At 27.9% G+C, this 57,671-nt stretch carries 53 protein-coding genes, 1 tRNA gene and 2 rRNA genes (1 of these 56 cut by a window edge); 30 read left to right on the top strand and 26 right to left on the bottom strand.

The annotated features are described in order from the left end of the window. The 5 genes from FG904_RS03025 to FG904_RS03325 form a co-directional block, all read left to right on the top strand. Positions 1-201, top strand: partial view of a hypothetical protein gene (locus FG904_RS03025; RefSeq protein WP_139592436.1) — the 3' portion only. 90 nt of this gene lie to the left of the window's left edge; only the last 201 of its 291 coding nucleotides appear in the window; the start codon falls outside the window, past its left edge; it ends in the stop codon at positions 199-201. Further along, the gene (locus FG904_RS03020) at positions 192-1,835 is read left to right on the top strand and encodes a cell envelope integrity TolA family protein (RefSeq protein ID WP_139592435.1); all 1,644 of its coding nucleotides are present in this window, start codon (positions 192-194) and stop codon (positions 1,833-1,835) included. Before FG904_RS03025 ends, FG904_RS03020 begins: the two co-directional genes overlap by 10 nt. 374 nt (positions 1,836-2,209) lie before the next feature. Continuing rightward, positions 2,210-4,324, top strand: a complete 2,115-nt coding sequence (locus FG904_RS03015; RefSeq protein WP_139592434.1) for a hypothetical protein — start codon at positions 2,210-2,212, stop codon at positions 4,322-4,324. A 264-nt stretch (positions 4,325-4,588) separates the two neighbouring features. Then, positions 4,589-6,763, top strand: coding sequence for a hypothetical protein (locus FG904_RS03010; protein WP_139592433.1), 2,175 nt, complete (start codon positions 4,589-4,591; stop codon positions 6,761-6,763). Positions 6,764-7,043: 280 nt separating this feature from the next. Beyond that, positions 7,044-9,299, top strand: coding sequence for a hypothetical protein (locus FG904_RS03325; RefSeq protein WP_158290333.1), 2,256 nt, complete (start codon positions 7,044-7,046; stop codon positions 9,297-9,299). 52 nt (positions 9,300-9,351) lie between these two features. Here the strand turns inward: FG904_RS03325 and FG904_RS03295 are convergent, their stop codons facing one another. Both FG904_RS03295 and ligA read right to left on the bottom strand, forming a co-directional pair. After that, the gene (locus FG904_RS03295) at positions 9,352-9,513 is read right to left on the bottom strand and encodes a hypothetical protein (RefSeq protein WP_170176058.1); all 162 of its coding nucleotides are present in this window, start codon (positions 9,511-9,513) and stop codon (positions 9,352-9,354) included. A gap of 314 nt (positions 9,514-9,827) precedes the next feature. Beyond that, on the bottom strand, positions 9,828-11,873 hold the full coding sequence (gene ligA, locus FG904_RS03000) for an NAD-dependent DNA ligase LigA (RefSeq protein WP_139592432.1): 2,046 nt from the start codon (positions 11,871-11,873) through the stop codon (positions 9,828-9,830). Positions 11,874-12,019: 146 nt separating this feature from the next. On the opposite strand from ligA, the gene FG904_RS02995 reads away from it, so the two are divergent. The 4 genes from FG904_RS02995 (at position 12,020) to FG904_RS02980 (ending at position 13,924) form a co-directional block, all read left to right on the top strand. Further along, a complete protein-coding gene (locus FG904_RS02995) occupies positions 12,020-13,150 on the top strand; it encodes a trigger factor-related chaperone (protein ID WP_139592431.1) in 1,131 nt (376 codons plus the stop codon). A 45-nt stretch (positions 13,151-13,195) separates the two neighbouring features. Next, positions 13,196-13,301: ribosomal RNA gene (gene rrf / locus FG904_RS02990) — 5S ribosomal RNA — on the top strand. A gap of 85 nt (positions 13,302-13,386) precedes the next feature. Continuing rightward, positions 13,387-13,492: ribosomal RNA gene (gene rrf / locus FG904_RS02985) — 5S ribosomal RNA — on the top strand. Positions 13,493-13,621: 129 nt separating this feature from the next. Further along, entirely contained in the window at positions 13,622-13,924 is a 303-nt protein-coding gene (locus FG904_RS02980) for a thioredoxin family protein (RefSeq protein ID WP_139592430.1), read from the top strand. Positions 13,925-14,213: 289 nt separating this feature from the next. On the opposite strand, the gene FG904_RS02975 is transcribed toward FG904_RS02980, so the two are convergent. From FG904_RS02975 to FG904_RS02965, 3 genes are all read right to left on the bottom strand, one after another. Further along, positions 14,214-14,288: transfer RNA gene (locus FG904_RS02975), tRNA-Thr, on the bottom strand. A gap of 75 nt (positions 14,289-14,363) precedes the next feature. Next, complete coding sequence (ffh, locus tag FG904_RS02970) at positions 14,364-15,674, bottom strand: signal recognition particle protein (protein WP_139592429.1); 1,311 nt, start codon at positions 15,672-15,674, stop codon at positions 14,364-14,366. 388 nt (positions 15,675-16,062) lie between these two features. Continuing rightward, a complete protein-coding gene (locus FG904_RS02965; RefSeq protein WP_139592428.1) occupies positions 16,063-16,893 on the bottom strand; it encodes a hypothetical protein in 831 nt (276 codons plus the stop codon). A gap of 605 nt (positions 16,894-17,498) precedes the next feature. Here FG904_RS02965 and FG904_RS02960 point away from each other — a divergent pair. The 4 genes from FG904_RS02960 (at position 17,499) to FG904_RS02950 (ending at position 21,813) form a co-directional block, all read left to right on the top strand. After that, positions 17,499-19,316: a hypothetical protein gene (locus FG904_RS02960; RefSeq protein ID WP_218936991.1), complete on the top strand. Its 1,818-nt coding sequence runs from the start codon at positions 17,499-17,501 to the stop codon at positions 19,314-19,316. A gap of 22 nt (positions 19,317-19,338) precedes the next feature. Then, positions 19,339-19,836, top strand: a complete 498-nt coding sequence (locus FG904_RS03340; protein WP_218936990.1) for a hypothetical protein — start codon at positions 19,339-19,341, stop codon at positions 19,834-19,836. A 93-nt stretch (positions 19,837-19,929) separates the two neighbouring features. Beyond that, positions 19,930-20,859, top strand: coding sequence for an RluA family pseudouridine synthase (locus tag FG904_RS02955; RefSeq protein WP_139592427.1), 930 nt, complete (start codon positions 19,930-19,932; stop codon positions 20,857-20,859). Continuing rightward, positions 20,860-21,813 (top strand): hypothetical protein, encoded by a 954-nt coding sequence (locus tag FG904_RS02950; RefSeq protein ID WP_139592426.1) that lies wholly within the window; start codon positions 20,860-20,862, stop codon positions 21,811-21,813. Between the two features lie 107 nt (positions 21,814-21,920). Here the strand turns inward: FG904_RS02950 and FG904_RS02945 are convergent, their stop codons facing one another. Continuing rightward, on the bottom strand, positions 21,921-22,136 hold the full coding sequence (locus FG904_RS02945; protein WP_139592425.1) for an MAG6790 family protein: 216 nt from the start codon (positions 22,134-22,136) through the stop codon (positions 21,921-21,923). A gap of 181 nt (positions 22,137-22,317) precedes the next feature. Between FG904_RS02945 and FG904_RS02940 the strand changes: the two genes are divergently transcribed. Next, on the top strand, positions 22,318-24,573 hold the full coding sequence (locus tag FG904_RS02940; protein WP_139592424.1) for an MYPU_1760 family metalloprotease: 2,256 nt from the start codon (positions 22,318-22,320) through the stop codon (positions 24,571-24,573). A 17-nt stretch (positions 24,574-24,590) separates the two neighbouring features. Then, complete coding sequence (locus FG904_RS02935; RefSeq protein ID WP_139592423.1) at positions 24,591-25,250, top strand: DUF402 domain-containing protein; 660 nt, start codon at positions 24,591-24,593, stop codon at positions 25,248-25,250. An 89-nt stretch (positions 25,251-25,339) separates the two neighbouring features. Here FG904_RS02935 and FG904_RS02930 read toward each other — a convergent pair whose 3' ends face one another. From FG904_RS02930 to ftsY, 3 genes are all read right to left on the bottom strand, one after another. Then, a complete protein-coding gene (locus FG904_RS02930; protein ID WP_139592422.1) occupies positions 25,340-25,855 on the bottom strand; it encodes a hypothetical protein in 516 nt (171 codons plus the stop codon). A 165-nt stretch (positions 25,856-26,020) separates the two neighbouring features. Then, positions 26,021-26,245, bottom strand: a complete 225-nt coding sequence (locus FG904_RS02925) for a sigma factor-like helix-turn-helix DNA-binding protein (RefSeq protein ID WP_139592421.1) — start codon at positions 26,243-26,245, stop codon at positions 26,021-26,023. After that, a complete protein-coding gene (ftsY, locus tag FG904_RS02920) occupies positions 26,238-27,293 on the bottom strand; it encodes a signal recognition particle-docking protein FtsY (RefSeq protein WP_139592420.1) in 1,056 nt (351 codons plus the stop codon). Before ftsY ends, FG904_RS02925 begins: the two co-directional genes overlap by 8 nt. Before the next feature lie 49 nt (positions 27,294-27,342). Here ftsY and FG904_RS02915 point away from each other — a divergent pair, with 49 nt between their 5' ends. The 4 genes from FG904_RS02915 to der all read left to right on the top strand — a co-directional run bounded on the left by FG904_RS02915 (position 27,343) and on the right by der (position 30,721). After that, positions 27,343-28,158: a hypothetical protein gene (locus tag FG904_RS02915; RefSeq protein ID WP_139592419.1), complete on the top strand. Its 816-nt coding sequence runs from the start codon at positions 27,343-27,345 to the stop codon at positions 28,156-28,158. 132 nt (positions 28,159-28,290) lie between these two features. Beyond that, entirely contained in the window at positions 28,291-28,683 is a 393-nt protein-coding gene (locus FG904_RS02910) for a hypothetical protein (protein WP_139592418.1), read from the top strand. A 51-nt stretch (positions 28,684-28,734) separates the two neighbouring features. Beyond that, entirely contained in the window at positions 28,735-29,415 is a 681-nt protein-coding gene (gene cmk / locus FG904_RS02905; protein ID WP_139592417.1) for a (d)CMP kinase, read from the top strand. Next, a complete protein-coding gene (gene der, locus FG904_RS02900) occupies positions 29,408-30,721 on the top strand; it encodes a ribosome biogenesis GTPase Der (RefSeq protein WP_139592416.1) in 1,314 nt (437 codons plus the stop codon). Before cmk ends, der begins: the two co-directional genes overlap by 8 nt. Positions 30,722-30,828: 107 nt before the next feature. Here the strand turns inward: der and rpmB are convergent, their stop codons facing one another. From rpmB to tuf, 7 genes are all read right to left on the bottom strand, one after another. Continuing rightward, entirely contained in the window at positions 30,829-31,020 is a 192-nt protein-coding gene (gene rpmB, locus FG904_RS02895) for a 50S ribosomal protein L28 (RefSeq protein WP_139592415.1), read from the bottom strand. Between the two features lie 139 nt (positions 31,021-31,159). Further along, entirely contained in the window at positions 31,160-33,103 is a 1,944-nt protein-coding gene (parE, locus tag FG904_RS02890; protein ID WP_139592414.1) for a DNA topoisomerase IV subunit B, read from the bottom strand. A 67-nt stretch (positions 33,104-33,170) separates the two neighbouring features. Then, the gene (gene ylqF, locus FG904_RS02885; protein ID WP_139592413.1) at positions 33,171-34,031 is read right to left on the bottom strand and encodes a ribosome biogenesis GTPase YlqF; all 861 of its coding nucleotides are present in this window, start codon (positions 34,029-34,031) and stop codon (positions 33,171-33,173) included. After that, a complete protein-coding gene (locus tag FG904_RS02880) occupies positions 34,021-34,287 on the bottom strand; it encodes a DivIVA domain-containing protein (protein ID WP_139592412.1) in 267 nt (88 codons plus the stop codon). Before FG904_RS02880 ends, ylqF begins: the two co-directional genes overlap by 11 nt. Before the next feature lie 2 nt (positions 34,288-34,289). Then, positions 34,290-35,021: a TrmH family RNA methyltransferase gene (locus FG904_RS02875; protein ID WP_139592411.1), complete on the bottom strand. Its 732-nt coding sequence runs from the start codon at positions 35,019-35,021 to the stop codon at positions 34,290-34,292. Further along, positions 35,005-35,541, bottom strand: coding sequence for a tRNA (cytidine(34)-2'-O)-methyltransferase (locus FG904_RS02870; RefSeq protein WP_139592410.1), 537 nt, complete (start codon positions 35,539-35,541; stop codon positions 35,005-35,007). The genes FG904_RS02875 and FG904_RS02870 overlap by 17 nt, the downstream gene beginning before the upstream one ends. 70 nt (positions 35,542-35,611) lie before the next feature. Further along, on the bottom strand, positions 35,612-36,799 hold the full coding sequence (gene tuf, locus FG904_RS02865) for an elongation factor Tu (RefSeq protein ID WP_139592409.1): 1,188 nt from the start codon (positions 36,797-36,799) through the stop codon (positions 35,612-35,614). 507 nt (positions 36,800-37,306) lie between these two features. Between tuf and FG904_RS02860 the strand changes: the two genes are divergently transcribed. From FG904_RS02860 to FG904_RS02825, 8 genes are all read left to right on the top strand, one after another. Then, the gene (locus FG904_RS02860; protein WP_139592408.1) at positions 37,307-39,682 is read left to right on the top strand and encodes a phosphoketolase family protein; all 2,376 of its coding nucleotides are present in this window, start codon (positions 37,307-37,309) and stop codon (positions 39,680-39,682) included. A 212-nt stretch (positions 39,683-39,894) separates the two neighbouring features. Beyond that, entirely contained in the window at positions 39,895-40,245 is a 351-nt protein-coding gene (locus FG904_RS02855) for a hypothetical protein (protein ID WP_139592407.1), read from the top strand. A 404-nt stretch (positions 40,246-40,649) separates the two neighbouring features. Beyond that, positions 40,650-40,868: a hypothetical protein gene (locus FG904_RS02850; protein WP_139592406.1), complete on the top strand. Its 219-nt coding sequence runs from the start codon at positions 40,650-40,652 to the stop codon at positions 40,866-40,868. After that, positions 40,799-41,386, top strand: a complete 588-nt coding sequence (locus FG904_RS03500; protein ID WP_179950153.1) for a DDE-type integrase/transposase/recombinase — start codon at positions 40,799-40,801, stop codon at positions 41,384-41,386. The genes FG904_RS02850 and FG904_RS03500 overlap by 70 nt, the downstream gene beginning before the upstream one ends. Positions 41,387-41,542: 156 nt before the next feature. After that, entirely contained in the window at positions 41,543-42,961 is a 1,419-nt protein-coding gene (locus tag FG904_RS02840) for a hypothetical protein (protein WP_139592405.1), read from the top strand. 9 nt (positions 42,962-42,970) lie between these two features. Continuing rightward, a complete protein-coding gene (locus FG904_RS02835) occupies positions 42,971-45,247 on the top strand; it encodes a S8 family serine peptidase (protein ID WP_139592404.1) in 2,277 nt (758 codons plus the stop codon). Next, the gene (locus FG904_RS02830; protein WP_139592403.1) at positions 45,222-46,844 is read left to right on the top strand and encodes a hypothetical protein; all 1,623 of its coding nucleotides are present in this window, start codon (positions 45,222-45,224) and stop codon (positions 46,842-46,844) included. Before FG904_RS02835 ends, FG904_RS02830 begins: the two co-directional genes overlap by 26 nt. A 106-nt stretch (positions 46,845-46,950) precedes the next feature. Then, positions 46,951-48,018 (top strand): phosphatidate cytidylyltransferase, encoded by a 1,068-nt coding sequence (locus FG904_RS02825; protein ID WP_139592402.1) that lies wholly within the window; start codon positions 46,951-46,953, stop codon positions 48,016-48,018. A 99-nt stretch (positions 48,019-48,117) separates the two neighbouring features. Here FG904_RS02825 and FG904_RS02820 read toward each other — a convergent pair whose 3' ends face one another. Further along, complete coding sequence (locus FG904_RS02820) at positions 48,118-48,333, bottom strand: hypothetical protein (protein WP_139592401.1); 216 nt, start codon at positions 48,331-48,333, stop codon at positions 48,118-48,120. Between the two features lie 406 nt (positions 48,334-48,739). Between FG904_RS02820 and FG904_RS02815 the strand changes: the two genes are divergently transcribed. Both FG904_RS02815 and FG904_RS02810 read left to right on the top strand, forming a co-directional pair. Beyond that, positions 48,740-50,401, top strand: coding sequence for a DUF2130 domain-containing protein (locus FG904_RS02815; RefSeq protein ID WP_139592400.1), 1,662 nt, complete (start codon positions 48,740-48,742; stop codon positions 50,399-50,401). 65 nt (positions 50,402-50,466) lie between these two features. Continuing rightward, complete coding sequence (locus FG904_RS02810) at positions 50,467-50,943, top strand: NanQ anomerase/TabA/YiaL family protein (protein WP_139592399.1); 477 nt, start codon at positions 50,467-50,469, stop codon at positions 50,941-50,943. 21 nt (positions 50,944-50,964) lie between these two features. Here FG904_RS02810 and FG904_RS02805 read toward each other — a convergent pair whose 3' ends face one another. From FG904_RS02805 to FG904_RS03395, 8 genes are read right to left on the bottom strand one after another with little or no spacing between them, the layout of a single operon-like run. Next, positions 50,965-52,248 (bottom strand): hypothetical protein, encoded by a 1,284-nt coding sequence (locus FG904_RS02805; protein WP_139592398.1) that lies wholly within the window; start codon positions 52,246-52,248, stop codon positions 50,965-50,967. Next, positions 52,238-52,969, bottom strand: coding sequence for a 16S rRNA (cytidine(1402)-2'-O)-methyltransferase (gene rsmI / locus FG904_RS02800; RefSeq protein WP_139592397.1), 732 nt, complete (start codon positions 52,967-52,969; stop codon positions 52,238-52,240). Before rsmI ends, FG904_RS02805 begins: the two co-directional genes overlap by 11 nt. Continuing rightward, positions 52,962-53,861: an AAA family ATPase gene (locus FG904_RS02795; protein ID WP_139592396.1), complete on the bottom strand. Its 900-nt coding sequence runs from the start codon at positions 53,859-53,861 to the stop codon at positions 52,962-52,964. The genes rsmI and FG904_RS02795 overlap by 8 nt, the downstream gene beginning before the upstream one ends. Continuing rightward, a complete protein-coding gene (locus FG904_RS03490; protein WP_338044331.1) occupies positions 53,848-54,123 on the bottom strand; it encodes a dTMP kinase in 276 nt (91 codons plus the stop codon). The genes FG904_RS02795 and FG904_RS03490 overlap by 14 nt, the downstream gene beginning before the upstream one ends. A gap of 14 nt (positions 54,124-54,137) precedes the next feature. Next, on the bottom strand, positions 54,138-54,503 hold the full coding sequence (tmk, locus tag FG904_RS03485; protein WP_338044330.1) for a dTMP kinase: 366 nt from the start codon (positions 54,501-54,503) through the stop codon (positions 54,138-54,140). A gap of 17 nt (positions 54,504-54,520) precedes the next feature. Next, positions 54,521-55,105, bottom strand: a complete 585-nt coding sequence (locus FG904_RS02785; RefSeq protein WP_139592395.1) for a toprim domain-containing protein — start codon at positions 55,103-55,105, stop codon at positions 54,521-54,523. Continuing rightward, entirely contained in the window at positions 55,105-55,389 is a 285-nt protein-coding gene (locus FG904_RS02780) for a YbaB/EbfC family nucleoid-associated protein (protein WP_139592394.1), read from the bottom strand. The genes FG904_RS02785 and FG904_RS02780 overlap by 1 nt, the downstream gene beginning before the upstream one ends. A 9-nt stretch (positions 55,390-55,398) precedes the next feature. Then, positions 55,399-56,238: a hypothetical protein gene (locus FG904_RS03395; RefSeq protein ID WP_246051803.1), complete on the bottom strand. Its 840-nt coding sequence runs from the start codon at positions 56,236-56,238 to the stop codon at positions 55,399-55,401. A gap of 82 nt (positions 56,239-56,320) precedes the next feature. Here FG904_RS03395 and FG904_RS03390 point away from each other — a divergent pair, with 82 nt between their 5' ends. Further along, a complete protein-coding gene (locus FG904_RS03390) occupies positions 56,321-56,578 on the top strand; it encodes a hypothetical protein (RefSeq protein WP_246051802.1) in 258 nt (85 codons plus the stop codon). Here the strand turns inward: FG904_RS03390 and dnaX are convergent. Further along, positions 56,565-57,557 (bottom strand): DNA polymerase III subunit gamma/tau, encoded by a 993-nt coding sequence (gene dnaX, locus FG904_RS03385; protein ID WP_246051801.1) that lies wholly within the window; start codon positions 57,555-57,557, stop codon positions 56,565-56,567. The genes FG904_RS03390 and dnaX overlap by 14 nt on opposite strands. Positions 57,558-57,671 lie beyond the last annotated feature (114 nt).

Below are 57,671 nucleotides of genomic sequence, written 5' to 3'. Positions count from 1 at the left end.
TCAGGAAGTGGTAAAACAAGTACAACAACTCCTGGAAATGATACAAACAACGAAACTACACCATCTACAGGAACAACAATTCCTCCTAAAACTGCTGAAGAAAATAGTGGCACAGCCCCAAAAACTGGTGGAGAAGCAACTAATCCTGTTGAAAAGAAAAAGCACCAGCTACTGCAGTTAATAATAATGAAGTGGAAGTAGCTAAACAAGCCCTTAAAACTCTTTTAGATTCAAAAACTACTGAAGTTGCTAAATATAGCGAAGCAAAATATGCAGATATTAAAACTACATTAGAAGCTGCTTACGTTGCTGCGGAAGGCAAAAAAGACTCAACTTCAAAAGAAGAACTTGCAAATGCTAAAACTATATTAGAAGCTGCTGTTCAAAAAGCAACCTCAGACAAAACAGCAAAAGATATTGATGAAGCTAAAAAAGCTCTAAAAGCTGTTTTAGATAAGAAAATAGAAGAATTAGCAAAATACACAATTGCTGATGCTAAATATTCATTAGATGCTGTGAAAGAAAAATTAGAACAAGCATTTACTGCTGGTCAAACTGCACACAACAAGCAACAAACAACAGTTGATGAATTAAATAGTGCAAAAACAACATTAGAAAACGCTATTACAACAGCTGGTACAGAAAAAACCGAAGTAGAAACACTGTACAACAATACTAGAAATGCATTATTAAGTAGATTTGCTAAGATGTATGAGTACAAAGAATTACATGGTATTAATGTTGAATTATTTGACAAATACAATGAGGCATCAGTTGAATTTTATAACCAAGGAAATAAATTAGATAAAGAAAAACTTCAATCAATTAAAAGCAAAATTGATGATGCTGTTAATAAAGCAGAACAAGCTAAAGGGACTGCGAATAAATTAACAACCTCAACACAAAACATTCATTTAATTAAATTTAATGAAGTTAATGAAGCATCTTCAAACTCAACATTAGAAGATGCGATTGACCCAAGTAATACTTTATCAATTCCTTTCTATGCAGGACCTAACGGTAATGAGGCTATTAAAAAAGCTTCTGAATTGAAATTTAACTTCTCAGTTCCTACAACAATTAAATCTGTTAGATTACAACAATATACTCGTGGAGACAGTGGTAAAGACGAAGGAATTGCAAGTATAACTGTCTATGGTTATACTGAAGGTAATCAATGACAAGAAATTGGAAAGATTACAGGTGAAGGCGAATCTGCCCAACAACTTCAAAAAATCGAAAATGTTAAAGTTGATGTACCTGCTGATAAATTATCAACAAAATACAAAATCATTACACTAAAATCTGATAAAGATACTGGTAAATGATGAGGTATTCGCGATGTTGAAATTATTGACGGTTCAGATAAAAGGATATACATTGAAACACCTATTGTTGTTTCATCATTCTCTTACCCAAGATATTATTTAGATGCAAAAAGATTAAAATACAAAAACGAAGCACCTGAAAATAACACATACAAGAGAGAAAATTTATTTGACAATAACCTAGCTACATTCAACATTTACAGACACGGTGTTGGCGATACTCAAAAATCACTTAAAAATGACACTCTATATTTAGAATTCTTAAAACCTATGAATATCCATTCACTAACCCTTCATCAAGATGCTGTTTTAAAACTAAATAATATTAAAGTTACATTAATTACTGAAGATAATAAAACAGTTGAAAAAACTTTTGATAACACAGATAACAAAGTGTTATTCCAAGTTGCCGGTGATGATTTGAACAAAAAATATAAACAAGTAAAAATTGAAAACCTAAGCGACTCAACTAGTTTTTGACAATTAAATGAAATTGAAATTCTTTAATTATTTTAGAAACTGAATTTCAGTCTAATTTAACGACAACATATGAAAAGAATGAGTTTTTTCCATATTTTCTGGGAAGTTCATTCTTTTTTTTTTTTTTTTCAGATGGATTTATCAAATCTAATTTAGCACTATTATAAAAGGATTAATATTAAGGTGTAAAAATGGATATGAAAACTGACTATTTTCATATTAAAACTTTAAATTGAAACAAAATGTATATATAAAAATAAAAGCAAAAGTTAATAAGCGACTTACATTAACTTTAAAGAGATATGAGGAAAGATAAACACAAAAATGAAAAAAATTAAATTTTGACTGCCACTTTTTAGTGGTTCTTTAAGTGTGCTTGCAGTTTCAGCAGTAGCTGCATCTTGTGGTGCAAAAAAGAAGAAACAAAGACGAAATCTATAGAAAAAGATAAAACTTCTACAGTTTCAAAACCAACACCATCACCTAAACCTGCTCCTGTTACAACTCCGAAAACTACACCTAAAACTGAAAAACCTGTTGTTAAAACATCGGAAGGTGGCACACCAACAAATCCTAAACCTAACACAACTCCAACACCACCAGTTGATAATAATACGCCTGTTGCAATGCCTGCACCAGCACCCGTTACTAAACCATCACCTGTACCACCGACTGATAATAATATGCCTGCACCAGCAGTTGATGTTACACCTAAACCTAAAAAAGAAACAGAGAACCCTAAAACATCAGAAGAAACAAAACCTAAATCAACAGAGTCTGCAAACCAAACTCCACCAACAACTTCAAGTGAAACAACTCCGCCTACTAATGTAAAACCTAATCCAGTTAATTCCATTCCTGCAGAAGACACAGAATTAACTACAGCTAGAAATGAACTTAAAAAACTGCTTGAAGCTAAAAATTCTGAGTTAAATAACTATTCAGATACAAAATATCAAGAAATTAAAACTACTCTTGAAACAGCATATTCCACAGCTGATGCTAAAAAAGAATCAACATCAAAAGATGATTTAAAATCAGCTAAAACTACTCTTGAACAATCAATAGAAAAGGCTAAAGCAGATAAAACTAAAAAAGATATTGAATTAGCTAAAAATGCATTAAAAGCACTTTTAGACAAAAAAGATGAAAAACTAGCAGAATTTAATGATCCTGCAGATTCTAAATACACATTAAATGCTGTTAAGAAAACTTTAGAAGACGCTTACGCAACAGCTAAAGCTGTATATGATAAACAAAATGCTACTGCAGCTGAATTAACAAATGCTAATCACCCTCTAGAAAATGCAATCTTAGAGGCTAATACAGCTAAATTAGAGTTGACAAATCTATACAATGAAACTAGAAACTCATTACTAAGCAGATTTAATAAAATGTTTGAATACAAAAGATTTCAAGGAATTAATGATGTCTTATTTGATAAATACAATGAAGCAGCTGTAGCATTTTATAACGAAGGCAATAAATTAGACAAAACTAAATTAACTGAAGTTAAAACAAAAATAACAGAAGCCCTAGCACAAGCAGAAGAAACAAAGAAAACCGCTCTAGAATTAACAACTAGTGCAGAAAAAACTAGAATTATTAACTTCTCTCAAATGAATGCTTCACGTCAAAATAATAGTGCTGATAATACAATTGACGGAAATATAAACTTGTCTATTCCTTTCTTCGGGGGAACTGATGGAAGAGGTGCTGTTGGTAAAGATGCTGAAATAAAATATCATTTTTCAAAACCAACTAATATTAAATCTGTAAGACTTCACCAATATATAACTTCAGGTCATACAGAAGTTTTATGAAAAATTAGTGTATATGGCCAAGAACCAAATGGTAATTGAGTGAGTTTAGGAACTATAACAGCAGAAAACCAAGATGACGCCACATTAAAAGCATCAGAAAATAAAAAAGTTGAACTAAGCACTGAAAATCAGGCTAAAAAGTTCAAAACTATTACTATTAAATCTTATGATACAACTAAAAAATGATGAGGTATCAGAGATGTTGAAATCAAAGACACAAACGACAAGAGAGTATTTATAGAAACCCCTGTTGTTGTTTCAACAATTGATTATCCGACAGATTATTTATACGAAGAAGTATTAAAATATAAAGATGAAGCTCCTGCTGGCAAAGAATATAAAGTTGAAAACTTATTTGATAACAGTGATGAAACATTTAACACTTATAGACATCATAATAAAGATAAAAACATTGTTTACAATAATGATAAATTGTATATGGACTTCATGAAACCTATTAATATCCATTCAATAAAAGTAAAACAAGATGCCTTACTAAAATTAAAAGATATGAAAATTATTTTAACAACTAATGATGATAAAAAAGTAGAACACACTTTTAACAGTGTTGAAAAAGACGTAAATTATAATTTATCATCAGATGATGCTAAGAAAACTTATAAGAGAATCGAAATAGTTAGTGCCAGTGATTCAACCGGTTTCTGACAACTAAATGAAGTTGAGATTCTTTAAACAATACTAACAACAACACAAAATACCAAGCTTATACTTGGTATTTTTTAATTTCCTAGTAAATAAATCATTTTGCTTGTAATATGCTATTTTTTCTGAAATCTTTTCTTTTTTTTTTTTTTTGCAGAAAACTTTTAATATCTAAAAATAAAAATTTTGAATATCTTAATATTAAATGGTAGATAAGGATATGAGAAACAACTATTTTCATATTAAGTATAAGAATATATTAGATGTATATAAAAAAAGAAAGAAAAGACGAAAATGAAAAGAATGAAATTTTGATTACCACTACTAAGTGGTTCTTTAAGTGTTCTTGCAGTTTCAGCAGTGGCTGCATCTTGTGGTGCAAAATCTAAAAGTGATGCTAAAAAAGATACTTCAAAAACAACAGTATCACCTGCTCCTGTTAAAACACCAAGTAAACCAGCACCAGTTGTTAGCCCAACTCCCAATCCTAAACCGGTTGCTACTCCTGAAAAAGGAAACACAACAGAAAACAATAATAACTCAACACCAGTACTAACACCTGAAACCCAAACAAAACCTGCTGTTAGTTCAAGCACAGATGCCTCAACTGCTGATAACACTAATAAAACACCAACAGTTTCAGAAAACAATCAAAATCAACCAATGCCAGCAACACCTTCTAACGAACAAGGTTCAAGCAGCGATTCTAAGCGAAGTTCAGAAACTAATGATGAAACACTTAATCAACCAGTTGTCACAACAAACGAACAACCAAGAGAAGAAGTTGCAACTGAAGACCCTGCCATTACAAATGCTAGAAATGCATTAAAAGAAGTTTTAGCTAAAAAAGATGCTGAATTAAATAAATATCTAGACAATAGATATCAGACAATTAAAGCTGAATTAACAAATGCTTTTACTGATGCAGAAACTAAACAAGAATCTAAAAATAAAACCGAACTAGAAAGTGTTAAGTCTGCGTTAGATCAAGCTATTGCTAAAGCACAAAATGATAAAACAGAAAAAGATGTAGAAGTAGCAAGAAATGAATTAAAAGCTGTAATAGCTAAAAAAGAAGAGAAATTAGCACTTTATGTAGATGCAGACGATTCCAAATATACTCAAAAAGCTATTAAAGATATTTTAGAAATAGCATTTTCTAATGCTTCTGCTGTGGCACAAGCAGACACAAGTACAGCTGATGAATTAAACCAAGAAAAACACAAATTAGAAAATGCTATTTTAACAGCTGATACTTCTAAGAATGAACTTAGAGATTTATATAACCAAACAAAAAGTTCGTTATTAGATAGATTTAAGAAAATGTTCGAATATCAATCATATCAAGGAATTAATACAACTTTATTTGATAAATATAATGACGCGGCTGTTAAGTTTTACAATAGTGGTGAAAAATTAACAAAAGAAAACTTACAAACAATTAAAGATGAAATCACACAGGCTCTACAAGCAGCTGAGGCTTCTAAAGAAAATGCTAACAAACTATCTACAAGTGTCAAAGGTATTAGATTAATTAACTACAACGAAATTAATGAAACTCGTTCAAATAATAACCCGGATTATACAATCGACGGAAATGCAGACTTATCAATTCCTTTTTATGCAGATAATGATGGTAGAGCAGCCGTTAAGAGAAATGGTGAATTGCTTTTCCATTTCTCTAAACCTACAAAAATTAAATCAATCAGAGTACATCAATACCGTGGAAGTGAAAATAAAGATGATATTCAATCACTATTCAAGTTAGAACTTCATGGAGAATGATGAACTGGTGGGTGAGAAAGTTTAGGTAAAATTCAAGCTAATGACCAAACTCCAGAAAGCTTAAAATCAGTTGAAAATGTTAAAGTAGATATTGACAATTCAAAAAGAAATAACACATACAAAACCATTTCAGTTAAAGCATTTGAAAACACTGAAAAATGATGAGGAATTAGAGAAGTTGAAATTATTGATGGCGACAATAATAGAATTTTTATTGAAGCACCTGTTGTTATGTCATCAATTTTATTCCCTCATCGCTTCTTAGATTCAGGAGTTTTAACTTACAAAACACCTGCTCCTGAAAGTGTAATGTTTAAAAAGGAAAATGTTTTTGACAATGATACAAGCACATTTAACACATATAGACACGGAACTGGAAATTCACAAACAGTTCATGTTGGTGATGCTCTTTACATGGATTTTCTAAAACCAATGAATGTTCATTCTATTAAATTAGATCAAGATGCTATGCTAAAACTAAAAAATGTTAGAGTCACATTAACTCCAGCTGAAGAAAATGGTCAACCATTAATTAAAGATGTAACATTAACTGATGAACAAAAAGATATTTTTGTTCAATTAACTAAAGATGAAGCTTCTAAAAAATACAAAAGAATTAAAGTTGAAAACACAACAGCTAATTCAGCAGGTTATTGAACACTTAATGAAATTGAAATCCTTTAATTTTGTAAAGAAAGACTTAAAAATCACTATTCTTGTATTGAATAGTGATTTTTTGTCTAAATATAAATTTATACACTAAATTTTTAAATTCCAAAAACGATTTAAGACATTTTGTTATTTTAACTCAAAAAAATATGAAACAAATACCCAATTGTTTTAAACAGACGCTTAAATTGTTTCACAATATTTATAAAATTTTGTTTTTTGATTAATATATATGGGTAAATGGAGGATATAAACAAAAGACGAAAATGTATATATAAATTGCAAGGAAATAAACATGAAAAAAATCAAATTTTTAATACCAATTTCAGGTTCTTTAAGTGTTTTAACTGCATTGACTACTGCAGTTTCTTGTAGCACTAATGACAAAGGTAGTGCTGATAAATCTAATAATGACAAGTTAGATAATAAAGATATTACTAATAAGAAAGGTATAAAAGCTCCTGTGAGTCCAGCTCCTGTGAGTCCAGCTCCTGTGAGTCCAGCTCCTGTGAGTCCAGCTCCTGTGAGTCCAGCTCCTGTGAGTCCAGCTCCTGTGAGTCCAGCTCCTGTGAGTCCAGCTCCTGTGAGTCCAGCTCCTGTGAGTCCAGCTCCTGTGAGTCCAGCTCCTGTGAGTCCAGCTCCTGTGAGTCCAGCTCCTGTGAGTCCAGCTCCTGTGAGTCCAGCTCCTGTGAGTCCAGCTCCTGTGAGTCCAGCTCCTGTGAGTCCAGCTCCTGTGAGTCCAGCTCCTGTGAGTCCAGCTCCTGTGAGTCCAGCTCCTGTGAGTCCAGCTCCTGTGAGTCCAGCTCCTGTGAGTCCAGCTCCTGTGAGTCCAGATATTTCGAATAATGAAACTAAACGCAATGAAAATCATGTTTCAGGTGATACAAGCAAAAACTTTGAAACAAAATTAAATAATTTAAAAACTCAATTAAATAAACTATTAAACACTAAAGAAACAGAATTAAGTAAATATTCTGATCAAAAGTACTCAGAAATTAAAAACAATCTAGAACAGGCTTTTAATAATGCCGAAAAAGTCAAAGAAACTGGTGATTACAGCATCTTAGAACAAGCTCAGTCTGAATTAGAAAAATCAATTGCAAAAGCTACATCTGATAAAGAAACTAATGATTTGAGTTCGATTAAAACTGAACTTAAATCATTATTAAATCAAAAACAAATACAGTTAGATAAATATCAAGATACTGTCGATTCAAAATACACATTATTAAACATTAAAACTGAACTAGAAACAGTTTACAATACTGTACAAGCAGTTTTTGATAATCAGAGCACAACCCTACAACAACTTGTTGACGCTAAAACTAAACTTCAAGAAGTCATTTCGCAAGCTGATACAAATCTTAACAATTTAAAAGAACTTTATAGCACAGTTAAAGACTTGCTAGTAAAAAGATTTATTAAAATGTTTGAATATAAATACTATCATGGTATAAACACAAAGTTATTTGATGTTTATAATCAAGCTGCTGTAGACTTTTATAATCAAGGTCAAAAAATAAACATGCAAAAACTGCAACAAATTAAAGCAAATATTGATGCAGGTTTAGCGCAAGTTGAAACAAGCAAACAAACAGCTAACTCAATTAAATCAGTAGAGTTAAAAGAAATTACATTGGTTAATCAAAAAGAAATAGCAGAATACAGATCTAATAATAATGCTGAATATGCAATTGATGGCAATTCATCGTTATCTATTCCGGTATTTGGTAACAAAGACGGAATAGGCGCTGTTAAACGTAATGGAGAAATTTTATTTAACTTTACTAAACCTATTAATGTCAAATCCGTTACCTTACATCAATATGTTGAAACAACAAGATTTGAGGCATTAAAGGATGTTCATTTATATGGTCAAGTAGAAGATGGTGGCTGATATGAACTTGCTTCATATACTAAAGAAAATGAAAACTATGCCACTTTGGCTTCAGTAAAAGATTACACATTTACTGTTCCTAAAGACAAGCAAAGTGCTAAATTTAAAACCTTAACACTTAAATCACTGTCTGATACTGGTAAGTGATGAGCAATTAAAGATGTGGATATTATTCAAACTGATGATAGCAAGATTTTTATCGAATCTCCAATAGTGGCTTCAACTCAATCTGAAAAATCTCTGTTTTCTTACTGAGTTTTATCATATGGTGACAAAACTGAAACAGAAACTGAATTTAAGTTAAGCAACATCATAGATGGTGATAATAATACATACAATAAATACAGAACATCATTAGCTGGAAGCGATAACGATCCTGGTTTTCCATTACATATGGAGTTTTTAAAACCAATCAACATTCATTCAATTAAGCTTAATCAAAGTTCTGAGCTTAAATTGTCAGATTTAAAACTGAAATTAATTGACACAAATAATCAGGCAACAGATATTATTCTAACTAATGTTGATAGTGTTGCAGAATTCATAGTTCCTGCAGATAGTATTAACAAAAAGTTTAAATCAATTTCAATTCAATACACTAACCCAACAAAAGTTAAACATCTATGACAAATTAATGACATAGAAATTCTTTAATATAAAATACCCATAACATTATAGTTATGGGTATTTTAACCAAATTTCAAAATTATTTGTTTCCTTTGTAAGCAGGATTGTTTGGGTTCATTTGGTTTGCTCTGTTATTGTTAGCAGCTCTATTTGCGCTATTGTTTGAGTTCAATTGATTTGAGTGGTGATTTAATTGTTGTTTTGAATGTGTGTTACCACTCACTTTATTTTTATTGTTCATTTTTTACCTCCTTTCTTATTTAGAAGTGTTTTATTCTTTTTTAACACTTCTAGCAATATTATATAAGTAGAGAGAGAAGCGTTTTTTTGAAAAAATGGCAAATTTATGAATGTTTTGCTAAAAAATACAAAAAATTGTTGTTTTTTTATCGAAACAGTGTATTTTTTTATCTTTGATGTTACAGTATTTGTAAATATCGTTCAATATGTTACAAAGATATTTAACAAAGCTTTAAGAAATATAAAAACACACCTTTCTTAACAAAGAGGTGTGTGTATATTTTTTACTATAATTTATCTTAGATTTTTTATGTTTTATTTAATTAAATCTAATAATTCAACTTCACTTATTGTTGGAATATTTAGCTTTTGAGCCTTAGAAATTTTAGCTTCACCAACATTTTCACCGCACAATAAATAATTCACATTTTTCGAAATAGATGAAGCTACTTTGCCACCGTTTTTTTCAATTAAATCTGACATTTCATTTCTGGAAACTGATAAAGTTCCAGAAATTACAAAAGTTAAATTGCTTAATTTACCATCTGTTTGTTGGTTCTGAATATACTTTAAATGACTATCTAATCTTTTGATTGTTTCTATATTTTTTTCATCACTAAAATATTCTTTTAGTGATGAAACTATTTCAGGTCCGATTGAATTAATTAATAAAAGCGAATCAAAATCATAATCAATAAAATCACTTAATTTATTAATTTTGTTAGTTAGTAAAATTGCTACTTCTTTACCAATATTTTTAATTCCTAAGGCATACAATGCTTTAGGTAGTTCAATGTTTTTAGCTTCTTGTATGCTATCTAAAATACCATTTACTTTTTTGTCTTGATAACTAGGTAGTTGCAACATTTGCTCTTTATATTTTTCTAATTCAAAAATTGATGCTAAATCAGTTAAATAACCTTGTTCTAAGAAGGTTTCAATATTTTTTGTACCTAATGTTAAAATATTAAAAGCATTTCTAGACACTGCATGAATAAAGTTTTTTTGAACTTTACCGGGACAGTTAATGTTGTCACAAAATTGATCAACTATGTTTGGATATTCAACTAATGGTGAATTACAAATTGGACAATGTGTTGTTTTATCAAAAACACCTTGTGTAAGCTTTTGTTTTAATTCGATTATTTTAGGAATGATTTCACCCGATTTGATAATTACTACTTGATCACCAATGTTAAGATTTAAATTTTCAATAAAATCATAATTATGAAGCGTTGCTTTTTGTACCATTGTTTGATTTAATTCAACTTTATCAAACTCAGCAACATAAGTTATTTTTCCTGTTCGACCAACCGTTGTAAGAATGTTTGTAATAATCGGATATGCTTCTTCAGTTTTGTATTTGAATGCAATTGCATATTTAGGAAACTTAGCAGTTTTACCTAAGCTATCTCAATATTGCAGTTGATTTAATTTAATTACAAATCCATCACAGTCATATTCAAAACTGTTTTTTATACTTTCAAAATTTTCAATTCTTTTAAAAATATTATTTAATTCAGATTCATTGTAACTAACATCATGACTTTGAAAACCTAGGTTGTTTAAGAAAGGAACGATTTGACTTTGCAATGTTAAATTATGTTTTTCAGGGTCAACAATATCATAAGCTAAAAATTGCAAGTTTCTTTCTGCTACTAAGCTACCATTTTTTTGGCGCAATGTTCCAGCCGCCATATTTCTAGTGTTAGCAAATTCTTCTTGTTTAACTTTAGCAACTTCATTTTGATCAGTCAGTTGAGCAATTTGTTGTTCATATTTCTGTCTTAAAGCACTATTTGTTAATTCAAATTGGGTTTTTGATATATATATTTCACCCCTTATTTCTAGGGAGTTTGAATAATTTATATGCTTAGGAATCGATTTTATCAACCTTGCATTTTTAGTAACATCTTCTCCGATTTGTCCATTACCTCGTGTAATTGCTTTTTGTAATTTACCGTTGTTATAGTGCAAAGTTAAAGATAAACCATCAATTTTTGGTTCTAAATTAAAACTAATATTTTTGTCATTTAATGATTGAATAGTATCATCAATGAATTTAGCAACCTCATCTAAGGAATAGGCTTTAGCTAAAGATAGCATTGGTCTTTCATGCCTGTATTTACTGAATTCTAAGCTAGGTACTCCACCTATTTTAACAGTCGGTGAATCTGGTTGAATTAAGTCTGGGTACTTGCGTTCTAAGTCTTCTAATTGCCTTAATTTTAAGTCATAAACATAATCATCAACCAAGGGTTGATCTAGGTCATAATATGCATGATTTAGTTTGTTAATTTCTTGTGTTAAAGTCAAAATTAAATCTAAAGATTGTTGTTTTTTAGTCATTGGTTTTGTCATATAAATTAATTATATATTGATAGTTTAAACAATTAAATTAATTGTTGAAATAAGAAAATAAAGGCGTTAAATCTGAGAATTAAAACTAGCTGTTTTACTTTAAATTTGAATTTAATATAATTAAAATAACTATAGAAATGAGGTGTATGAAATTTTTAATTGATAAGTTCACAGTTGATAAAGCTGTTTGACTAGAAACACAAAATAATTCATTCAAAAGATTGGAAGAAAACAAGCCAAAAGATCAAAAAATTGATCGTCCAACTATTTTAGCAACGGCTTCATTATATTTAATGCAAGTAGAAAAAGATAAACTACTTGAAAAATTAAATAAAGAAAATCCAGATAAGATTTTCTTTATGGGTGTTGAACAAAATGTGCAAATGAGCCCTGATAATTTAAGTTATGATTTAAAGTCATATTATTTTGATGATTTAGATCAATTCAAATTAGATATTGATCCTGAACACAAATTCTTTATTCCTGCTGATAGTGAAAAGAAAGTTGAAGAATTTTTAAAAAACTTTATTAGTGAATATTCATTCAGAGTTCCTGTCATTAAAGACAAGGTTGAACAAGGTGATTTAGTGTCAATTGAAATTTATGACATGGAAGATAACATGCAAGGAACTTATTTCCTTGAAGGTAAAAATGTTAATGAAGCTAATTTACTTAAGTTTTTAGAAAATAAAAACTTAACAGATAAGCATCAAACAGTTTTAAATGAACAAGATGTAAAAATTAAAGTGGCATCTATTTATCAATTCAAAAAAATGCCTATTACTGATGAAAACATTCATTTATTACAAATGGAAAATGTTAAAACATTAGAAGATGTAAAAGAATTTATCAGATTCCAAACTTTCCAACAAATCGTAATCGACCAACTATTTAATTACGGTCAAGAAATAATGCTTCAAATCAACAGAGAAAATTTAGCTAAAATTGATTTTCAACCTGATTTATTAGCATCTGAATCGGATCCTGTCAAATTTGCAGCATATAATATTAAAGGCGACTATAAACAAATTGCGCTTGAAACTATTACTAACTACTTCTGAACAATGTTGTTTATTAAAAAACTGCAAATCATTGTTTCAAGAGATGATATAGAAATTGAATTTAATAGATTTAGACAAGTTTTAGGTCAAGAAGCTTATAGCATTCCTTTATTCAAAATTGCTAATACAGTTTTATATAAAAAATTAGGTTTATACTATTTACAAAAACTACAACCTGAAGATTTTGCTAAATATAGCAAATACTTTTCTAAATAATTTTTAAAAAGTTCTTGGTTTTTTTTAAAAATCAGTTATTATTTAATCAGTGGTTATAGCAAAGAGGATCACCTGAACCCATTCCGAACTCAGTAGTTAAGCTCTTTAGTGCCGACGATAGCCGAAAGGTGAAAATAGGGAGCCGCTGTTTTTTTATGCTTTTTTTGGTAAAACAGCGTCTCTATTAAAAAAATCAAAAAATTATTTTACTATTTACAAAAACAAGATATAATCTAATCAGTGGTTATAGCAAAGAGGATCACCTGAACCCATTCCGAACTCAGTAGTTAAGCTCTTTAGTGCCGACGATAGCCGAAAGGTGAAAATAGGGAGCCGCTGTTTTTTTATGCCTTTTTGGCACACAAATTACCAAAAAGTTAGTTTTTAGGCTAAAAAACAGTAAAAAATTAACTTTTTGGTAATTTTGATTTAAAAATGTTTATAATTAATCAAATATTTATAAGAGGTATTATGTTACACGAAACAACAAAAGAGCTATTACAAGAAAAATTAAATGACGGTACAGTTGGTAAAAGATTATTAGTTTTTTACGCTGATTGATGTGGTCCATGTAAAATGTATAAATCTTCTTTAGAACAACTAGTTGAAAAAGATAACATGGATGTATTTAGAGTTAATATTGATAAAGAACAAGAATTAGCTAAAGAATATAGAGTTGCTTCAATTCCGTTTACAGTAGTTTTAGAAAATAATCAAGCTACTAAATCATTTGCAGGATTTAAACCTTACGAATTGTTGAAAAACGAAATTTAAAATAAAAAATAAAACAACCTATGATATGGGTTGTTTTTTATTATTTTAATATATTTAAACTAAATTGTTTTGACACTAAAAACTTTCAAAACATTGAATATATTTAATATTTCAAGAAGAAATATACAATAAAGTCATTGAAAACATGAAACTACACAACAAATAAAAAATATAATAATTTTGTATAGATTATAAGTAATTTTTGAACTATATTTTATTTTTGAACTTTTAAAAAATTTATAAATGAATATTAAATGAATTTAATAAAAATATTTTAGATGAAAATATTTGGTGCCGCCAAGAAGGATTGAACTTCCGACCCCTTCCTTACCATGGAAGTGCTCTACCACTGAGCTATAGCGGCATATAAATAATTGTACCATAATTTTTCATATTCTTACTTATGATACAATCACTTATTAATTAAAGATGAAATACATTAAAACATTTTTCCTAGGTCGCCTAAACCGTTTAGACCACCACCCGATTTGATTTTTTTAGAAATTTCAGACATTTTTTTACTCATATTATCAAAGTCTGATAATAATTTATTATATTCTTGAGTACTACGTCCAGACCCTTTTAAAATTCTTTCTTTTCTAGAAGCTTGTTTTAAAAGTTTTGGATTTTTTCTTTCTTTTTTAGTCATTGATGACATTAAAATTTGATAAACTCTCATTTTTTCTTCAGCACTATCTAAATCTTGTTCGCTAACACGATTTGCTAAATTACCCGGAAGCATTTTTAAGATCTTAGAAAATTTACCTAAGTTTTTCATTTGCTTAATTTGTTCTAATAAATCATCTAAAGTAAATTGACCTGAAAACATTCTTTCAACCATTGTTTGAGCTTTGTCTTCATCAATACTTTCTTTGGCATGTTCGATCAGCGTTAAAACATCACCCATTCCCAAAATTCTTTCAGCCATTCTATCTGGGTGGAAAATTTCAAAGTTTGATGTTTTTTCCCCTGTACCAATAAACTTAATAGGAATATTTAAAACTTGACGCAAGCTTAAAGCTGCTCCACCACGAGCATCAGAGTCTAATTTGGTAATAATTGTTCCAGTTAGTTTTAAATTATCATGAAAAGCTTGTGCAACATTAATTATATCTTGACCACTTAGTGCGTCAGCAACAAATAAAATTTCACCAGGATGAACTAATTGTTTAATTTCCTTCAATTCATTCATTAAAGGTTCATCAATAGCCAAACGACCTGCTGTATCAATAATAATTAAATCATTACCATTTTCTTTAGCGTGTTGGATAGCATTTTGAACAATAGTTTGAGCTGAAACATTTGTCCCTTGCTGATAGTAATCAACTTGAATTTGTTTTGCTAGTGTTACTAGCTGATCTACAGCAGCCGGACGATAGATGTCAGCGGCTACTAGAAGTGGTTTTTCAACCATTTTTTTCTTTCTTAAAAAGAAAGCTAACTTAGCTGATGCTGTTGTTTTACCTGACCCTTGCAATCCTGCCATCATAATGATGAAAGGTTTTTTGTCAATTTTAACTTCTTGTGTTTTACTTCCTAAGATAGAAACCAATTCATCTCTAACAATTGAAATCATGTGTTGAGAAGGGTTTAATTTATGAGTTAATTGACTGTCAAGAGCTTTTTGTTTTACGTTAGCAATAAATTCTTTAATAACTTTTAAATTAACGTCAGCTTCTAGCAGTGCTAATTTAATGTCTCTTGTAACTTCTAAAATATCTTCTTCATTTACTTGAACTTTTTTCGCCATTTTAGCGAAGCTTTTTGTATTCTTTTTTCTAAAAAATCTAGCATGTTATTATTATACCCAAATAACTAAGTTATTTGATTCTTGTCTGTTTTTTAAACAATATTTTTGATATGTTATAAGTTTCTTATTTTAATTAAACTCTTTTGTACCTTTGACATAGTTATGAATTGCTTATTTTGTCAGTTTCATATTGACTGATTTAGAAAAATCAATGGATTTGTGCTTTTTTACTAAAGCTAAGATTTTCAATCCCTTGTTTGTTGACTTAAAAGTTTTATAAATTTGATTTTTTAAAATTTGATTGAATATCTGATTCTGTAAATTTAAGAAATAATAAAAACGCACTTTCGCGCGTTTTTGTATTGAAAAAATTATTATAAAAAGGAGGTTAACCCATGTAAACCATTTTGGTGTGATGCAAGTATTTAGCTCTGAAAAAAAGAAAGGGTAAAATAAAGCTAAACACTATCCAACAAGAAAATACAGGGTAAACAAGGAGTGTGCTCAAGTATTCAAGAGAAACGTATAATAAACTAAAACTTAACACACTAAACATAAGGAAAATCAATGATAGCCCAAGGTAAAAGTATTTGATTTTGACATAGCTTGTAAATTGAACATTAACTTTGTTAATAAATAAAAAAGGACAAAATATATGTAAAAGTTTGTTATTTTTCAAGCCAAGATTTAAAAATAAAGCACAATAACCCAACAGTGCAATTAAAAATAATCACAAATCAAGCTTAATAGCTGATTTTCAATATACTTCTGGCCCTTGAGCAATAATTTGTATTAAAAACTTGAAAAATGTTACTACAATTAGAACATTTAAAGCAGTGTTAATTGAGAAAATGACTAATCTTTTTCTTCTAATAGTTTCTTCTGGTAGCACAGTTATGTCAGAAGGAAACTCTTCAACATTTTTCTGTTTTAGCAGTGCTAACTCAAAGAAATAACATAAAACAGTTAGCACAGTTGTCGCAATACCTGCAGTGACGAACAATTTATAGAATAATCAACTCATTGAATAAATTTGATGATATCCATATAGGGCCGAAAATATACCTATTACAGTTAAAAACAAGGAAATTGAAGATAAACTAAAGTAATAAGTATTTAATGATTTAGAATTTTGAAATTCTAAATCAATTGATTTATAGTAAAGAAAATTTAGTAAAGATTTTTTAATGTTTTTAGTAGTTAAAATTGTTCTAAACACTGAGGTGAAATAAATAAATAAGCCAATAATTAACAGTCAAAAGAAATTTTTAAGTAAAACTGTAATGGCGTATCTATTATTGTGTTTTTTGCATCATATGAATACACATAACTACTTTCTTCAGTTGCATAAACTATGAATGATACAAAACCTATCAGAAATAAGGACAGGGCTAACAAATGACTTCATAAAAGTATTTTGTTACGGATTGGTATCCTTATATTGTCTTTTAAATAAATTTTATTTAAAAGACAACTATAAAAAGTATGAAATTTGTTTTCAGACTTATTTATATTTTTGTTTTTTTCATTTTAATAATCCTAATTAAAATTACTGGCTAATGACTAGCATTAACCATAATTAAATTATATTTTTATATATAACATTAATTTCTTTTTGGATACTAAAAGTCTGATTTTCTGGAAAGTTTCAACCTAAAATTTGTTTTTATCATATTTTTCCAGTTTTTTGCTTTTTGTTAATAAATAAGTGATTTAAATTGAATATGGAAAAATTAAATTTCTGCTTTAAATAATTAGCGCAAGGAAAAAGTTTGTGTGATTTATTTGTGTAGAATGTGTGTGAGACACACTAAAGGAGAAATTATGATTTTAAAATATAGTAATGAATTAGAAGGTCAAGAAGATTTTTATAGCACCATATTAACAAGAGTTAATAAAGAATTAACTCTTGATGATGTTTTTGTTAATAATACTGATGGTGTTGTTAATGGTAATATTTTAGAATTCAAATTAATAATTAATGACCTAAATGCCACATTATTTCAAGTTGTAAAATATTTATCTCAAATGAGAATTAGAGGTAAATCTATACCTAAGAACATTTTGTTAATATCATTAAATGAAACAACTGCCTACTTATATGATTCTCAAGACTATTTTGATGAAATTCATAAGGTTTACATTGGAGCAAGTTCTAAAAATAATGTTGGTTTTATAAGTAAAGAATATAAAAAGAAATTAAATTATTCAAATCACACAGATGGACAAGAATTAATTAACTTACTTAAACAAGAAAACTACATGAAAATTAACATCGATGAAAACTGTATTGTTGGATGAGCAGAGAGATATTACAATGAAAATCCAAGTGCTCAAAAAGCTGATTTTATTGGTGATTTAAATGGAAAAATCAAAATTGTAGGTGAAATTAGAAATCCTGAGAAATTTAAAAATTTAATTAATCCCTATGTTGGTGAAACAAATGTTAAATTTCAATGACTTATGGATAAGTTAAATGATAATTTACAAAAGAAAAATTTAGGTGCTTTTTATACACCTTTACCTTATGTAGAAAAATCATTAGAACTACTTAGAAAAGCTATTGCCAGAGTTCCAGAAGGCAACGATTATATTATTTTAGATAGATGTGCCGGAACTGGAAATTTAGAAAAACTATTAACAGACGAAGAACTAAGCCACTGTGTTTTATCAACAATTGAATATTATGAATATAAAGTTCTGCTTGAATTATTAGGAGATAAAGTAAGAGCAATTATTCCACCATTTGAACAACAAGATACATTCAATATGGGTCTAGTAAAAGGTGCTGATGCATTAAGTCAAGAATATATAGAAAATAATGAAATTATGAAATATGTTAATGATCCAAAATGCACCATAATTTTATTTGAAAATCCACCTTATGCTGAAGCAGGAGCTAGAGATGCTCAAAAAGTAAAAGCTCATCAAGTTTCTTGAAAAAAATCTTATGCAACCACACAAATGAAAGCTGAAGTTAAGAATAATTCAAATATTAAAGGTAGTGTGACTAATGATTTAGCAAATATATTTATCTGAAGTGGATTTAAATATTATTTAAGACAAGATACTGATAGTTATGTTTTATATAGTCCAATTAAATATTGAAAAAGTCAACACATTATTAATAAAGAATTCCTTGGTGGATTTGGTTTTAACAAAAGACATTTTCATGCAACATCAGATTCGTTTATTTCAGCAATTTTATGATCAAATAAAAATTCTTTCATTGAAGAAATAGAGTTAGATTGCTATGAAATACAAGATAACAAAATTATTTTTGATGAAACTTTAAAAGTACCTAGAATTTATAGTTCATATAGTGATTTATTTGATAGAAGAGAGTTTGATAACGATACATTTGATGGTGTTATTTTAAGTATGGACGGTACTGAAATGTCTCCTGAAATTATTAAAGAAAAGCAAAAGAGTGAAGGTTTTAGCAAGAAAATTAGAGTTAAACCACTTTATAATGAAAATATGATAGGTTATTTAGCTGCCGCTGGTAATAATTTAGAAAACCAAGGTTTTCAAACTTTATTTAATAGAGCAGGATGTATAGAGGTAATGGTTTTTATGTTAGAAGTGACAATTTTCTGCCCGTTCTACCACTCTTCGCGGGGGGGGATTTGTACAGTATAAAAACAACTACAAAATCAATGGATTGCTATTTAGGACAGCTGATTTAAAAGAAAAATACTTAAAAGATGTCCAAAAAGGTATTTTAGACACTTGATTATTGAAAATATTATTCTGAACTTCACTGTGTCAGTTTTCTAAATTAAGAAGCTTCTATGGTTCTGATAAAAGATTTTATAAAAATGAATTTAGTTTAGACACAACTTTAGGTGAAACACTAACCACTAAAGCCTTAGAAAAACTAGAATTTAATCAAGCAGAAAACAAAATATTGGGTGTTTGAATGCAAATTTTAATTGAAGCTAAGAAAACTGAAAATTATAACCCTGAATTTAATTATGGTTTATACCAAATAATCCAAGAACTAAACACATTTAAGAAAGAAAAAGTAAGTGGTAGTGTTAAAAATGTCTATGATTATCCAGAACTAAATAGTCATATCAATACTTTAAAACAATTACTAAAAGATTACTTTTTAGAAGAAATTTCTCCTAACTTATTTAAATATGAATTCCTAAAATAAAGACAATAATATGCAGTTTTAAGCACTGCATATTATTTTATTTCTTTCCTGAATATCAACGGTCTTTTAAAATTAAATGTATATAATTTAAATATGATTGAACTTAAAGTAAACTATTCTGAAAGAATAGATAAATATATTTCAAATAACACTGAAATTTCAAGAAACGACATTAAACAGCTAATCGATGAAAGAGTTGTTATGGTTGATGGAGTTTTGGTTAATAAACCTAAATTCACTGTAAAAGAAGGTCAAACAATTACTATTTCAAGAGTAATTGATAAAGAAATTCATGTAGAACCTAAACAAATGGAATTAAACATTGTTTATGATGACCAAGACATTTGTGTTATAAACAAGCCTTCAGGTTTAACAGTTCACCCAGCTCCTGGTCATCATGATGACACTTTAGTTAATGGACTTTTATATCACTTTAAAAACAATTTATCAAATGAAAATGGTTTATTAAGACCTGGAATTGTTCATAGAATTGACAAAGATACAAGTGGATTGTTAATTATTGCTAAAAACAATAATTCACATAAAATTCTTGCTGATATGTTTGTTAATCATGAAGTTAATCGTTCATATGTAGCAATTACTGATGGAATTCCTGAGTCTAAAAAAATGAAATTAGTCTTGCCAATTGGTCGTTCAGAAAAAGATCGTTTAAAAATGGCTATTACTAATAAAAATTCAAAAGAAGCTATTACAAATTTAACTTTATTAGACACTTTTTACATTGATAAATTACCTAAATCACTTGTTAAATGTACTCTAGAAACAGGTAGAACACACCAAATTAGAGTTCATCTAGCACATATCGGATTACCAATTTATGGAGATCCTGTTTATAATAAAAAAATAGATGAATTTGGTCAAAGATTACATGCTTACAAGCTTGAATTTATTCATCCTACATCAAAACAAAAAATGGTGTTTTATGCTAAACCACCAGTTGAGTTTGATGTAGCTAAGTTTGATTTTGACACTTTCTTTGAAACAGAAAAAAAGGAGGACTAAATGATACCTTTTAAAAAACTTACTGAATATGATAATGAAGCGGAATTGTCAAAAGTTGGTAAAACGACTTTTAGAAATTGAATTATTTTAGGTTTTCTAAGCGCTTTTATTATTTTTTCACTTTATTTAGGATTAATTATTAACAGCGCTGTAAATGCAAATGAACTAAGAGAATATGGCGGATATACAGCAAATGCTTTTAACACTCAAATTGCACCTAATGACAGGACAATACTACAAAATGTTGCACAACAACAATTTATATATTCAATTATTACGAACTTGCTTTTAATGTTTGCTATTGGTTATGCTATTTTTACTTTAGGTTTAGGATATTACAAATCAGTACAAAAACAAGACTATATTCACCTACAATTAACTTATGTGCGTGTAATGTTCTTTATTGGTTTATGAAATGCTATTGATTTATTCCAATATATTTTCTTCAGCAAAGTAAGAGTTATTCCATTCCAAAGTGCTTCTAATGGATATATTATTAACTTTATTTTTGAAATGTTAATTCTAAGTATTTCTATCGTGTCATGAATTTTTGTTTCACACAATATTAAGAAAATTTGAATTTTATTCTTTAATATTAAACGTAAAAAACAAATGGAAGAGTTTCTAAAACAAGCACAAAAAATGCAGAATGATCCAAACAGTTTCTTAAACATGATGTTTGGTGGTCAAGCTAATTCTTTCAATGCCGATGCACAGCCTAAAACTGAACAAACTGAACAAGAAACTACTCAAAATCCAGAAGCTACGCAAGTCACAGAAACGACTGATCCACAAAAAGAACAACAAGTCAAAAAACTACTTGAATTACCAAATTCTCAATTATTTTCAATTGCTGAAATGTTAAAAATTTCTGGTTATCAAGACATGCAAAAAACAGAATTAGCAAATCTAATTTATGAATATTCGAAACAAGATACACAAAATAAAGAGTAACTAAAAACACTGCATCTGCAGTGTTTATTTTTGTTCTTTTTTTATTACTGTGAACACCTTTAAATAAAGGTTAAATGATTAAAATGATTTTGTAAATGTCTTAGAAATTAAACTGTTTTTAAAACAACTTCTTTAGAAGCTCTTTTTCCTTCTAAATGATTTCTTTCAACATGAACTACTTCAATTTTTTCATTACCTTTGGTATGAAGTCCGTGTTTTTGTCCACGGCGAAATCCTTTAATAAGTCCTTCTAATTCGTCAAGAGTATTTGCTTGTGCTATTAACTCTCCGTTAGAAACTAATTTAGCTTTATATTTATACATAAAGACCTCCGATTTCTTATTCACATTTATATTATAGTGCTAAAATTAACCTGTTTTTTCAAACTTTTTTAAATAGTTAAATAAACTTGAAATTTTTGCATTTTCTTAAATGACACTTTGTAAATTCAGCATAAAATCAAGAAAAAAAGGTAAAATTTAAATGATATATAAAAGAGGTTTTATGGGGAAAAAAATTATAGGTTTAATCCTAGGTTCTTCAGTGATAGTTGCAGGTGCAATTGTAGGTTCTTATTTTGGATTTAACACCATTGTTAATTCTCTATTACCAAAACAAAATAATCAGGGAAACTCGACTAAAAACTCTGGTAATAATTCAAATCCAAACAATGGTTTTAACACAGATGTTGACTATAAACAAATAAATGTTCCTACATTAGAAGGTTCAGCAGAAATTTTTCCAATTGGTGAAAATGAAGCTTTTTTTGCAAATTCTGAAGTAGCTAAAGCAGGTATTTCTAAATTAAACACTTTACTTGACTACAATTCACTTCAACCGCAAATAATTTACGGCAAAAGTGCTTACGTTTATAAAGATCCTTTTACTAAAATTGAATTCATTGACTATTCATATGCCAATGATGAAAACGGAAATCCAATTTACTTATTTGGTCCGCAGGGATTAGCTTTAATGGCACAAGAGTTTAAACGTAAAGTAACTTTTGGCCCTGAAGTTTTTGACCTTAAAAAAATTGAAATTAATAATTTTAATATCATTACCGAAAATTCTAATGGATTATATATTCCAAATATCAAAACAATTTTTATTAATGGTGCTGCTTTAAATGGTTTAGACGTAGACCTTTATACAAAAGTCGGTGTTTTAATGCCTACTATTTTTCATGAATACATGCACCATTGAAACAATTCGTATGCTGAAATCGCTTTTGAAAACTCAGATTACAATCAATTTATAAATGACAATCAAACTGCTGACAAAACTCAAAAGCAAGCGGTAAAAATTTATTACAATGATGTTTCTTCAAAATCATCAAGCCACAGCCATAGTAATAGACAACTTTGAAATGGTTACTTTGTTGACAACTTTAAGACCTTAACTAATTACAACGTACCTTTCAAATCAGAAATACAAACCGCATGAATTAGGGATGTTAGAAGACTGAATTCAACTGACTTATCTTCTGCAGCTCCAATTTCGAATTATTTATATAATGTTTTATCACCAAAACAAGTTTGAAATTTAGCTAATTCTGATCCTTCAAGCCCTATTGCTATTCAACTTAACCACACTGCATCTAAGTATAGAAAATTATTTTATTCACCAGATGGTCAATTTGGTTTAGATGCTAGTCAAATTAAATATTATTATTCTGCTACTGAATTAGTTCCAAGAGAATACTCAAAATACGCTTTTGAGTCATATTTCAGCATTAATGATCCAAATCCTGCTTTTACAGCTCGTGAAAAATTAGAACCATTTTCAATTGGTTATTTTGGTATCTTTAAATTTAAATATAACCAAAATAATACTTCGGTAACTTATTCATTTTCACCTTCTCCAATTGCTGATGATTATGGAAAAGTCTTTATGAATAATTTTGATTCATTAACAAGACAATATTTTTACCAACCACAATCAGTTATGATGCCTTCTACCCCATTTGCTTTAGAAGGTTATAAAATTAATCAAGCTGATGCTTATGAACTTTATGGAAAACAAGAAAATTTAGCTCAAATAATTACTGATTATGAAAATCAAGTTAAATCAAATAAAAATGTTTATTTCTATAAACTATTCTTAGAAACCATGGGTTATGGTAAAGTAATTTCTCAAATTTACTTTAACGAAGGTAATTGAAGTTGATTACAAAACTCATTTAGATCAATTAACCCTGATTCAAGTAAATACAATGAAATTAAATTCAGTGGTTATTTAGACTCAAATAAATACAAAGGGCTAGTATTTGTTAACAAAAGCACAGGTGCTGTAGTTAATAAAACTGAATTTGAATATTTAGATAGTTTTAACTTCTTTGGTCATGCCAACTTTGACGAAGGGGCTCAATTATTTAATGTTTCTAAAACAAATGATCCTGTTACTGGCAAACCCGTCACACAAATGTCAAACACAGAAGACAGGGATAAACAAATTAAAAATCGTATTTATCCAAATAGAATTATTAACACAACTACAAAAGAACCTATATTTAAAGATAATTACCCATATATTACCAAAGACTTCGTGCCATTTAATAACGAAGCAAATTTAATATATTTATGACAAGATTTAAACAATAATAATCTTGTTGAAGAAAACGAAATTTTAAAAGATCAAGAAATTACTCTACCTGAAAATAGATGAGTAACTTCAAGACGTAGCGTCCAAACTGCTACAAATTATGTTGTCAGAAAAAATTCAGATAATAAAACTGAAATAGTTAAGGTCTCTTCTAAATAATTTAGAAAGGAACTTATATGAACAAGCTAAAATGAGATTTTAGTAAGTTAAAAATCGGACAAATGGTAAATGTTCAAGCATATAAACACGATGGTTATTTATATCGTCAATGATTCGATGCTAAAGTTGTATTTCATAACAAAAGACACATTGTTTTATCACTTAAACACACTCGTGTTGCTGAACATGAAAAAGACGTTAATGGTTGAAAATACACTGATAACGCTTTATGATTTTTACCTAAAGACTCTTATTATAATGGAATAGTTTTATTAAGAGATAACGGCGCTTATCATTACATAAATATGGCTTCTAAGCCTATTTTTGAAGATAATACAATTAAATTTATTGATTACGATCTGGATGTAAAATGCTATCCTGATAAGGATTTACAAATTGTTGATCGTGAAGAGTTTTCTTTCCACTCTAAAAAACTAGAATATCCATTACAGTTAAAAAATATTCTTTATGAAGAATTAAAAAACATAATCACAATGTACAATGATTACAGATATTTTTTTAGTGATGATGTTATTATTTATTACCTAGAAATATTACTTAAAGATAAGTTAATTAGTGAAAAATTAATTGAGAAGTTTTTACAAGCTAATCAAAGAAAAAATAATGAAGAAATTGCTATGTTTTCTAGGTTAAGTAAGCGTTATTCTAAACGTTAAATATTACTTAAACACCTATTTCCTAGGTGTTTTTGTTTGCTTTTGCAATAAAAAATCTCAGGCTACCCTGAGATTGAAAATTATTAAAATTAAGCTTTTTTAACCTTTTTGTCTTTTTTGTTTTCTTTTGGTAAACCGTAAAGTCTTTTTGAACGTGCTCTAAATCATACAACATTGAAAATTGCTGATACTAAGTAAATTACAGGGAATGCAACAGCAAAGTAAATAATTGTTAATTTATCACTTTCTAATGTGTTTTGTAGAGCTTCTTGTCCTTTAAAGTTTTTACCTGTTAAGACAATGTCAAGGTTTTTAACAGCCAATACTGCTGAAATAATTAAAATTAAACTTACAAATGTAAAGAATAAAGTTGTTAAAACAGCAACACAAGCATTTGCTTTTAAGTATTTTTCTTCTTTAAATACAACGTTTTGAATTAAGTAAAAAATAAATCCAAAACATAATGGTAAGAACAGTGAAACTCACTGTAAAATTTGACCATCTAATGTTCCACTTGTAAATGAATAAACATATGTTGTGCTGAAATCATTATTTAATACAAATTGTGAATTTCCATATTCATTAGTAAATAATATTGAAGCCATAATTGATGAAGCTAGAAAAGCTACAACAAATAAAATAGCAAAAATACCATAAAAAATTGACTTGTTTTTTTCATATGTTTATTATACCCAATTTAGTTAATAAAAACCAAATTTAAAAGTATAACTTTTAAATATGAAAAACAACCTATTTATAGGTTGTTTTGATTATTGTAATGAATCATGAAGTTTATCAAGTTTAGCTAATGCTTTTTTAAGTGTATCAAACGCAGCGCTTCTAGTAGTTGCCATTATTTCAGCAATTTCAGCATATGATAAATCTTGTTGAAAATATAATTTAAAAACTTGCTTTTGATTTTGAGTTAATAAATTTTCATACAAATCAAACAGTTTGTTATATTTAACAACTGCTTCCATCGATCTGTTATTCATTGATTAGATCCTTAGTCATTTGATAAATAAATAACTCTAAATCAAACTCTTGTAAATCATCAAGTTTTTCACCTAAACCAACGTATTTAACATCTAAATCATATTCATCTTTAATTGATAAAACAATACCACCCTTACTTGTTCCATCCATTTTAGTTAACACAATACCAGTTAAATCACATACTTCTTTAAAACCTCTAGCTTGAGATAATCCATTTTGACCAGTGGTTGCATCAAGTACTAAAATAGTTTCATGTGGTGCGTCTTCAACAAACTTATGAATAACGCCTACCATTTTTTCAAGTTCTTTCATTAGATTGACTTTATTTTGTAATCTACCTGCTGTATCGATGATTAATAAATCATATTCTTGCTCTACAGCCATTTGACAAGCCTTATATACAACACTTGAAGGGTCAGCGCCTTCTTTGTCAGGTTTGACAATGTTTGCACCAATTCTATCTGCTCAAACACCTAATTGATTAACTGCACCAGCTCTAAAAGTATCGCCAGCTGCTATTAAAACTTTCTTACCTTCTTTGATGTATTTATAAGCCATTTTAGCGATTGAAGTGGTTTTACCTGAACCATTGACTCCGACAAAAATAAAGACATTCAATCTACCATCTTCATAGTTTAAGTTAGTATTAACAATCGAATCATTTGTATAAATTGCAAACATTTGATCAGCAACTATTTCACCGATCAGTTTTGGATCATCAATGTTATTTGTCCTAACTTCAGATTTAATTCTTTCTATCATAACATCAACTAAGTTTGAATTAATGTCTGACATAATTAATAGTTCTTCTAATTCTTCAAAAAACTCTTCATCTATCTTTATGTGTCTATTTTGAATTTCTAGCAACTGTTTACCAAAAGATGAAGAAGCATTAAATCCTTCTTCATATTTTTGGAACTTATCACTTTTAATTACTTCAAGCTGTTGTTTTTGTTCAAATTCTTGTTGTAATTCTTTAACTTTTTGTTCTTGAGTTACTTCATCTTTTTTGAAAACTTTGTTAATTAATTTTTTAAAAAATCCCATGCTTATATTTTATACATTTTTATATATTTATATTTAGTAAAATAATATTATGAATAATTCAATAATAACTTTTGTAGATAGTTTAATGATAATTCTATTTACAATTATTCTTTTCATTCTTTATAGGGTGCTGACAAGCATCAGACAAAGAGTGTATCATTTTGCTAAAGCTAAATTTGTTTTTAGTTGATTACAAAATCAACTAATTACTAAATCAGCAATTGGTTTAGTAGCATTTTTGATTGACATTGTTTTTTTTATTTTAGTGGGTACTAACACTATTAAAAGTTTTAGTTTTTCAAGTTCTATGATTGAAAACTTTAACTTTCTTTCAAATGTAAAAGCTTTAATTTTTTATCTAACTTGTTTTGAAGTTCTTGTAATTGTAATTTATATCACTTTATTTTATTATCACAACAACAAAAATAAAACTGAACCTAAAATAATTATTACTTCCGAATACTTTCAAGCCTTTGACACTAGGCTATACGAACAAATTCGTTATGATGAATGCGAATTTGTTAAAACTCAATTTAAAAACACCAGAATAGTTCCTGATCGTATTTCAAGTCTAAAAGACTATGTTTCTGGTATTTTATGAAGAAAAAACATTTCTGAAAAATGATTTTATAAATCACTTTTAAATTATTGTGTTTTTATTGTCAATTCTTCTCCGTATCAGTATGAAAAAGGTGTTTTTCAAAATGAATATGAACTTAGTGAAAAAATTGAATTAGCTTCACTATTTAATGACAATACTGAATATATGACATATATAATTAAAGCTAATTGAAATTATTTAAATTCAATCGCTAAATTAGATTTTGAAAAATTTAACAAATATCTGCAAAAAGCATTTAACTAAAAATATCTGTTTAAGCCAGTGACGTAGGCTTAAAAGACAGATATTTTTTATTTACTTTTATTTATTGTAGTTTTTAGTTCAAAAGGAACTAGATTTTAGTAAAATACTATATATCAATATAAGGCTAAAATCATGAATAAAAGTATCTTATTTCAACGCTTAAAAAACTTAGCAATAAATCAAGATAAGGAACTAATTTCAGAAATTCAATGAATTAATTCATTGACTAAAAATGCACAGCTTAAAACTGAATTTACTCCTTTTAAAAATGCTTGTCCTCAAAACAGAATTAATGAGGAACTTTTTGCCACCAACTACAATTCATACAGGATGATTTTAGACCAATTAAACAAGACCAATCAAGCATGCTTAGAGCTTGATGGTACTTTTGTTAACAAATACGAATTCGACAGTGATAAACCAAATTTATATTTATTAGACATAATCAGTCAAAATAAAAATGTGAATCAAGAAAACCAAGAATCACGCACCACGACTATAATTGTTAATAAAATTGACATTTAACGTGCTGTGTGTTTTTGTTTATGAATTTTAAAGGATTAGAAAGGGTTAATTATGAAAGTTAATATTGCTATTGACGGACCAAGTGGCGCAGGAAAAAGTACCATTTCCAAACAAATTGCACAAATACTTGGTTATACTTTTATTAACAGCGGAAGCATTTATCGTGCTGTAGCTTATCAAGCTAATAAACATGGATATTTATTAGAACAAAACAATGATCCAGTTCAAATGGAAAACATTTTAGCTGATTGTAAAATTCAACTACTACCTAACGATGTAACAATGCTAAACGGCGAAGATATTTCAAGACAAATTCGTTCAGAGTTTATTTCAAAAATAACTCCGATTATTGCAAAAATCCCTAGAGTTAGAGAATTTGTGGTTGATTTTATACAAAAAATCACTCTAAAGGATAAGGGTTATATTATCGACGGTAGAGATACAACTTATAAAATCATGCCACATGCAGAAGTTAAAGTTTTCTTATTTGCTGACCCACAAATTCGTGCAAAACGTAGATACGAACAGTTAAGAGCTATGAATTATGACATAACTTTAGATGAAGTTATTGTTGAAACTAAACTTCGTGATGAACAAGATTTTCACCGTCAATTAGACCCTTTACAAAGAACACCTGATTCTGTTTACATAGATTCAACATCAATGGAAATGGAAGAAGTAATTGACAAAATCTTAGAAATAGTTAAGCAAAAAGGAGGTTTAAGTGCGTAATACAGTCGCTATTGTTGGTAAACCTAATGTTGGAAAAAGTACTTTTTTCAACAAACTAATTGGTAAACGTGTTTCAATCGTACATGATGAACCAGGTGTGACCAGAGACCGTTTATATGAAACCGTTCACTGAACAGGACACGATATTAAAATTATTGACACTGGTGGAATTGAAATTGAGAACCGTCCTTTTCAGGAACAAATTCAAACACAAGCTAAAATTGCTATTGAAGAAGCTGATGTAATTTTATTTTTATTTGATGGAAATTCAGAAATAACAAATGATGATATGTTCATTATGAATATTTTAAGACGTTCATCAAAACCAATTATTGCTGTTGCAAATAAGCTTGAAGGAAATCAACAATTTGATTACAGTTGATATCGTTTAGGTGTTGATGATATTTTTGGTATTTCTGCGCTTCATGGTGAAGGTATTGGAGATGTTTTAAATAAATGTGTTGAGTATCTAGACTTTGACGATATTCAAGAAGAAGATAGTTTTAAATTAGCTATTATCGGAAAACCAAATGCTGGAAAAAGTTCACTATTAAACAATTTATCTCAACAAGAAAGATCTATTGTTTCAGAAATTGCAGGTACAACCAGAGACAGCGTTAAAGCTGATGTTGTTATTAATGAACAGTTATACAACATTATTGACACTGCCGGAATTACTAAAAAATCTAAACTTGTTGAATCAGTTGATCATTATGCCTTAATGCGTGCTATGAATTCATTATCAGATGCAGATTTAACTTTAATTGTTATTGATGCTTCCCAACCTGAAATTTCACACTTTGATTCAAGAATTATTGGTTATGCACTTGAAAATGAAAAACCAATTATTATGGTTATTAACAAGTGGGACTTAATTGCTAAAGAAACAAACACTATGGCTGAATATGAAAAGAAATTAAGACAAAAATTTCACTTTGTTCCTTGAGTGCCTTTTGTATTTATTTCAGCTAAATTTAATCAACGTTTAAATACTTTATACAAAACTATTGCTGAAGTTAGAAACAATCTTGAAAGAAAAATTAAACCTGCTTTACTTTCAAACTTATTAATGGAAATTCAATTAATTCAACCAGCTCAATCGTATAATGGTGGTAGATTACATATTTATTTTGCTCGTCAAGAAAACGGTAAAATTCCTACATTTACATTTTTTGTTAACAATAAAAAATTCTTACACTTCTCTTATCAAAGACAATTAGAAAATCAATTAAGACAAACTTTTGATTTTAAAGGTTGTCCAATCAAAATGAACTTTAAAAACAAAACAGGTTCAAATTTAGAATAAGATACTTAAACTTGCTTCTTTATAAGCAAGTTTTTTTATTGCAAAAGCAAAATAAAAAACGCTTGATCAAGGCGTTTTTCTATTATGTAGTGAATATAAATCTAAAATTAGATTAAACCTTTGTTTTTTAAGGTTTTTAATGTTTTTGCACTAACTTTTAATGTTAGTCTTTGTCCATCAACTGTTACTCTAACTTTTTGTAAGTTTACATTAAATTTTCTTTTTGTAGCGTTTAATGCGTGAGAACGTTTGTTTCCTGATTGAGGACCTCTACCTGTTAAGACATCTCTTCTTGACATTTCATAATCCTTTCTAAAATATTAGCTAATATGTTTATATCAGTTATAAAGCCTATAAATTATAACACAAAAAATTAAAAATTTATCTTTTACAAATTCTCTTATTGTGCTTGCGCATAGGTATTAAAGAATTATTTTTCTATTCAGCAAAATCTAATTTGTCAGTTAATTTTTCAATATAATCATCTTCTGCTGAAAAATCAACGTTTTGATCAATTCATTCACGTCTATATTCAGCATTTTCACCCATTAAAACACTTATTCTACGTTCAGCTCGCATAGCATCTTCAATGGTTGCTTGAATTAATGTTCTCGTTTCAGGATTCATTGTAGTTTCTCAAAGTTGATCGGCGTTCATTTCGCCTAAACCTTTATAACGCTGTAGTTCATAACTTTCTTTTGTATTGTCTAAAATATCTTTTAAGTCATCGTCATCTCAAGCATATTTAACTTGCTTAGATTTACTTAAAAGCACCTTATATAGAGGTGGAAGCGCAATAAACACTTTTCCTTGGTCAATCAAAGGTTTCATGAAACGGTAGAAAAATGTTAATAATAAAACTTGAATGTGGGCTCCGTCAGTATCGGCATCTGTCATGATTATAATTTTTCCATACTGTGCTTTTAAAGCATCAAAGTCTTTACCAAAACCGGCACCTATTGTGTTAATAATTGTACTTATTTCAGTGTTTTTAAGCACATCAGATAATTTTTTCTTTTCTGAGTTAATAACCTTACCTCTTAGCGGTAAAATTGCTTGATATTTTCTGTCTCTTCCACTTTTAGCACTACCACCAGCCGAATCTCCTTCGACTAAAAATAATTCTTTTTCTTCAACTTTTTTCGAAGTTGCTGGGGTTAATTTATCGCTTAAAATTGTTTTCTCTTTAAGAATTTTTTTAGATTTTCTAGCTTCTTCTTTGTTTTTCTTTTCTTCAATTCTTAAGTCATAGGCACTTTTGATTTTATTTAAAATTTTCTTTCAAGAATCTTTATTTGTACTAATTCAATGTTGTAGGTTTTTTGAAACAACATCTTCCACTGCGGTTTTCGCGTCAGGTGTACCTAATTTATCTTTCGTCTGACTAACAAATTCAAGTAAGCTTTCAGGAACTTTCAGTGATAAAACAACAGATAAACCTTCTGATATATCGACAAAATCAAAAGTTTTTCCACCTTTTAAAACCCCTTCTTTTGTGGCTATTTCATTAATGGTTTTATTAAATGCAGATTTTAAACCTTGTTCATGAGTTCCACCGTCTCTTGTTTTAACGTTGTTAACAAAACTTAAAATTGTTTCATTATATGAATCCGTTCATTGAAATGCAAAATCTATTTCAATATTTTTACTTTCACCTTTGAATGAAATTGGATCAATTAAGTTAGTTTTTGAGTCATTTAAGAAGCTTAAGAATGACTTTAATCCATCTTTGTACTGATAAACTTCTTGTTTATTTTCAATTTGATCAGTTAATGTGATTTTTAGATTTGATACTAAAAAAGCACTTTCTTTTAATCTTTCTGAAATTCTGTAGAAATTTAACTTAGCTCGTCTAAATAGTGCATAATCAGGCCAAAATTCCACTGTTGTACCCGTTTCTTTACTTGTTCCAATTTCTTGCGTTTTTTGGACAATTTTATCTTGATTAAAAATTGTTTGATACAACTTATTGTTTCTTGACACTGTCGCTATTAATTTGGTTGATAAGGCATTAACAACACTTGAACCAACTCCATGCAAACCTCCAGAAGTTTTATAGGCTTGATCACTGAATTTTCCACCAGCGTGCAACTCTGTAAAGACTAATTCTACAGCTGTTTTGTTTTCACCCTTAACTTTATCCACAGGAATTCCACGACCGTTGTCAGACACTAAAACTGATCCATCTTGTCTTAAAACAACATTAATTTTGGTTGCATGACCTGCTAAAGCTTCATCAATTGAGTTATCAACAATTTCTCAGACTAAGTGATGTAAACCATTTACATCGGTTGAACCGATATACATTCCCGGTCTTTTTCTAACGGCTTCTAAACCCTTTAATTGCTTAATACTACTTGCATCATAATTGTTATTTGTCATAATTTAAATTATATAAAAAATACACTGTTTATAACTAAACAGTGTAAAAATTTCAGTATTTTAGGAATTAATCATAAGTAACATTATCAAGATTTTTGGCTCAATTAATGAATTGAATATAAGTTTTGTTTCAATCAACTTTTCCTTTTTCTTTGAAAATTTTAAATTTCTCACCATATTCATAAAGTTGATTGTAAACTTCAATTTTGTCATCGCTTGGCACTAAGCCTAAGGCTTGTATTCTTTCTGGATAATACTTAGACACAAGTTTATACATTGAACTAGCACAAAATTCTAAAGGAAAGTTTTCAAGTTTTATAGCTCCTGTTATAAGCAACTTAACAGCTACTTCTTGGTCTTCAAATCTAGGTAATAAAATTCCTGGAGTATCTAAGAATAGATACTCACCATTAACAACTCACTTAACTTCTTTTGTGACCCCTGGATAATTCGCAACTTTTAAACTACTTTTTTCTGAAACAAGATTGATTAAACTACTCTTACCACAGTTTGGAACTCCTAGAACAAATGATTTCATTCTTGTAATTAGCATTCCTTTAGCTTTGTTTCTTTGGATTTTTTCGGTCATTAAAGATTTCACAGCATTTAATATCGGTTTTCTTGATGATGCTTTTCTAAGGTCTAATCAAAGTAATTTTTCACCTTTGAACCTTGCTTCAATCTTAGCTTTTTTAGTTTTATCCATTAAATCACTTTTTGTAATAATAAATAAACGTGGTTTATGTGGGGCTATTGAATCAAAATCTTCATTATAAGAGCTAATAGGACATCTTGCATCTAAAACAACAATAAAAACATCAGCTAAATTCGCTTTTTCTTTAATGTCCCTTGTGGCTTTTGCCATATGACCAGGGAATCATTGGATTCAATTTTTGTATTCTTTTTCTGAATCTTGATTATTGTTCATCTAGTTTTTTCCTTTCACTCTTGTATCTATTCAACTCTTCTTGACAAGCTCCATAAGAATCTAAAGTTGCTTTATAAAGTTTTTTATATTTTTTTAATTCATCTTTTAAGTCATTAATGTCACTTAACTGTGAAGTTAAGGCATTAGAAAGTTTTTCTAAAAAAGCATCAACTTGCTTTTTAGAATAACCTTCAAAATCTAAATTAAACTCTTGTTTTTCAATGTTTTTAATAATATCTTGCACTTTCATATCCATAATTACCTCTTTTTATCATTGTAAAAGTGATTTAAAACAATTCCTGTAGCAACTGCTACGTTTAAACTTTCAAATTCGATTGGTATATAAAGTCCAAAGTCAGAAACTTCTTGGACTTCTTTGCTAATACCATTACCTTCATTGCCTACTACTATAACTAGTTTTTTGTCATCGACAACTACGCTATTAAGTTGTTTGGCGTTTGTGTTTAAGATTGTTGAGTAAATTGTATAACCTTGTGATTTTAGGTTTATCAATTCATGTCTTGTATTATTTGTTTTATATAAATTAGTTTTAAAAAATGCCCCTTGAGATGATCTAATTACTTTAGGATTAAAATAGTCAAAATTGCTAATAATAATATCATTAAAACCAAATGCTTTGGCTGTTCTTATAATAGTTCCAACATTACCTGGATCTTGTAAATTATCCAAAACCAAAACTTTTGAACCTATGTCACTGTTATTTTCAGATATTTTACAAACCCCAACTATACCTTGAGGGGTTTTTGTATCAGTTAATGATGCCAAAATTTCAGGACTTACTTGAATTGAATTATCAAACTTGTTTTTGTCAATTAATTCTAAGGTTTCAACTAAAATACCTTTTTCTTTTGCTTCATTTACCAAATGATAGCCTTCAACTAAAAACAATTTACTTTTATCCCTGTATTTCTTATCTTTTAGTTTTATGATGTCTTTTATCTTTTGATTATTTTTACTTAAAATTGTCATGTTTTAATAAAAAATCTTTCCCTTTTTCAACTTCATACAATGATAAATCATTTCAATCTAGCTGACGCATAACCTCAAAACTAATAATGCTTACACAATTACCTAAGTTAATTGAACGCATAGCGGAAACCATCGGTATTCTTAAGCAGTTGTCAATATGATCTTTTAAAACATTTTTATCAATTCCAGTCGATTCTCTTCCGAACATTAATCAAATTTCTTGCTTAGTGTCATATTCATTTTTAAAATCAACTTGATCATATGTTTTTAGCCCGTATCTGGTTATATAATAAATATTTTTATCTTTGTATTTATTAGCAAAATCTTGATAAGAATCATGAACTTCATGTTCAATGTCTGACAGTAAACGTCCTGCTCCTGCACGTTTAAGTCATTTAGGATGTAAATCAAAACCAATTGGTTTAATGATATGAAGCTTTGCTCCTAAGGCATAGCAAGTTCTAATGATATTACCTGTATTAACATGAATTTCTGGTTGATATAAAACAATATTTAACATAGTATTAAAATTATATACATTTAAACAAAAAACATCTTGCAAAGCAAGATGTTTTGTTTGTTGAAAATAATTATTTAAGAATTTTTGTTACTGAACCAGCACCAACTGTACGTCCACCTTCACGGATTGAGAATTTTGTTCCTTCTTCAACCGCAATAGGAGCGATTAATTTAACTTTTAAGTTAACGTTTTCACCTGGCATAACCATTTCACGTCCAGCTTCAAATTCAACTCCACCTGTTACGTCTGTTGTACGGAAGTAGAATTGTGGTTTATAGTTTTTGAAGAATGGTGTGTGACGTCCACCTTCTTCTTTTTTAAGTACATAAATAGCAGCTTCGAATTCTGTGTGAGGAACGATTGAACCTGGTTTAGCTAAAACTTGTCCACGTTCAACTTCTTCACGGTTTACACCACGTAATAATAGTCCGGCGTTGTCCCCTGCTTGTGCTTCTTTAAGGTTTTTACGGAACATTTCGATTCCTGTAACAACTGTTTTCTTAGTAGGTTTTAATCCAACGATTTCAACTTCGTCATTTAAGTGTAATGTTCCACGTTCTACACGACCTGTAGCAACTGTTCCACGTCCTGTAATTGTGAAAACATCTTCAACAGCCATTAAGAATGGTTTGTCAAATTCTTTAACTGGAGTTTCAATGTATGAGTCAACTGCATCCATTAATTCCATAACTTTCTCTTCGTATTGTGCATCACCTTCTAATGCTTTTAGAGCTGATCCACGGATGATTGGAGCATTGTCACCATCGAATCCGTATTCTGATAATAATCCACGGATTTCCATTTCAACAAGTTCAATCATGTCTTCTTCACCTTCAAGCATGTCGCATTTGTTTAAGAATACAACGATACGAGGAACACCAACTTGTTTAGATAGAAGAATGTGTTCACGTGTTTGAGGCATAGGTCCATCAGTTGCAGCAACAACTAAGATAGCACCATCCATTTGAGCAGCCCCTGTAATCATGTTTTTAACGTAGTCAGCGTGACCAGGACAGTCAACGTGTGCATAGTGACGTTTTTCTGTTTGGTATTCGATGTGTGATGTGTTAATTGTAATTCCACGTGCTCTTTCTTCTGGAGCGTTATCGATAGAAGCATAATCACGAGCTTCTGATAATCCTTTTTTAGCTAAAACTGTAGCAATAGCAGCTGTTAAAGTTGTTTTACCGTGGTCAACGTGACCAATTGTTCCAACGTTAACGTGTTCTTTACTACGGTCGAAATCTAATTTTGCCATAATTTAATCCTTTCTTTTAAAAAATATTATTATGATTTTGTGATATATAAATAAATTGTTTTAGCGCTAAAACCAACCTACGTCCAGTCTTTCAGCTGGAACCTGTCCATTAATTATTAGCATAGTAATTTTACCAAAAAATTAACTAATTAAAGATGCTAATTATGGCGCATAATTTATTTATTGTTATTAACAATTATATTAAATTAAATTTTTAAATTTCATATTAAATTAAAATATTTTTTAAATCAATTGATCCATAATCATTACCTTGTTTTTAAAACATTTATTTGTTAAAAATTAGATTTTTAAAAATCAAAGTTTTTATGCAAATTAAGCAAAATTTTATTGAATTTACATGCTTTTTATTACTAAAAACAAGGGTTTTTATACCTATATTTTTAATTAAGGAATTTTTAAAAAAATGTAATAATTATATTACATGTTAAAAAAGCATTTTCTGCTTAGTATTTAATGTGTTACTAATAATACAAAAGGATAACAAACATGTCAAAATTTGATCAAAAAGACTATTTAGATAAAGTACATGCTTGATGACGTGCTGCTAACTTTCTTTCAGTAGGACAAATCTACTTAAGAAACAATCCACTTGTTAAAGGTGGGTTAAAAGCAGAAGATGTTAAGATGTACCCTATCGGTCACTGAGGAACAATCCCAGGACAAAACTTAATTTATGCACACTTAAACCGTGTTATTAATAAATATGACTTAGAAATGTTTTACATTGAAGGTCCGGGTCACGGTGGACAAGTTATGATCTCAAACTCATACCTTGACGGAAGTTATACAGAATTATTCCCTGAAATCACAAAAGATGAAGAGGGAATTAAAAGAATGTGTAAAAGATTCTCATTCCCTGGTGGAACAGCTTCTCACGCTGCGCCTGAAACTCCAGGTTCAATCCACGAAGGGGGAGAATTAGGGTATGCACTTTCACATGCTACAGGTGCTATTTTAGATAACCCTAATATTATTGCTGCAACAGTTATTGGAGATGGTGAAGCTGAAACAGGTCCATTAGCAGCTGGATGATTCTCAACATCATTCATTAACCCAGTAAACGATGGTGCTGTATTACCAATCTTACACTTAAACGGTGGAAAAATTTCTAACCCAACAATTATGGCTCGTAAAACAAATGAAGAAATTTCTGATATGTTAAGAGGTTTCGGATGAGAAGCTATTTTTGTTGAAGCAGATGTTTTTGACCAAGAAGGTATTCATGAACCAATGGCTAAAGCATTTGACTTAGCTGTTGAAAAAATTCTTGCTATCCAAGCAGAAGCAAGACAAAAACCTGCTGAAGAAGCAAAAAGACCTATTTGACCAGCTCTTATTGTTAGAACTCCAAAAGGTTGAACTTGCCCTCACAAAGTTAATGGTTTAACATATGAAGGAAGCTTTAGATCACACCAAGTTCCATTACCAGTTACATCAGAAAACCCTGAAATGTTAGCTGACTTAGAACAATGATTATTATCATACCGTCCAGAAGAATTATTTAACGAAGACGGAAGCTTTAAAGCTGAATTAGCAGAAATTGCACCACAAGGTGACAAGAGAATGGGAATGCACCCAATTACAAACGGTGGAATTAACCCAAGAGCTTTAGATTTACCAGATTGAAAACAATTTGCATTAGACATTGAACAACCTGGTGATCGTAAAGATCAAGATATGGTTAATGCTGGAAACTGATTTGCTGAAGTTATTAAGAGAAACCCTGACAACTTCAGAGTATTTGGACCAGATGAAACTAAATCAAACAGATTATTCGCTGTTTTAAAAACAACAAACAGACAATGATTAGAAAGAGTTGATGTTGAATTAGATGAAGCTGTTGGACCAGTTGGTAGAGTTATTGACTCACAACTTTCAGAACACCAAGCTGAAGGATTCTTAGAAGGATATGTTCTAACAGGACGTCATGGAGTATTCGTATCATACGAATCATTCTTAAGAGTTATTGACTCAATGCTAACACAACACATGAAATGAGTTGTTAAAGCTAGAAAAATTGGATGAAGAAAAGATTATCCATCATTAAACGTTATTGCTACATCTACAGCATTCCAACAAGACCACAACGGTTATACACACCAAGATCCAGGTATTTTAGGACACTTAGCAGATAAGAGACCAGAATTAATTCGTGAATACTTACCTGCTGACTCAAACACATTATTAGCTGTTTTAGATAAAGCTTACAGAGAAAGAGACGTTATTAACTTAATCGTTGCTTCAAAACAACCAAGAGACCAATTCTTCAACGTTGAAGAAGCTCAAGAATTAGTTGATAAAGGACTTAAAGTTATTGATTGAGCATCAACATGTTCAATGGATGAAAATCCAGACCTAGTTGTAGTTGCTTCAGGTACAGAACCAAACTTAGAAGCTCTAGCAACAGTTTCAATCTTAAACTCACACTTCCCATCATTAAAAATTAGATTTGTTAACGTAGTTGACTTACTAAGACTACGTCACCCAAGTATTGACCCACGTGGATTATCAGATGCTGAATTCAATGCTATTTTCACAACAAGCGCACCAGTATTATTCGCATTCCACGGTTTTGAAGGATTAATTAGAGATATCTTCTTCTCACGTCAAAACCACAACTTATTCGTTCACGGATATAGAGAACACGGTGATATTACTACTTCATTCGACATTAGATTAATGAGTGAAATGGATAGATTCCATATGTCAATCACTGCTGCTAAAGCTGTATTTGGACAAGATGCATCACAATTCGTTCAATTAATGGAAGATAAAATTGCATACCACAACCAATACATTAAAGAAGTTGGAATTGACATTGATGAAGTTAGATACTGAAAATGACAACCACTTAACAAATAGTCTTTAATGAGACAAATTATAAAAAGTCAGTGTAAACTGACTTTTTTGTTTGCTTTTCTTGTTTTTTCATAATTTAAGAAAAGTTAGATAAAAAATGTGAAAAATAAAAAGTTTAGTGAAATTTTGCAAAATATTACTTGCAATTTATATGATTTTGTTCTATGTCATTTAAAAAGTTAAATAATATTTTATATACAGTAAAAGAAGGCACAATGAAAACAAGTTGAAAATGATTAATTTTTGCTTTTGCAACACCATTATTTTTAAGCAGTTGTCACATGACTCAAAATAAAGAAAATGAAGAAAAAAAATATCTGAGAAACTCAGAATTATTCATCCAAATTCCTGAAAATCAAAACGATTTAAATGATGAAATTAAAAAACAAATTATTTTTTTAAAAGACATTCATAAGTTAGTAGAAAAAATTATGTACACATTCACTTTTAAAAGAAGGGATGTGTTTTTTAATGAATTTAAAACAATTTACAGTTACAGAAAAACTAAAATACATAAATTTAAATCAGAATTATGGTTTAGCTTATGCTTCTGAAGCGTTTGCTAACGAATATTGAGTTGATAGATATAAATGAAAGGGAAAAACAAAAGCTGATGCATATCATTATGGTTGAATACTAATTACAAATTGATTGAAACTTTATAATATAGATATGTTATTATTGAAATCAAAATCAGGTAGACCTAAGAAGAAAAAAACCCACTTTTGATGATTTAGGTCCGAATGAACGCGAAGCAATTGAGTGAGCTATAACAAGAGTTTTAGAAAGACATGGAATTAAGAAGTCTGAAATTTTTAAAGAAATTAAAGAATATGACAAAACTAAACTATCAAGAATTAATATAAAAGGGATATCTGACTTTTTTGAATGTTCAAGAAGTGTATTTTACAACAACCACCAAAAGAAAACTAAAAGTGATCCAACGGAAAAATACTTGGACAAAAAGTTAATGAATTGAATTTTATGCGAAGCTCAAAAATCAGGTGAAGTTATAGGTAGAGATAAACTTTACCATAAGTATTTAAGCACTAAACGTAAAAGAGTATCGTCATATGTATTTTGAATTAACTATATAAAAACAGGTTATAAATCTAAAGCTTACAAAACAAAAAGTCTAAGAAGAATCCGAAAGAAGATAAGTTTAAAAAGGTTTGAACTGAAGATTTAGTTGGAGGAGATTTTTCATCAAATTATTTTGGTGAAAAACTGCATGCTGATATTAAATTTGTTAAGGTAAATGACGGTTGAAAATATTTACATGTAATTACTGAAACTTATTCTAATTCAATCCTTAGTTGAACATTATCTGACGATAGAACTGCTCAATCCACTATAAATCTTTTAAAAAGTACTTTAGAAAAGTACGGTTTTAGTCCGCGAATTTTTCACAGTGATCATGGTTTGGAATATGCTAATTATGAATTAAAAGAATTTTTAGAGAAACATAATATAAAACAATCAATGTCACCAAAAGGTAACTCTTTAGCAAATCGACCATCTGAATATTTATTTTCAGTTTTTCAGCGCGAACTTTTTGATTTCTACAATACTGCTGAAATGAAATTTTCTAAAGTGTATAATCTAATTAACAATTTCGTTAGTTGATACAACAACGAAAGACCGCAATCAAATTTAGAATATAAAACGCCATATGCGGTTAACAAGCATATAGCGTTATGTGTATAAATTTTTTCTACTAATATACACAATTAAGAAACAATTTAAATGAAAATATGAAAAATAAATGATTTAATGAAATTTTGCATAATATTGATTATAAATTTTAAGATTTTGATTTGTTCAATTTAAAAAGTTAAATAATTATTTATATAAGAAGGCGACATGAAAACAGATTGAAAATGATTAATTTTAACTTGTGCAACACCATTATTTTTAAGTAGTTGCCATATGACTGAAAATAAAAAAGTTGAAGCTAAAGATGAAACCAGAAAATACCTAAAAAACTCCGAATTATTTATTCAAATTCCTGAGAATGAGCATGTTTTAAATGATGAAATCAAAAAACAAATTACTTTTTTAAAAGACATACAGAAGAATTATGAAAACATAGAAATTTCTTCAATATCTAAAGCTGAAGAAAGTTCAGATGCTAATGATGTAGGTACTAAAAAATTAAAAGACAGGCTTAATGACATTTCTAACATAAATGCTTATATAAGTTATGTAAATGCATACATTACACTTTTAAAAATTATAAAAACTCAAAATTTCCAAAATTTCAGTGTAAGCGATGAATTGAATTCTGAAATACTAAGCTCTAAAAACTTTAATGCTGAACTAACAAATGATAACAAAATACAATATGTTAATGATATAGAAACTAATGCAGAGAGTCTTTATGATGAATATTACACATATATGGAAAGAATTCATTTTCTTTTAAACTGAAAGAAAAATCCGAACTGACAGACAATTGTAACTAGTATTCCTAAATTATTTAAAATAATTCCAAAACTTAAAGGATATATTGATAAAGATAATGTGACTGATTATTTTTTTGAACTAAATATACCTGATAATTTAAGGCACATAGATGGAAAATATTATAAAAAAATAGATGTTTTAAATTTTTATAAGAGCAACGAAAAATTTATTCAAATTACTTTTATGTATTTACCTAAATTTTTAACATATTATGAATTTTTTAATTCATTGTATGTACATTGAAAACCTGTAAATTTTCTAATTGATCATATTGATTATTACAAAAATATTCCTTCAGACGTTTTTATAAATAACAAAAGTTTTAAAAGAGATTCAGAAATATTTGGAGATGAAAACAAAAAATATTGACAAAATAAGTCAAGCGATAATATTAAAGTTCTAAAGAACAATGCGTCAAATACGCCTCTTTATTTTAGATTTGAAGATCCTGAAGATTTTTTAAAACATAATGTTAACAATGATGATTTGTTGAATGATTTTAAAGTTACTAATAATGTAACCTCTATTTTTAAAATATCATTACCTAAAAATGAAAAACATAATTTAGGTATTTATTCTGTCACATTAAATGATATATTTGAATACTTTAAAATTTCAATTCCTGATAATTCTGTTAAAGTCGAACAAATACTTATTAAACAAGCGGAAAAATATAAATCCAGCAAACTAAGGATATGATTTTCCCCTGAAGATAGTATAAATATGTTCCAAAAATTAGACTACTCATCTCATTATAAAGGACCAGAAACTGGTCGAATTCTTGATGATGATCTTATAGATGAAATTAATAAATAAAGGTTTAAAATGAAAATAAATAAAATAATAAAATTTCTTTCTCTAAGCACCATGGTTTCATTTTCAGCGTTTCAATTAAGTGCAATTAAAACGAATTACAATGATGACAACAAAAATAAACCATATTGACAATTTCTTGATAAATATTTTAAAGAAATGAAAGTTTTTGACACAATACAAAAAGTAAATAACAATGAAATTAATATTATAAAAAATAGCAATCCTGGATTAAATGTAGGAATTATTGAAATCGGAAATGATAAAGATAATTATGAAAATTGAATGAAAAATATAAGACGTGGGACTAAAGTAGGTAACATTAATTATTTAGATTTTAATGATAGATGAGATTCAGGTATAAAAAAACATGGAGCAGTTGTTACAACAATTATTGGAAGCGACATAGGAATTAACAGAAATGCACAAATATTTTATGCAAAATATAATGAAGAAAAATTAACGGAAATCTTAGAAACATTTGCTAAGAATAATGTAAAACTTATAAATTGTAGTTTTGGTACACACGCTCCTTTTTATTACGAATGAGTTAATGATAAAATTCTAAACCCTATTAAATCAAAAAATAAAGGTGTTATGAAGCCTATATTAGATAACTATTTAAATCTTTTAGAAAAAATGGCTTTCATAATAGATTTAGTTAAATGAAAAAACTTTGATCCTGGTGCTTTAGAAATTGAAATAAAAAATTCAAATGTTGAATTTAATGAACTTGATTTGATAGAAAATAAATATTTTGCACTGAAAAAACAAAGAGAAATTTTTAATAAATTTATACTAAAACATAATGCTACAGTTATTTTTTCTGCTGGAAATTCATCTCAAACAAACGATGAATGATATGTAAAAATTAAGAAAAAGTTTGAGAGAGAATGATACCCTAAAAATGGTTTAATTTCACATAAACAATTTATTAATAATTTAATTGATGAATTAACAAAAATAAAAATGCCTGAATTGTCTGTAAATGAGCTTAAAAATCTTCAAAAATTTATTGAATATATTAAAACTAAATTCAAACCTTATGTTAATAATCTTTTAAATGATGTGCGCAATTTTTATTTTACTTTTCCTGATAAAACAACAGGTGCTGAAAGTGATTGAAATAAAAATTTTTTAATAAGTGTTTATGAAAAAATGAAACAATGAAAAGATATTGATTCCTTGTTTTTAAATAACATAATAACAGTTGGTTCTGTTACATATGACAAAAAACCATCTGATTTTTCTTTATATGATTCTACAAACAGAGGACTAAATCCTTTTATATCAAGTTTTGGAGACTTTTGAGACTATAACAAAGGTAAAAAACAAGTCAACATCAGTGAGTTTCCAAAACATCTAGAAAAATATGGAAAAGAATTTATTGAAGATATGAATAACATGAGAGGAACAAGTTTTTCTGCTCCAATGATAACTGGATTAATTTCTCTTTTACAAACTCAGTTTGCAGAAAATATTTCTCCTAATATTATTAAAGTTTTATTAGCTCATTCATCAGCATTAGTTCAACAAAATAATATCGACAAAAAATCTGGGTTAGCTTTAAAAATAGATGGATTACAACCGAATAATTCTTTTAATAGAACTGGCTTTGGATTACCTAATTATGAAAAAATGTATGAACTTTATGCGACATACAAAAGTAATCAAAATACTTACAAACATGGGATTTTTCATTTAAATAATATTAACTTTACAAATTATGTTCAAAATAATTTTTCCTTAAAATTATTAGATAATATACGAATTAATAATTATGATGCTAATAATGATAATAGATTTAAATATGTTCTTACAGCTTCATCTAAGATATTTAACTTCTCCGATGTTTTAAAAAAGATAAAAAAAATTGTTGAAAAACAAAACAACATTAACAAGAAAAAAATTATTGCTTTTATTGATAAAATTGCTGAATTTGAATTTGAAAATTTCAATAAAAATATGATTGATATACAAGCAGAAGTTTCTGAATATAACTCCTATGGTTCTCTTTTAAATAAGAATTCTCAAAGCTCAACTTCATTTGATTCTTCTACTGAGAAAATAAGCATTCAATTAAAAACAGAATCTGAAGAATTAAGTGTTAACTCAAGTATTACTTTTCCACAGCTAAACAAGATACTTGTGAATGCACAAAATATTTTAAGGAAAACATTAAACAATAAAGAAAAACTTGATGAGTGTCTAAATATTTTAATAAATGCTTACAAAGAAATAATAATGGAGATGGAGGTTACATATGCTAGTGAAATCCAAAATATTTAGATTGTTGTTATTGCCATCATGCACATTATTTATTCCAATTGCAATTTCTGCTAGTTGTGAGCAAAAAAATAAATATAAAGTATGACCAAGTTTTAAGGAATCTGAAAAATACAATACCATCTTACCAAACATTACAGATCCCTATAAAGCACTAAAAACTATTATGAATTTTCAGTATGATCAGAACAAAAATAATGAAAGTTTCACCTTAACGCCAGAATTAGAAAAAGCTATAAATGAAAATAAATTAAGAATTAATGAATTAAATGAATCAGTGGAGCTGAAAAAATTAGTAATAGATGAAAATTCAAAATTAAGTGATTTAAAAAATAACTTGACTTTTAGAAAATTAATTCTGCAAAATATGTACACAATGTATTTAACTCAATATGTAAATTATAAAAAGTATTTAGTCGATGAACATTATAAAAATATTTTTTTAACTGCAGAATCTAATTTTGATATAAAAGTTGTTCAAGAAACGCCAGAACTTAAAAAACATATGGGGCTATTTACTGACACGGAAATTCCTGAAGAAAAATATTTTAATCCTGAACGCGATAATCCAATTCTTCAATCTGAATTAAACTCACAGTACTATTCATTTCTTTTAAATGATTATCTTTATTTAAATACTTCTTGAAACCCTCTTAAGTATTTATATAGCATTGACTTATCTTTAAATCAAAAAAGTGTGTATCGTAAATTTGGCGATATAAATGCTGATTTTTCTTGATTAAATCAAGTTGTTTCTAATGATAAATTAGTTACTGAAACAAATGAATGAAAAAATAAAACATTCGGCTTATGGAAGCTACATACTGTTGTGCCTGAATTTCTTGGTTATCGAGAAATAGAACGAATTGAAGGGAATCAAAGTCATAAAATCGGTATTGAGAATTATATAAAACTTAACATTCCTAAAAATCAAAATTCAAATACAAATAATTATTGAATTAAATATGACTTCACAAGTCGAACTAAAAACGATATTACTTATTGTGAAATTGTTGTTGCTTATTTACCTAATTTTTTATCTTTTGATGAATATGTTAAAAAGTTCGAAAATAAAATATTTTCTGTAAGTTGATTAAATTATCTAATACAAAATAAAACAAAATATTTTGATAAAACAGCCTTAATGCCTTTAAAAATCAAGGATAAAATAGAAAAATTACTTGTTGATTTTAATAAAAAGAATTCAGGAGATATTGTAAATATTTCTAATTGATTAGATTTATATATAAACAATTCATTTGATTTAGACTTTTATTCTGACAATTCTTTAAATAATCCACTTTTTACAAATGACTTCAATTCAGATAATTCATCTGAAACAATAATTAAAATTAGTCATTTATACCCTGATGTTGAACCAGAAATTGATAACACAACATTTTTATTTAATTTAAAACCAATTAACATAAATAATTACAAATCACATCAATTTTTTCAAAACGACAGCAGTATAAAACATATTGATGATATATATTTTGACTTAATTTATAAATATCATAATAAACCTTATCAAGTAAAAATAGAACCGAAAGAAATTCATCCTTTTAAAACTAAATACTGAAAAAACTCTGTTGAATAAAAATGAATTAAATATTTAAATTGTGATTTTCTAACTTTTTTACCATGTCTTTCGTGAAGTTAACAAAACTCTACAACCTAAAAATTAATCTAATATAATTTAAAATATGAATTCAAACAGATTAAACAACACTAATAAAAGCTTTGTAAAAAACAGGTTAATTCCTGCACTTATTTTAATTTTAGTAGCTATTCCTTTATTTACTTTGCTTTTAGTTTCTTTTAATCCGACATATAATCAAAACTTATCTGAAGGTGTAAAACTATTATTTAAATCAACATCAGCAGTGCTTTTAATAATATTCTCATTCTGATTGTTTTTTGAATTAAATATGAGCACTATTAAAAATAAATATTTTGCCATTTTACTTTCAGCAATTGCTTTAGTTGGTGTATTTGGCAACATGTCTTTATGACAACAATTACTTTTATTCACAGGAAAACAAAATGAATTTGGTTGATCAAATGACTTAAATGAAGTAGGAAAATTAACTCGTCAATTTGTATTTGATTGATACTTGTTGTTAATACCTATACTAGCAATTATTTTTAGAATTATGATTAAGTTATTCATAATTAAGATGCCAAATTATAAATGATTAATAATTAATTCTTTAATTTATGGATTAACACTTGCAATCTTAATTATATTTATTAAATTTTTTATAGTTTTATTAACACAAAACTATGGACTTGAATTAATAATGTTATTCTTATTCATTTCATGTGGATATGATATAGGTGGTTATTTTGGTGGTAAAACTTTAGGTCATAAATTTATTAAACCTAAATTAGCACCAAAATTAAGTCCTAAAAAAACTTATGAAGGAGCATTTGTTGGTTATTTAACTTCAATGCTTGTTGCTTTAATTTTAATTTCATCAATGTATGGAATTAAAAATGGTATTAATTCAAATTTATATACACAAAACACCATATTTAATTATTTTTTAAATACTTCTAATTTCACTGCTTATATAATTACTTTCTTATTTATAGCTCCTTTTGCAGCTTTATTTGGTGACTTATATTTCTCAGGAATTAAAAGAATGAACGGAATTAAAGATTTTTCAAAACTTTTAAAAGAACATGGTGGTGCATTAGATCGTTTTGATAGTATTAGCTTTGTGTTTGTTTTATTTGCTATACTAGCTGTTTTATCATCAATTAATTAATATTAAAATAAGATACAAATAACGTTATATGTTGTTAATAACATATAACGTTTTATTTTGCTTTAACTTATTGGTTTAGAAAACAAAAACATACCCGTTTTAATTGAGTATGTTTGAAATCTTTTTATCTGGATTTTGTTTTTTATATTCATTTAAGTATTTTAATACTTCATCTTCACCTATTTGATGATCTTCAAAGATACTTTTGACTATTCATTCATATGCATTTAATTCATTTTGCCCTAGATCATTAAGAGTTAATTTCTTTTGTTTAGTAGTTTTTCTATTAGCTTTATTTGATTTTGATGATTTCATATTGATATTATAAAACTAATTTTTAAGCACATGAAACTATGTTACGTTTTTACTATTATGTTCATTTGAATTAATATAGTTTTAATAACTTGTCTTAATAAACCACGATTTTCCCATAATTTATCTTTTAAATTATTTTTTAAACTTAACAAAGTTATAATGTAAATGTGTATAAATGTCCAGAAATCATTTTTAATTAGCAGTTTTAGTATTTGTTATAATCAACTGCTAATTAATATAAAAATTACGGATAAAATGACACAAAATAGAATTCAAAAAAATATTTTTTAAAAAATGATAATTTTTTAATATCTATGTTAAAATTCTATTAAACATAGATAAAACAAATATCTATGTTAAAATTCTATTAAACATAGATAAAACACAAAAGCGCTTTTTCTTATTTATGTTAAAAACCAAAAAAATTAAAAGGAGCAATAAAATCGCAAGTAAAATTGAAAAAGTTTTTGTAGACTTAAAATCACAAAGCTTATTATTTAAAATTGAAAATCAAAACTATGAAATATTTGTTTCTGAAGTTCCTGAATTTGACAAGCTTATTCAAGAATATTTAGAAACTAGTCAAAATAATAATTTAAGAACTCAAATTGAAAAAGATTTTTTAGAAAAACTTCCTAATATGGATAAAACAAAAAATTTAATTGCTCAAAAAGAAAAAGAATTAAATGAATTACATAATAAAGAAAAACATAAATTAGAAAATGAATTAAATGAATTAAAAACTCAAATTGAAAAATTTGATAGTGAAAAAGAAAGAGCAATACTTGAAACTGAAGCAAAACTAAATGATGAAAAAATCAAACTAATTGAACGTGAAAATAAAAATTACAATGAATTAAAAGATAAAAAAGAAAAAGAATTAAATGAATTGAATACAATTATTTTTGATCTAAAAGCTAAATTAAATGCCAAAGAAGAACTAGCCAAAGAAGAAAAAGAAAAAGCAATACTTGAAATTAAATCAAAACTAAATGAAGAAAAAAATGAAATTCAAAAACAACTAGATGAAAAAATAAACGAATTAAAAAACAACAACAAAAATATTAATTCAGAAAAAGAACTTGCGGTTTCAACTGCTAAAATTGAATGATTAAACGAAAAACAAAATGAAATTGAGCAAGTTAAAAAAGACTTAACACTTGAACTAGAACAAAAATACAAAGATGAAATAAAAAATTTAGAAGATGATAAAAGAAGACTTGAAAGAAGAAATACATGAAGTTCTAAAGTTATTGGTGAAGAATTTGAAACAGAAATTTACGAAAAAGTAAAAGACGATTTCAGCGAAGCTGATGGACTTAGAATTAAAAAAGATAATGCTTCTGTTAAAGGTGATGATAACAAAGCTACAAAGGCTGACTTTATTATTGAACTATTTGACAAATACAATCCAAAAAAAGTTTATGCAACAATTTTAATTGAATGTAAAACCGAATACACAAATAGCGGTGAAACTAAAACTAAAAACAGTCAATTCTTTGAACCACTACTTAAAAACCACATTAAAAAACATGCTACTGTTTCACTGTTAGTTTCTACAGTCGATCCAAATGATTCAAGATTATTAAGAGACATTTCACAATATGATGAAAAAACTGATACATTTAATGAAATGTACTTCCTTAGACCTGTGCTTTTAAAACCTTTCTTAAAAGTATTAAAAGCTAGATTTGACGAACTATACTTAAAAGGTCAAAATAAAATTGAAAAAATTAATAGTGAAATTTTCACCATTAAGCAAAATGCAATTGAATTTACACAACTTTTAGACAAAAAATTAGCGGACTTTAATAAAGACCTGAATTCAATAAAAAAATCAAATGATAAAATTCAAACTTCTTTAAATGATGCTCTTGAAGCTTCCAAAGCAATTGAGAAAAAAATAACAAATGACTTCTTAAAGAATCTAGAGATATTATTTAAAAAAGCTACAAAGTTTAAGTTTGTTGAAATCAGTGATGAAGTTAAAGAAGAAATTTTAGAGCAAGAAAACTCAATTAAACAACTAACACACGATCAAGAAGCAGAATATACTGTAGAGGATTAATAGAACTAAAATCTAGCTTTTATAGCTAGATTTTTTAAAATTCTCTACAATATTAAAGAGGTAAAATGATTGTAGATAAAATTAAAAACATGAATTTATACAAAGATATAAATCCAAAGTTAGCAAAAGCTTTTAAATGAATTCAACAAAATGATTTAAGTAAATTTGAATTAGGCAAACATATAATTGATGATGATATGTTTTTTGTACATCGTACATTAGAAATGTCTAAACCAAATGATATGACTTGCGAAGTACATAATCATTATGCTGATATTCACTTATTTAAAGAAAAAGAAGTTTATGGTTATATTCCAGTTAATTATTTACAGCAACTAGAACCAATTACTGACTATGACACAGCAATGGATGTAAGATACTACAAAGCTAAAAAGGCTTTAGGATTAGTTGAAATAGAGCCAGATAATTTCATGTTATTTTTACCAAATGAAATTCACTGTCCAGGAATTGTAAGTTTCTCTGAACAATATCAAAACAACAAATTAATTTCAAAATACATTCTAAAAGTTAAAATGAACTAAAAAATACGGCACTGCCGTATTTTATTTTGTTAATTTATTAATGATTTTATTAAATTCAACTACACGATTTAATTCAAACCCTTGTTTATTTGCAAAACAAGGGCTTAAATTAACATCAAACTCATTTCTTAGTAGTTTTAGTTGTCTTTCATATTTAATGGCTGTTTTTTCTTGTTTTCTGATAATTAAAGCTTTTGATAATCTAAAAAAGAAATAACTAATAGAACCTAAAAAGATAATTACTGAAAACACTATTGCTAAAATTAATACTATTCATCAGTTTTTATCAATGATATAAACTGAATAATTATTTTCAGAGATATATCCATAAGCTCTTTCATATATTCAAGTACATACTTGCAATAAACCTGTTAGTGATAAAAAAGCTGTACCAAAAATAACTGCAGAAGCCACTACTTCTTGTCTAAATTTGATTTTATAACTTTTATTTTCTTTTGAAATATTTAATGAAGACATTTTGTCTTCAATTTGTTGAAATAAATCATTAAACTTATTGCCAAATGATGGAAATATTGTTTTAGGTATTTGAATTGAATCTTGCATTGTTTGTATGTCAAACACTTGAAATAAAATATTATTTTCTTTACTTATGTTTGATGTATCAATTGTGTCTAACCTAGCAGTTAAATAAGATTGTCTTAGATAATAAGATTCGATTCAAAATAATTGTTTATAAAACATTTCCAGATTTATTGATTCATCTTGATTTGATAGATAACAAAACTCATTTTGTTTATATCATTTTTCAATTTCAAAGCTTGATAAATCATTGTCAATAAGGGCACAATTAACAACTTTTAAAGTTTTAAGCCTTGTATAGCGACTTATAAGTGTGTTTTTATAATTAAAACTGTCAATTATTTGATTTGAAATTAAATGAGTTAAAAAGGTTTTAATTCAATCAAATAATTTTATGTTGTTATCAGTTTTGTTATTAAATTTTTGAAGAATTACGAAACTATAATCTGGCATTAATTGGATTTGAAAATTATCATCATTTAAGTATTTAAAGATAGGAGATTTTGAATTATTAGTTAGCAGATCCATTCCTTTAGCTAAAAATGGATCTGAAAAATCATAAGTGTCTATATCTTGATTTTCAAAAGTTTTAATAAACTGCTGTTGTTTTGAACTAGATGATAAAGAATTAAGCTTTTGAAAGATAAATTCAATATATTCATCATTGTTTTTAAAACTAAAATTAGGATTTAAATCTTGCTTATGTAAATCAGTAACCAGGCGCTTAAAGTTAATAAATACTAAATTAATAAACTTATTTTTCAATTTTATCCTTTTTGTATTTATTGACCTTTTCACGTTTACTTTTAGGTATATTAAGCACTAATGTATATTCACCTTTGATGCTATCTAAACTTTGAAAATGCTCTTTGAGCTCTAAAGCATTTCCTCTGAATCATTGTTCATAAAGCTTAGTTAATTCTTTTGTTAAACAAAGTTGTGCTTTGTCTTGAAAAACTGTGTAAATATCGTCTAAAGTTTGAATTAGTTTATGAGGTGAAACATAAAAAATATAAGTACCAATCGCAAGTTCTTTTAGTTGATTAATTCGTTGTTGTGTTTTGTCTTTGATAAATCCTAAAAAAGTAAATTCAGCACTAAAATTTGAACCTACAAAAGCAGTAATAGCTGCTGTTACTCCTGGAATGATTTCGATATCAATATCTTGTGCCAATGCTTGTGAAATGGCATCAAAACCAGGGTCAGAAACGACTGGCATACCAGCATCTGAAACAAGAGCAACATCATTTCCTTGCTCAATAAGGTTAATAATTCCTTTAGCGCTGTTTTTTTCAGTAAACTTGTCATATTTAAATAGTTTCTTTGAAGCTATTTCATTTGGTTCAAGATATCTGTCTAATAATTTACGAGTAACCCTAGTATCTTCACAAGCAATAAAATTGACTGATTTTAAAGTATTTAAGGCACGTATAGTAATGTCTTCTAAGTTTCCAATAGGAGTTCCTACGATGTATAATTTAGCCATTTTTCTCCATAAGTTTGATGATTAATAGTTGTTTTTGTAATTCAAAGTTTGCAGAGTATGATAGGTTAGTTTTGAAATTGTAAATATCATGAATAAAAGATAAAGTCAGTGGTTTAGATTTGATTAATTTAGTTTTATTTTTAATTAAGTTTTTAAAGATTAGATTAGATTTATCTTGTAAAAATGCATCTAATAAAAATGATTTTAAAAAATCTAAAATCAGATTATTTGTTTCTAAATTGTCTTTAAGTAAATTTTTGTTTATAAATCTAAATAGATCAAGGTGAAATTGATCAGATTCTAAAATAGGCATAAGTTTTTCAATTATTGTGTCAGATTTATTTTCAATTAGCTGCTTAATATAATTTGCATCTTGATATAAAACAGCGTAAATATTTAAATATTCTGAACCAATACCTAAGTCCTGTACTTGTTTTAGTGTGTCTTGATAGGTATTTATAATTGGTTTAATAACAAAAGCTCGAGATAAAATTGTTGGCAATATTTTTTGTATTTTGTTAGTTGTTAAAATTGTTATTACGTTTTCTGAAGGTTCTTCAATTGATTTTAAAATTGCATTTAACCCATTGACACTGATGTTTTCGATATTTGGAATAATTAAGATTTTATATTTGTAATTAGTTGAATTAGAATTTGAAGCTAATAAAAACGCTTGATCTAAGTCTTGTTTTTTAATTGTTTTAGATTCTAAACCTAAATGAATAACATTAGGTGTTAACTGTCAAGAATTAGATAAATTAATTGCATTAACTAAATCTAATAAATCTGATTCAAAGTTATAAACATTATGTGCTGTTAATAAAAATAAGTGATTTAGCGAATTTTTTGATGCTAAATCACTTATGGTTTCTAATATTTTACTTTGTATCATTTGAAGCTAAATATGCAATAAATTTTGGATGTTTTTGTAATTCAGCAATAATGTCTTCTAAAACTTCTTCTGGTGATTTTGTAGCATCAATAATAATAAAACGATTAGGATCTTCTTTGATTAAATTTAAATAACCGTCGTAAACTCCTTTATGGAAGTTTTCTTTTTCTTGTTCCATTCTGTCTTCAACTAAACGAGAACTTTGACGACGAATTTTTGATTCTTCAGGTGTTAAATTTAAAAAGAATGTAATATCAGGCATAGAATTTTCAATTGCTATTTCAGTGATTTTTTAGCAAAATCAATTCCTAAATTACGAGCATAACCTTGATAAGCAAAAAAACTATCCACATAACGATCACAAATTACAAAATCATTATTTTTCAAAGCTGGTCAAATCACTTTTTCTAGGTGAATTCTACGGCTTGCTGAATAAAGTAAAGCTTCAGCAACTGGAGATAATTCATGGTCTTTGTCTAAAATAATTTCACGAATCTTTTCAGCCTCTTTAATATTTGTTCCACCTGGTTCACGAGTTCAAATCACGTTTAAGTGTGGGTATAAACTTTGCATTGCAGCTTCAAGTTTATGTGTAATAGTTGTTTTTCCGCTTCCGTCTAATCCTTCAAATGATATAAACATAAAATCACCTCTCTGCTTTATTTTCTTCTGTTTCTAATTGCAAACTGTAATGTTATTGGGTCAATATAATCAACTGATGCTCCTAGTGGAACTCCTATTGCTAATTCTGTAACTTTAAGTCCCATATTAACTAATTGTTTTTTAATTACACTTGATGTTAAGTTACCTTTTAAAGTTGGTGAAATAGCAATAATAATTTCATCAAAAGCAGTAGCATAATCATAAAGATTGTCAAATTGCTTCTTATTTTTATTTAAGTCGCCATGATTTTCAACTAAGGTGTTAAAAACATAGTATTTACCTTGATAAAAATCAGTACTTTCGATTTTTTGAAGTGATTGTAGATTTTCTACAATCATAAGTTGATTTGTTCTTTTTGGATTATGACAAATAATACATTTGCCATCTGTTTTAATATTGGCACATAGTTCACAAAATGTTGTTTTGTCTTTTAAGTCTAAAAAAGAAGTTGCTATATCTTCAACTACTTCTTTAGGGTTATCTAGAATTCAGTAAACAATTTTTTCTGCTTGTTTTTTACTGATTCCAGGTATTTGTTTTAATTTTGCAATAAATTGCAAAATATCACTGTTATTGAACATTAAAATGGCATACCAGGCATTTGAGGTGCTAAGTTAGCTTGTTCTTGTTTAACTAAATCTAAAGCTTCATTAATTGCTACAGTAATTAAATCTTGCAATAATTCAACATCATCTGGGTCAACTAAAACTTCTGATACTTCAATTGATGAAACAGACATATCACCTTTAACAACAACTTTAATTCCTTGTTTTTCAACTGTGAATTCTTTTTGTTCTAATTCAGCTTGTTTTGTTTCCATTTCTTTTTGCATGTTTTTTAATCTTTTAATTAATTCTGGGTTCATAATTACTCCTTAAAAATCTGATGAAAAAACCGAATCAATTTGTTTTTCCAAAATTCTTCTTTGTTCTTCGCCGCTTAAACTGGTTTTGATTTCTGGTTCAGTTGGTTCAGAATAATCTGTTTTTACTTTGTTTAAAATGTTTTGATATTCTGCATTATTTAAAAAGATAACTTCTAAATAAGGCACATAAACTGGTTTTGAAAAGATTTCACCTAAATAGTCTTGAATAGCTATATCATTAGGTATTTCATTATTAATTTTTTGATAGTTTTCGTCAGTTAATAAAATATGAATAAATCTATCAGAAGCTAAAACTGCATCAGCAGTTTTAAATAATGAATAAAACAACTGTCATTTTTCATTATTTGAACTTAATGGTTCTGAATGAAATTCTTTAAAATCTTTTTGTACATTCAAGCTATTATTGTTTCTATTTGAATCACTCTGAACTCATTTGTAATGATTAACAAGTTTTTGTAAATCTGCTTGAACATAAGGGATATTGTGATAAATAGATTCTGACAAGGTTTGTAGTACTTGAGCTGAATTATTATCTATTTTATCAATTGTAACTTCAGTTGTGATAAATTGTGGTCTTTCACCTGTGTTTGGAGCAAAAGAAGTTATATCCTGCTCTAAAGTTCAATCATCTTCATATTTTAAACTCTCTGATTGAGCTTGATCGGATAGTTGGTGTTCCATTTCAAGTACAACTTCTTTTGTTTTTGTTGTATTTTGAACAAAATCTAATATTTCTTGATTTGTTGTATGAGATTGTAGAGCTTCCGTTGTTAAAGTGTTGGTTGATGTTTCAAATAGTTGATCATTTAAAATAACTGAATCTTTCATAACAACTTCATCATCATATTTTTCAATTTCAACTACTGTAGTTTTATTTGAATTATGCTCATTAAAAATTGAACCTTCACCAATGAAATTGCTCGTATCATCTTCTTCAATTGTTTGGGCTTTTTTAACTTTAGTTTTAGGCGATTTAATGATTTGTGATAAATCTAAAGGTTCATCAATTAAAGGTTGTGAAATTGGTGATTTAGCATCTGCAATTAATTCATTGCGTTTAATCTGATTTGCTTCTTCTTCAGTAATTGAATCAATAACTTTTAATAAACCTAATTGAATAAGCTCGAATGAAAATTCTGATTTAGCAACTGCTGTTAAAATCTCATAAAACTCATCAATAAATCTAAATAAAGATTTTGAGGAATGCTAATTGAATTTAACTGATTTGCATTAAATGAAAATACTAAGTTGGCATCATTAGTTTTATTTAAGATAATTTTCTCTTTAACAAATGAAATAAGGCTTAAACACAATTGATTTGCATCAATTCCACGTTGTGATAATGAAATTATTCTTTGAATTAATTCTGTGGATTTTTTAAGTGCTACAGCAGTTAATAAATCAATAATTTCTGTACTTGATAAAATTCCAAAGTTTTGATATAAATCTGAAACTAAAATGCGTTTATTGTTAAATGAACTTGCTTGATCAGCAATTGAAAGAGCATCACGCATTCCACCACTTGATAAACGTGCAATAACCCTTAAAGCTTCAACTTCATAATAAATACCTTCATTAGCTAAAATTTCTTTTAAATGATTGATAATTTCATTGTCAGTCATTCTGTTAAAATTGAAACTTAAAACCCTTGAGCGAATAGTTAAAGGTATTTTTTGTGGATCAGTTGTAGCAAATATAAAAATTGCGTGTTTAGGTGGTTCTTCAACAGTTTTTAAAAGTGCATTAAAGGCACTTTTAGACAGCATATGAATCTCGTCAATGATATAAATTTTAAATAAACCATTAATTGGACTTTGCTCAACTTTTTCTTTTAAGTCTCTAATTTCATCAACTCCATTATTTGAAGCTGCATCCATTTCTATGATGTCTAAATTAGTGTTAAAGTTTTGTAAACAAGAATCACAAGCAACAGTTTTGTCAGTTGTTTTATGAGAACAGTTTAAGACATTGGCAAATATTTTTGCAACAGAAGTTTTTCCAGTCCCTTTTGGTCCTGAAAATAGATAAGCATGCCCTATTTTGTCTGTCAAAAGAATGTTTTTAAGAGTGCTTACAATATGACTTTGACCCTTTACTTGATCAAAAGTCTGTGGACGATATTTACGATAAAGAGCCTTGTATGCCATACGATTTTTCCTCCATGTCTTTTAACTGTTTTAATTATTATAAATTAAAAAATCAATGTTAAAACTTTTAAAAATTTATTTTTTGAAAGTAAACTAATAAAAAACTTTTAGGGC

The organism is Mycoplasma nasistruthionis, from assembly GCF_006228185.1.
GTDB classification, from domain to species: Bacteria; Bacillota_I; Bacilli_A; order Mycoplasmatales; family Metamycoplasmataceae; genus Mycoplasmopsis; species Mycoplasmopsis nasistruthionis.
This window is presented reverse-complemented; position numbering and strand designations above follow the sequence as displayed.